Origin of the sequence: Streptomyces sp. NEAU-W12, assembly GCF_026242095.1 — a bacterium.
In the GTDB taxonomy this organism is placed as follows: Bacteria; Actinomycetota; Actinomycetes; order Streptomycetales; family Streptomycetaceae; genus Streptomyces.
In genome coordinates this window covers 115,343-156,523 of record NZ_JAPJDM010000014.1, presented here as the reverse complement: position 1 = coordinate 156,523, position 41,181 = coordinate 115,343, and the positions used below count along the sequence as shown (strand labels likewise).

At 73.3% G+C, this 41,181-nt stretch carries 33 protein-coding genes (1 of these 33 running past the window's edge); 19 read left to right on the top strand and 14 right to left on the bottom strand.

The genetic code is table 11. The features are described 5' to 3' along the window. Positions 1-259: 259 nt before the first annotated feature. Positions 260-1,903, bottom strand: a complete 1,644-nt coding sequence (locus ORI94_RS19455) for a DNA repair helicase XPB (RefSeq protein ID WP_266077257.1) — start codon at positions 1,901-1,903, stop codon at positions 260-262. 631 nt (positions 1,904-2,534) lie between these two features. On the opposite strand from ORI94_RS19455, the gene ORI94_RS19450 reads away from it, so the two are divergent. From ORI94_RS19450 to ORI94_RS19420, 7 genes are all read left to right on the top strand, one after another. Next, positions 2,535-2,657: a hypothetical protein gene (locus ORI94_RS19450; RefSeq protein WP_266077255.1), complete on the top strand. Its 123-nt coding sequence runs from the start codon at positions 2,535-2,537 to the stop codon at positions 2,655-2,657. Further along, positions 2,654-2,743, top strand: coding sequence for a K(+)-transporting ATPase subunit F (kdpF, locus tag ORI94_RS19445; protein WP_042169016.1), 90 nt, complete (start codon positions 2,654-2,656; stop codon positions 2,741-2,743). The genes ORI94_RS19450 and kdpF overlap by 4 nt, the downstream gene beginning before the upstream one ends. Positions 2,744-2,750: 7 nt before the next feature. Further along, on the top strand, positions 2,751-4,454 hold the full coding sequence (gene kdpA / locus ORI94_RS19440) for a potassium-transporting ATPase subunit KdpA (RefSeq protein ID WP_266077252.1): 1,704 nt from the start codon (positions 2,751-2,753) through the stop codon (positions 4,452-4,454). Further along, on the top strand, positions 4,451-6,583 hold the full coding sequence (gene kdpB, locus ORI94_RS19435) for a potassium-transporting ATPase subunit KdpB (protein WP_266077250.1): 2,133 nt from the start codon (positions 4,451-4,453) through the stop codon (positions 6,581-6,583). The genes kdpA and kdpB overlap by 4 nt, the downstream gene beginning before the upstream one ends. 5 nt (positions 6,584-6,588) lie before the next feature. Then, a complete protein-coding gene (locus tag ORI94_RS19430) occupies positions 6,589-7,257 on the top strand; it encodes a potassium-transporting ATPase subunit C (protein WP_266077248.1) in 669 nt (222 codons plus the stop codon). A 121-nt stretch (positions 7,258-7,378) separates the two neighbouring features. Next, complete coding sequence (locus tag ORI94_RS19425) at positions 7,379-8,062, top strand: response regulator (protein ID WP_266077246.1); 684 nt, start codon at positions 7,379-7,381, stop codon at positions 8,060-8,062. Positions 8,063-8,112: 50 nt separating this feature from the next. Then, on the top strand, positions 8,113-10,695 hold the full coding sequence (locus tag ORI94_RS19420; RefSeq protein WP_266077244.1) for an ATP-binding protein: 2,583 nt from the start codon (positions 8,113-8,115) through the stop codon (positions 10,693-10,695). 385 nt (positions 10,696-11,080) lie between these two features. Here ORI94_RS19420 and ORI94_RS19415 read toward each other — a convergent pair whose 3' ends face one another. Next, complete coding sequence (locus tag ORI94_RS19415) at positions 11,081-13,879, bottom strand: helicase-associated domain-containing protein (protein ID WP_266077243.1); 2,799 nt, start codon at positions 13,877-13,879, stop codon at positions 11,081-11,083. Positions 13,880-13,998: 119 nt separating this feature from the next. Here ORI94_RS19415 and ORI94_RS19410 point away from each other — a divergent pair, with 119 nt between their 5' ends. After that, entirely contained in the window at positions 13,999-15,126 is a 1,128-nt protein-coding gene (locus ORI94_RS19410; RefSeq protein WP_266077241.1) for a hypothetical protein, read from the top strand. A gap of 544 nt (positions 15,127-15,670) precedes the next feature. Further along, a complete protein-coding gene (locus ORI94_RS19405; RefSeq protein WP_266077239.1) occupies positions 15,671-16,306 on the top strand; it encodes an HAD family hydrolase in 636 nt (211 codons plus the stop codon). Between the two features lie 162 nt (positions 16,307-16,468). Here ORI94_RS19405 and ORI94_RS19400 read toward each other — a convergent pair whose 3' ends face one another. Continuing rightward, a complete protein-coding gene (locus ORI94_RS19400; RefSeq protein WP_266077237.1) occupies positions 16,469-16,735 on the bottom strand; it encodes a hypothetical protein in 267 nt (88 codons plus the stop codon). A 163-nt stretch (positions 16,736-16,898) separates the two neighbouring features. Between ORI94_RS19400 and ORI94_RS19395 the strand changes: the two genes are divergently transcribed. After that, on the top strand, positions 16,899-17,282 hold the full coding sequence (locus tag ORI94_RS19395; protein WP_042169034.1) for a cold-shock protein: 384 nt from the start codon (positions 16,899-16,901) through the stop codon (positions 17,280-17,282). Between the two features lie 293 nt (positions 17,283-17,575). Here ORI94_RS19395 and ORI94_RS19390 read toward each other — a convergent pair whose 3' ends face one another. From ORI94_RS19390 to ORI94_RS19375, 4 genes are all read right to left on the bottom strand, one after another. Further along, positions 17,576-18,475: a 1,4-dihydroxy-6-naphthoate synthase gene (locus ORI94_RS19390; RefSeq protein WP_266077233.1), complete on the bottom strand. Its 900-nt coding sequence runs from the start codon at positions 18,473-18,475 to the stop codon at positions 17,576-17,578. Then, the gene (locus tag ORI94_RS19385) at positions 18,465-19,169 is read right to left on the bottom strand and encodes a futalosine hydrolase (protein WP_266077388.1); all 705 of its coding nucleotides are present in this window, start codon (positions 19,167-19,169) and stop codon (positions 18,465-18,467) included. Before ORI94_RS19385 ends, ORI94_RS19390 begins: the two co-directional genes overlap by 11 nt. A gap of 92 nt (positions 19,170-19,261) precedes the next feature. Then, on the bottom strand, positions 19,262-19,759 hold the full coding sequence (locus ORI94_RS19380; protein WP_266077231.1) for a DUF2771 domain-containing protein: 498 nt from the start codon (positions 19,757-19,759) through the stop codon (positions 19,262-19,264). Between the two features lie 328 nt (positions 19,760-20,087). Beyond that, complete coding sequence (locus ORI94_RS19375) at positions 20,088-21,536, bottom strand: MFS transporter (RefSeq protein WP_266077229.1); 1,449 nt, start codon at positions 21,534-21,536, stop codon at positions 20,088-20,090. Between the two features lie 430 nt (positions 21,537-21,966). Between ORI94_RS19375 and ORI94_RS19370 the strand changes: the two genes are divergently transcribed. Continuing rightward, positions 21,967-22,902 (top strand): DUF3027 domain-containing protein, encoded by a 936-nt coding sequence (locus ORI94_RS19370; protein ID WP_266077227.1) that lies wholly within the window; start codon positions 21,967-21,969, stop codon positions 22,900-22,902. 117 nt (positions 22,903-23,019) lie between these two features. Here ORI94_RS19370 and ORI94_RS19365 read toward each other — a convergent pair whose 3' ends face one another. Next, positions 23,020-23,433, bottom strand: coding sequence for a hypothetical protein (locus tag ORI94_RS19365; RefSeq protein WP_266077225.1), 414 nt, complete (start codon positions 23,431-23,433; stop codon positions 23,020-23,022). Between ORI94_RS19365 and ORI94_RS19360 the strand changes: the two genes are divergently transcribed. From ORI94_RS19360 to ORI94_RS19350, 3 genes are all read left to right on the top strand, one after another. Beyond that, on the top strand, positions 23,339-24,217 hold the full coding sequence (locus tag ORI94_RS19360; protein WP_416237849.1) for a hypothetical protein: 879 nt from the start codon (positions 23,339-23,341) through the stop codon (positions 24,215-24,217). The two genes, ORI94_RS19365 and ORI94_RS19360, sit on opposite strands and share 95 nt — an antisense overlap. 5 nt (positions 24,218-24,222) lie before the next feature. After that, the gene (locus tag ORI94_RS19355; RefSeq protein WP_266077386.1) at positions 24,223-26,406 is read left to right on the top strand and encodes a bifunctional serine/threonine-protein kinase/ABC transporter substrate-binding protein; all 2,184 of its coding nucleotides are present in this window, start codon (positions 24,223-24,225) and stop codon (positions 26,404-26,406) included. A 224-nt stretch (positions 26,407-26,630) separates the two neighbouring features. Then, the gene (locus ORI94_RS19350; protein ID WP_266077223.1) at positions 26,631-29,762 is read left to right on the top strand and encodes a sacsin N-terminal ATP-binding-like domain-containing protein; all 3,132 of its coding nucleotides are present in this window, start codon (positions 26,631-26,633) and stop codon (positions 29,760-29,762) included. A gap of 283 nt (positions 29,763-30,045) precedes the next feature. Here ORI94_RS19350 and ORI94_RS19345 read toward each other — a convergent pair whose 3' ends face one another. After that, positions 30,046-30,234 carry a hypothetical protein gene (locus ORI94_RS19345; protein ID WP_266077222.1) on the bottom strand — a complete coding sequence of 63 codons (189 nt, stop codon included), beginning with the start codon at positions 30,232-30,234 and terminating at the stop codon, positions 30,046-30,048. Positions 30,235-30,607: 373 nt separating this feature from the next. Between ORI94_RS19345 and ORI94_RS19340 the strand changes: the two genes are divergently transcribed. Further along, a complete protein-coding gene (locus tag ORI94_RS19340; protein WP_266077221.1) occupies positions 30,608-31,489 on the top strand; it encodes a calcium-binding protein in 882 nt (293 codons plus the stop codon). Positions 31,490-31,651: 162 nt separating this feature from the next. On the opposite strand, the gene ORI94_RS19335 is transcribed toward ORI94_RS19340, so the two are convergent. Beyond that, the gene (locus tag ORI94_RS19335) at positions 31,652-34,207 is read right to left on the bottom strand and encodes an HAD-IC family P-type ATPase (RefSeq protein WP_266077220.1); all 2,556 of its coding nucleotides are present in this window, start codon (positions 34,205-34,207) and stop codon (positions 31,652-31,654) included. A 184-nt stretch (positions 34,208-34,391) separates the two neighbouring features. Next, complete coding sequence (locus ORI94_RS19330; RefSeq protein ID WP_266077383.1) at positions 34,392-34,739, bottom strand: DUF2530 domain-containing protein; 348 nt, start codon at positions 34,737-34,739, stop codon at positions 34,392-34,394. A gap of 222 nt (positions 34,740-34,961) precedes the next feature. Here ORI94_RS19330 and ORI94_RS19325 point away from each other — a divergent pair, with 222 nt between their 5' ends. Next, a complete protein-coding gene (locus ORI94_RS19325; protein WP_266077219.1) occupies positions 34,962-36,401 on the top strand; it encodes an NCS2 family permease in 1,440 nt (479 codons plus the stop codon). 75 nt (positions 36,402-36,476) lie between these two features. Here ORI94_RS19325 and ORI94_RS19320 read toward each other — a convergent pair whose 3' ends face one another. Then, a complete protein-coding gene (locus ORI94_RS19320) occupies positions 36,477-36,659 on the bottom strand; it encodes a ribbon-helix-helix protein, CopG family (RefSeq protein WP_042169331.1) in 183 nt (60 codons plus the stop codon). A gap of 204 nt (positions 36,660-36,863) precedes the next feature. Here ORI94_RS19320 and ORI94_RS19315 point away from each other — a divergent pair, with 204 nt between their 5' ends. From ORI94_RS19315 to thpR, 3 genes are all read left to right on the top strand, one after another. Next, positions 36,864-37,301 carry a MarR family winged helix-turn-helix transcriptional regulator gene (locus tag ORI94_RS19315; protein WP_266077218.1) on the top strand — a complete coding sequence of 146 codons (438 nt, stop codon included), beginning with the start codon at positions 36,864-36,866 and terminating at the stop codon, positions 37,299-37,301. A 141-nt stretch (positions 37,302-37,442) separates the two neighbouring features. Next, entirely contained in the window at positions 37,443-38,864 is a 1,422-nt protein-coding gene (locus tag ORI94_RS19310) for an MFS transporter (protein ID WP_266077217.1), read from the top strand. A gap of 69 nt (positions 38,865-38,933) precedes the next feature. Then, positions 38,934-39,506, top strand: coding sequence for an RNA 2',3'-cyclic phosphodiesterase (gene thpR / locus ORI94_RS19305; RefSeq protein WP_266077216.1), 573 nt, complete (start codon positions 38,934-38,936; stop codon positions 39,504-39,506). A gap of 147 nt (positions 39,507-39,653) precedes the next feature. Here the strand turns inward: thpR and ORI94_RS19300 are convergent, their stop codons facing one another. Continuing rightward, entirely contained in the window at positions 39,654-40,646 is a 993-nt protein-coding gene (locus ORI94_RS19300) for an aldo/keto reductase (protein ID WP_266077215.1), read from the bottom strand. Positions 40,647-40,887: 241 nt separating this feature from the next. Then, positions 40,888-41,181, bottom strand: the 3' end of a protein-coding gene (locus ORI94_RS19295; RefSeq protein ID WP_266077214.1) for a GDSL-type esterase/lipase family protein. Its footprint extends 384 nt past the window's final position; 294 of the gene's 678 nt are visible here — the last part of the coding sequence; the start codon falls outside the window, past its right edge; its stop codon occupies positions 40,888-40,890.

The window sequence follows — 41,181 nt, the reverse complement described above, 5'->3', positions numbered from 1 at the left end:
CCCCCCGCCGCGGGGGGGGGGGCGGGGGGGGGCGGGGGGGGGGCGGGGGCCCCCCCCCCCCCCCCCCCCCGCCGCATCCGTGCCGCCCGAAAGCCCGGGTACGCCGGCCCGGTAGGAGGGCTTCCGGGCGGCACGCCGGGAGCACGCTCCCCAAGCTCCCGGCTTCGCTCGAGCAGGGGGACCCCCAGGACGCCGCGCGGCCGCCCTCCGGGCGACGGCGCCCCTTCCGCCCCAGGTCCTGGCGCGGCCCGGTCCGGCGCTAGCCCTCCGCGAGCAGCTCGTCCGCGTCCATGATCCGGTACGCGTACCCCTGCTCCGCCAGGAACCGCTGGCGGTGGGCGGCGAAGTCCTGGTCGATGGTGTCGCGGGCGACGACGGAGTAGAAGTGGGCCTGGTGGCCGTCCGCCTTGGGGCGCAGCACCCGGCCCAGCCGCTGGGCCTCCTCCTGCCGGGACCCGAAGGTGCCCGACACCTGGATGGCCACGGTCGCCTCCGGCAGGTCGATCGAGAAGTTCGCGACCTTGGACACGACCAGGACGCTGATCTCGCCCTCCCGGAACGCGTCGAACAGCTTCTCCCGCTGCGCGTTCGACGTCTCGCCCTTGATCACGGGCGCGTCCAGGTGTTCGCCCAGTTCGTCCAGCTGGTCGATGTACTGCCCGATGACGAGGATCTGCTGCCCCGCGAACCGCCGGACGATCGCCTCCGTCACCTTCCGCTTGGTCGCGGTCGTCGCGCAGAAGCGGTACTTCTCCTCGGTCTCCGCGGTGGCATACGCGATCCGCTCGGAGTCGGTGAGGTTGACCCGGACCTCGACGCAGTCGGCGGGCGCGATGTAGCCCTGCGCCTCGATCTCCTTCCACGGCGCGTCGAACCGCTTCGGCCCGATCAGCGAGAACACGTCCGACTCGCGGCCGTCCTCGCGTACGAGCGTGGCCGTGAGTCCCAGCCGCCGGCGGGCCTGGAGGTCCGCCGTGAACTTGAAGACGGGGGCGGGCAGCAGGTGCACCTCGTCGTAGAGGATCAGGCCCCAGTCCCGGGAGTCGAACAGCTCCAGGTGCGGGTAGACGCCCTTGCGGCGGGTCGTCAGCACCTGGTAGGTGGCGATGGTGACGGGCCGGATCTCCTTGCGCGTCCCGCTGTACTCGCCGATCTCCTCCTCGGTCAGCGAGGTACGCCTCACCAGCTCGTGCTTCCACTGGCGGGCCGAGACCGTGTTGGTGACCAGGATCAGCGTGGTCGACTTCGCCTGCGCCATCGAACCGGCGCCCACCAGCGTCTTGCCCGCGCCGCAGGGCAGGACGACCACCCCGGAGCCGCCGTGCCAGAAGTTCTCCACGGCCTGCTTCTGGTAGGGGCGCAGCGCCCACCCCTCCTCGCGCAGCTCGATGTCGTGCGCCTCGCCGTCCACGTACCCGGCGAGGTCCTCGGCGGGCCAGCCCAGCTTCAGCAGCACCTGCTTGATCTGCCCGCGCTCCGAGGGGTGCACGGCGACGGTGTCCGGGTCGAGGCGGGCGCCGACCAGCGGGGCGATCCGCTTGGAGCGCAGCACCTCCTCCAGGACGGGCCGGTCGGTGCTGGTCAGCACGAGACCGTGCACCGGGTGCTTGAGCAGGCTGAGCCGGCCGTAGCGGTCCATCGTCTCCGCGATGTCGACGAGCAGCGCGTGCGGCACCGGGTAGCGGCTGTACTTCACCAGCGCGTCCACGACCTGCTCGGCGTCGTGCCCGGCGGCCCGCGCGTTCCACAGGCCGAGCGGGGTCACCCGGTAGGTGTGGATGTGTTCCGGCGCCCGCTCCAGCTCGGCGAACGGGGCGATGGCACGACGGCACTCACCGGCCTGCTCGTGGTCGACTTCCAGGAGAAGCGTCTTGTCGGACTGGACGATGAGCGGACCATTCACGCGCGGCTGCCTTTCTGCGACGGGCTCGGCACGGGCATGCACGGGCACAGCACGGCCAAACGTCCAGTTTGCCTGATCGCCCGCCGCCCGGGGGCCGGAGTGACGGTGGCCACAGCACGGGCGGCGAAGCGCCGTACGGGGGAGCGGGCAGGCGCCGGTCCGGGCCCGGACGCGGAGAGTCGCGACTTCCGCCTCGCCGTCGGCCGGGAAACGGCGCGAACCGGGGGGCGGGGTGGCGGAGCGCCGCCGTCCGGACGCCGGGGACCACGCGCGGAACCACGCCCCGGAACAGGCCTGGGCCGAGTGGGACCCGGAACCGCGCTGATTCCCCTCGCTCCGGGCCCGGCACCCCCGTCACCCGGCTCGTCCCCGAAGCCGGACCGGAGTGTCTGGGGCAGCGGCTGCCGCACGACCGGCGGGGCGCCGTGGTCGCCCACCCGGTGCGGCGCGGGACCGACGCGGTGACCGGCCGGTTGCCGTCCCGTCTGCCCTGAACGGCGTCCGGCGGCTGCCGGGGGTCGCAGAGGGCATGCGGCCGACCGTCCGTAAGAGACCCGCTAAGAACGTCCGGACCGCCGTACGGAAGCCGTCAACGGCGGCCGAATCCAGCTGTACAGGCGCTTTTCTCTTCTTGTCAGATTCTCCTTTCGAACCTCACTGGGAGTTCGCGATGGCCGACGTGGCCTTCGTCGCCGTCACGATCGCGCTGTTCGCGCTCGTGGCTCTCGTCGCCAAGGGGGTGACGAAGCTGTGACCGTCGAGAACATCGTCGGCCTGGTCGTCGCCGTCGCCGTGCTGGGATACCTCGTCCTCGCCCTGATCCACCCGGAGAGGTTCTGAGCACCGCATGAGCCCCGTCCTCGCCGGCGTGCTCCAGCTGCTCGCTCTCACGGCCGCGCTGGCGCTCGCCCACGTTCCCCTCGGCACCCACATGGCCAGGGTCTACTCCTCCGACAAGCACTGGCGCGTGGAGAAGTGGCTCTACAAGGGCATCGGTGCCGACCCTGACACGCAGATGCGCCGGACCGCCTATCTGCGCGGCGTGCTGTCCTTCTCCGTGGTCGGTGTCCTCTTCCTCTACGCCCTCCAGCGGCTCCAGGGCGTGCTGCCCGGCTCGCTGGGTTTCGCCTCGATCGATCCGGACCAGGCGTTCAGCACCGCCGTCTCCTTCGTCACCAACACGAACTGGCAGTCGTACTCCGGCGAGCAGGCCATGGGCCACGTCGTGCAGACCGCCGGTCTGGCCGTGCAGAACTTCGTCTCCGCGGCGGTCGGGATCGCCGTCTGCGTCGCTCTGGTGCGGGGATTCGCCCCTCCCCGGGTTCCCGGCTCCGCCCGAGCAGGGGGGACCTCCCTGCGCAACGGCGAGCTGGGCAACTTCTGGGCCGACCTGGTGCGGGGTGTGGTCCGTGTCCTGGTGCCGCTCGCGGCCGTCGGTGCGGTCGTCCTCGTGGCCTGCGGGGTGATCCAGAACTTCTCCGGCATCCATGAGGTCGGTCAGTTCACGGGCGGCACGCAGGAGTGGAACGGTGGCGCGGTCGCCTCGCAGGAGGCCATCAAGGAGCTCGGTACCAACGGCGGCGGCTACTTCAACGCCAACTCCGCCCACCCGTTCGAGAACCCCACTCCGTTCACGAACCTCTTCGAGATCTTCCTGATCCTTCTCATCCCCTTCTCGCTGACCCGGACGTTCGGCCTCATGGTCGGCTCCGTCCGGCAGGGCCACGCGATCCTCGCGACCATGGCCACCATCTGGGTCGTCTTCACCGTCCTGATGATGTGGACCGAGTTCGCCCACCGCGGCGCGGCACTCGAGCTTGCGGGCGGCGCCACGGAGGGCAAGGAGGTCCGCTTCGGTGTCGGTGCCTCCTCCATCTTCGCGGTGGCCACCACCCTGACCTCCACGGGTGCGGTGGACTCCTTCCACTCCTCCTTCACCGGCCTCGGCGGCGGTATCACGATGCTCGGCATGATGCTCGGCGAGATCGCGCCCGGCGGTGTCGGCTCCGGCCTCTACGGCATGCTCGTCATGGCGGTCGTCGCGGTGTTCGTCGCCGGCCTGATGGTGGGCCGCACCCCCGAATACCTCGGCAGGAAGATCGGCATCCGGGAGATCAAGTTCGCCGCCTGCTACATCCTGGTCACCCCGGCCCTGGTACTGACCTTCACCGCCGCGGCGATGACGCTCCCCACCCCGGCGAACTCGATGACCCACAGCGGAGCGCACGGGTTCTCCGAGATCCTCTACGCCTACACCTCCGCCTCGAACAACAACGGCTCCGCCTTCGCCGGTCTGAACGCGGACACCCAGTGGTTCAACACCACGCTCGGCATCGCGATGCTGCTCGGCCGTTTCCTGCCGATGGTGTTCGTCCTGGCGCTGGCGGGGTCGCTGGCGGAGCAGAAGCCGGTTCCGGCCACCGCGGGCACCCTGCGTACCGAGAAGCCCCTGTTCACCGGGCTGCTGGTGGGGGTGGTCCTGATCATCACCGGTCTGACCTACTTCCCGGCGCTTGCGCTGGGCCCCCTCGCGGAAGGGCTGGCGCCATGACCACCGACACGCAGAAGCACGAGGACCCGATGTCCACCACCGCCCCGGCCCGGACGCCGCACCACGACGCACCCACCGGGCCCACGTCCGGTCAGGGCCGTGTCGGCGCGGGCGCCTTCGACCCGAAACAACTGGTCAGGTCGCTGCCCGACGCCCTCCGCAAGCTCGATCCGCGGGTGATGGTGAAGTCGCCCGTCATGTTCGTGGTCCTGATCGGGTCCGTTCTGACGACGGTGTTCTCCTTCCTGGACCCGGGCGACTGGTTCGGCTGGACGATCAGCGCCTGGCTCTGGCTGACCGTGCTCTTCGCCAACCTCGCGGAGGCCGTCGCCGAGGGCCGCGGCAAGGCGCAGGCCGACACCCTGCGCAGGGCCAGGACCGACGCCGTCGCCCGCCGTCTCGTGGACGGGCGCGAGGAGCGGGTGCCCGGCACCCGGCTGGGCGTCGGCGACCTGGTCGTCTGCGAGGCGGGCGACACCGTCCCCGGGGACGGTGACGTCGTCGAGGGTGTCGCCTCCGTGGACGAGTCGGCGGTCACCGGCGAGTCGGCTCCGGTCATCCGTGAGTCCGGCGGCGACCGCAGCGCCGTCACCGGCGGTACGAAGGTTCTCTCCGACCGCGTTGTCGTCCGGATCACCACGAAGCCCGGTGAGACCTTCATCGACCGGATGATCAACCTGGTCGAGGGTGCTGCCCGGCAGAAGACGCCCAACGAGATCGCGCTGAACATCCTGCTCGTCTCGCTGACCGTCGTCTTCCTCCTCGCCTGCGCCACGCTGCCGCCGTTCGCGGACCACGCGGGCACGGAGTTGACGATGGTCGTGCTCGTCGCGCTCCTGGTCTGCCTCATCCCGACGACGATCGGGGCCCTGCTGTCGGCGATCGGTATCGCGGGCATGGACCGGCTGGTGCAGCGCAACGTGCTGGCCACGTCGGGCCGCGCGGTCGAGGCCGCCGGCGACGTCTCCACGCTGCTGCTGGACAAGACCGGCACCATCACGCTGGGCAACCGGCAGGCCGCCGGGTTCCTCCCGGCACGCGGTGTCACCGAGGCCGAGGTCGCGGACGCCGCCCAGCTGTCGTCGCTGGCCGACGAGACCCCGGAGGGCCGCTCCGTGGTCGTCCTCGCCAAGGAGGGGTACGGACTGCGCGAACGCCACCAGGGCGAACTCGTCGGTGCCGACTGGATCCGGTTCACCGCCCGGACCCGCATGTCGGGCGTCGACACGGACGGACGCAAGGTGCGCAAGGGCGCGGTGGGTTCCGTGACCGCCTGGGTCGAAAAGCGCGGCGGCACGGTCGCCGCGGACGTGGGCGAGACCGCGGACCGCACCTCCGAGGCGGGCGGCACACCGCTGCTGGTGGCGGTCGAAGACGACCGGGGCGCTCGCGCCCTGGGCGTCATCCACCTCAAGGACGTCGTCAAACACGGCATGCGCGAGCGGTTCGAGGAACTGCGCCGCATGGGCATCAGGACCGTCATGATCACGGGCGACAACCCGCTGACCGCCAAGGCGATCGCCGACGAGGCCGGCGTCGACGACTTCCTCGCCGAGGCCACCCCCGAGGACAAGCTGGCCCTCATCAAGCGCGAACAGGCCGGCGGCCGGCTGGTCGCGATGACCGGCGACGGCACCAACGACGCCCCTGCGCTGGCCCAGGCGGACGTCGGCGTGGCGATGAACACCGGAACGTCGGCCGCCAAGGAGGCCGGCAACATGGTCGATCTCGACTCCAACCCGACCAAGCTCATCGAGATCGTGGAGATCGGCAAGCAGCTCCTCATCACCCGCGGCGCGCTCACGACGTTCTCCATCGCCAACGACGTCGCCAAGTACTTCGCGATCATCCCGGCCCTGTTCACCGCCGTCCACCCGGGCCTGGACAAGCTCAACGTCATGCGTCTGTCCTCGCCCGACTCCGCGATCCTCTCGGCGGTGATCTTCAACGCGCTGATCATCGTCGCCCTGGTCCCGCTCGCGCTGAGGGGCGTGCGCTACCGGCCGACGAGCGCCGACCGGATGCTCCGCCGCAACCTCGCCGTCTACGGGCTCGGCGGGCTGATCGCCCCCTTCGCCGGCATCAAGATCATCGACCTGCTCGTCTCCCTCGTCCCCGGAATCGGCTGATCTCCATGAACCACTCCGTGTCGAACACCGCCCGGCTCCTCGGGACGGGCCTGCGAGCCCTCCTCGTCCTGACCCTGGTCACCGGCGTCGTCTATCCGCTGGTGATCACCGGTGTCGCCCAGGGGCTCCTCCCGGGGCGGGCGAACGGCTCCGAGATCGAGGCGGACGGCAAGGTCGTCGGCTCCTCACTGATCGGGCAGTCGTACACCCTGCCACCGAAGGAGGGGCAGAAGACCCCGGAACCGGACCTGAAGTGGTTCCAGGGCCGTCCGGCCAACGGCCTCGGCACCAACAGCGTCAACACCCGGTACGAGCTCATCCTGTCCGGCGCGACCAACCGCTCCGCCGACAACGCGGAGCTGATCCAGTGGGTGAAGGACGCCAAGGCCGCGGTCGTCGAGGACAACTCCGTGGGTGGCCGCACCGTCAGGCCCTCCGACGTGCCCGCCGACGCGGTCACCTCCTCCGGCTCCGGCCTGGACCCGCACATCTCCCCGCAGTACGCGGACCTCCAGGTCCACCGGGTCGCGGAGCGGAACGGCCTGCCCGTCGCACAGGTCGACAGGCTGGTCGAGGAGCACACCCGGGGCCGCACCCTCGGCTTCCTCGGTGAACCCCGGGTCAATGTGCTCGAACTGAACATCGCGCTCAAGGAACTCAGGGCCGAGAGCTGATGGAACGAGGCGAAGGGCGGGAGCCGGCGTTCCGGAGGGTCTTCCGAGGCCGCCGGCTCCTATCGCCGCGAACTCCCGGCGGACCGTTCCACCCCGTGCACGACAGGAAAGGCGTCCACCGATGACCCGGGTGCTGGTCGTGGAGGACGACCCCCAGCTCGTACGCGCGCTCGTCATCACCATGCAGGCCCGCCACTACGGGGTCGATGCGGCCCCGGACGGCGCCACCGCCCTGCGCCTGGTCGCCGTGCGCCGGCCCGACGTGGTCGTCCTCGACCTCGGCCTGCCGGACATGGACGGCGTCGAGGTCATCAAGGCGCTGCGCGGCTGGACCCGCGTGCCGGTCCTGGTGCTGTCCGCCCGCCAGGCCTCCGACGAGAAGGTCGACGCGCTGGACGCGGGAGCCGACGACTACATCACCAAGCCGTTCAGCATGAACGAGCTGCTCGCCCGTCTGCGCGCCGCGGTCCGCCGCACGGAGACCGCGCCGAGCGCCCCCGGGGTCCCACTGGTCACGACGGACGGCTTCACCGTCGACCTGGTCGCGAAGAAGGTCCGCCGGGCCGACCACGACATCCACCTGACCCCGACGGAGTGGCACCTGCTGGAGATCCTGGTGACCCACCCCGGCCGTCTCGTCACGCAGAAACAGCTGCTGCACGAGGTCTGGGGCGTGACCCTGGGCAACAAGACCAACTACCTGCGGGTGTACATGGCCCAGCTGCGCCGCAAACTGGAGGCCGACCCCTCCCGCCCCCGCTATCTCATCACCGAGCCCGGGATGGGCTACCGCTTCGAGGCGTGACCCCGGCCCGGCCGTACCGCCCGCACCACCACGAGAGCAGAAACGAGACCATGGCACGCGGCAGACTCCGGATCTACCTCGGCGCGGCACCGGGCGTCGGCAAGACCTACGCCATGCTGTCCGAGGCGCACCGAAGGGCGGAACGCGGCACCGACTGCGTGGTCGGCTTCGTGGAGTCCCACGACCGGCCCCGCACCCGGAGGATGCTGCACGGCCTGGAGGAGGTGCCGCGCAGACGGCTGGAGTACCGGGGGACCACGTTCACGGAAATGGACCTGGACGCGGTGCTGGCCCGCCGCCCCGGAGTCGTCCTCGTCGACGAGCTCGCCCACACCGACGTTCCGGGCTCCCGCAACACGAAGCGCTGGCAGGACGTGGAGGAACTGCTCGCGGCCGGAATCGACGTCATCTCCACGGTCAACATCCAGCACCTGGAGTCGCTCGGCGACATCGTCGAGTCCATCACGGGCGTACGCCAGCAGGAGACCGTGCCGGACGAGGTGGTGCGCCGGGCCGACCAGATCGAACTGGTCGACATGTCGCCCGAGGCCCTGCGCCGACGGATGGCGCACGGCAACGTCTACACACCCGACAAGGTCGACGCAGCCCTGTCCAACTACTTCCGCCCCGGCAATCTCACCGCCCTGCGCGAACTGGCCCTGCTCTGGGTGGCCGACCGGGTCGACGAGTACCTGCAGCAGTACCGCACCGAGCACGGGGTCCGCACGATCTGGGGCTCGCGCGAGCGGATCGTGGTCGGCCTGACCGGTGGGCCCGAGGGCCGGACGTTGATACGGCGGGCGGCACGCCTCGCGGAGAAGGGGGCCGGAGGTGAGGTGCTGGCGCTCTATGTGGCCCGCAGCGACGGGCTGACCTCGGCCTCGCCCAAGGAACTGGCCGTCCAGCGCGCCCTGGTCGAGGATCTGGGCGGTACCTTCCACCATGTCGTCGGTGACGACATCCCGACCGCGCTCCTGGAGTTCGCCCGCGGGGCGAACGCCACGCAGATAGTGCTCGGAGCGTCCCGGCGCAAGGGCTGGCAGTACATACTCGGGCCCGGCGTGGGTGCCACCGTCGCCCGTGACTCCGGGCCCGACCTGGACGTCCACCTCATCACACACGACGAGGTGGGAAAGGGCCGCGGCCTCCCGGCCGCCCGAGGCGCTCGGCTCGGGCGGCCCCGCATCGCGGCCGGGTGGCTGGTCGGCGTACTCGGCCCCGCCCTGTGGACCCTGCTGCTGAAAGCCGCTCTGCCCGATGTGGGCCTGGCCAACGACATGCTGTTGTTTCTCGCGCTCACGGTGGCGGCGGCGCTGCTCGGCGGCCTGCTGCCCGCCCTCGCCTCCGCCGCGGTGGGATCACTGCTGCTCAACTGGTACTTCGCGCCGCCGATCCGGACCTTCACCATCGCCGACCCCCGGAACATCCTCGCCCTCACGGTCTTCGTGGGCGTCGCCGTGTCCGTGGCCTCGGTGGTGGACCTCGCGGCACGCCGCACCGACCAGGCGGCCCGGCTGCGCGCCGAGGCGGAGACCCTGTCCTTCCTCGCCGGCAGCGTGCTGCGCGGGGAGACCAGCCTGGAGGCGCTGCTGGAGCGCGTGCGGGAGACCTTCGCCGTGGACTCCGTGGCGTTGTTGGAGAGGGAGAACGACAAGGCGCTGTGGACCTGCGCCGGCAGCGTCGGGGCCACCCCCGCCGTGGCACGGCCCGAGGACGCCGACGTGGACGTGCCGGTGGGCGACCACATGGCGCTCGCGATCCGCGGCCGGGTGCTGCCCGCCTCCGACCGCCGCGTCCTGGCCGCGTTCGCGGCGCAGGCCGCCGTCGTCCTGGACCGCCGACGGCTTCAGTCCCAGGCCGACCAGGCCAGGGACCTGGCCGAGGGCAACCGCATCCGTACCGCTCTGCTCGCCGCGGTCAGCCACGACCTGCGCACTCCGCTCGCCGGGATCAAGGCGTCCGTGTCGTCGCTGCGGTCGGACGACGTGGAATGGTCTCAGGAGGACCGGGCCGGGCTCCTGGAGGCGATCGAGGAGGGCGCCGACCGTCTCGACCACCTGGTCGGCAACCTGCTCGACATGTCCCGCCTGCAGACCGGAACCCTCACGCCGCTGATCCGTGAGGTGGACCTGGACGAGGTCGTTCCGCTGGCCCTGGGCGGGATTCCGGAACCGGAGTCGGTCGTCGTCCTGGACATCTCCGAAAGCCTTCCCATGGTGGCGACGGACAAAGGGCTGCTGGAGCGGGTGGTCGCCAACGTCGTGGAGAACGCCGTCAAATACAGCCCCGAGGACGAGCCGGTCCTGGTGACGGCCAGCACGCTCGCCGACCGGGTGGAACTGCGTGTGGTGGACCGGGGGCCGGGCGTTCCCGACGAGGTCAAGGAGCTCATCTTCTCCCCGTTCCAGCGCTACGGCGACGCCCCGCGGAGGGACGGGGTCGGCCTCGGCCTGGCGGTCGCCCGCGGTTTCGCCGAGGCCATGAGGAGCACCCTGCAGGCCGAGGACACCCCCGGCGGTGGCCTCACCATGGTCCTCAGTCTCCCCGCCGCCGCGGGCTGCCCACCGGCTGCCCACCGGCTGTCCCCGGCCTTCCCGCTGCCGCCGCACCCTAGGGGGGAACGCCGCGCGTGACCCGCCCCGCCTTCCGCGGGCTCCTCGACTGCCGGATGCGCAGCGTCCCCCGGACGCGCCGGTTCCTCCCGGTCCCCGACCCCGCGACAAAAAAGGAAGCCGGCGACGTCGTCCTCGAGCGCGTCTTCCTCTCACACCCCGTTCCGGTCGTGCCCGGACCCGACCCCGGCGGCGGCCACGGCACCGCCCACCGCCCCGGTGAACCGGCCGCGCACCTGACGGCACCGGCCCGCAGCAGCGGCCCGCGCCCGTCAGCGGACCGTGCCCGGCCGTGCCGTCCTGCGGGCAGGCGGGCCTGCCGTACGCCGTCGTCGCGGCGAGGCAGCCGTCGGCGTCCGACGCCGCGCTCCGTACCGTGCGGGGAGAGCGCGCGGCGGAGCGGGCTTCAGCTCTCCTCGTCCGCGAGTTCCGCGACCCCGGTGATCCGGTGCAGCGGGTACGTCCGCACTTCGTCGGCCGTGTGGTCGTACGCGGTGACGAAGCCGCCCTCGACACGGACCGGGGCGATGACGCGCCGGCCGGCGACGCCCTCGGCGTTGACGTGGCCGATCCACAGCGCCTCGCCGGTGAGGACGGCGGCCTGCAGGGTGGCGAGTGTCTCGGCGGCCCCGGTGCGCGGCAGCGCACCGCTCCCCGCCCCGGGACCGCCCGTCTCCCCGCCCGTCTCCCCGGCTGTGGTCCTGCGCGGGGCCGTCGCGGCGAGGTCGCCGGCGCGGACGGCGCGGATCGCCGCCGCGAGCAGGGTCTCGTCGGGCGCCGGCGGCCCCTCCGGGACCGGCTCGGGTGCCGTGCGCGGCGGGGTGCGGCGGGCGTCGGCGCGGGTGATCAGGACATCGCCCTCGGCGGACTCGGCGGCCGGCGCGAACCCCATCTGGCGCAGCCCCTCCAGCAGGCCGGCCGGATCGGCCCGCGCGGCCAGCACGGTCGGCGCGATCCGGCGCAGGCCCAGCCCGGCGGCCCGCTTGTCGGCGAGGATCTCGTTCAGCACCGCGTCGTCGTCGCAGCGCACGTACGCGGAGGCGGCGCCCACCCGCAGGTGCCCGTGCCTGCGGGCCACGTCGTCGATCAGGTAGGTCAGCGGCTGCGGCACCGGTGTACGGGAGTGCGCGGAGAGGAAGGCGTGCAGGTCGGTGGCGGCCCGGCCGGCGTCCAGGGCACGGCGCACCGAGCCCGGCGTGAACCGGTAGACGGTCGCCCCGCCCTTCGACTCCACGTCCGCCAGCACCCCCAGCATGTCCGCGAGCGGCCGCTGGAGCGGGCCGGGCGCGACCGCCGTCAGGTCGGCCTGGAGCAGGACGTGGTCCAGCGGTTCGGGCAGCAGCGGGGCGAGCAGCCGGGCGGCGGAGGAGGACGCGGCGGCCTGCTCGGCGGCGGTGAGGGCAGGGAGGGTGGGGGAGAGCGGGGGCGGGGCGGGGGAGCTCGGGTGCGGGACGGACGGCCGGTGGTGGTGGTGGACGGGGAGACGGTCGCCCGGCCCCGTCGGCTCCGGCCCCGCCGCCCCCGGCTGCGACGCGGATCCCGGCCCCGTGCTGGGTCCTGTGCTGGGTCCTGTCCCCGGTCCCGTGCCCGGTCCTGTGCCCGTGCCCGGTCCTGTGCCCGTGCCCGTCCCCAGCGCCGTCACCGGCCCTGGGGGCGTCCGCCCCGCCTGTGCCTTCGGCGCGGGCAACCCGAGTACGGCCCGTCCGTGCGCGGACAGCGCGCCGCGGCCGGTGATGCCCAGCATCTCGGCCTCGGCCAGCGTCCACCGGGCGAGCCGCGAGCGCAGATCGTCGCCCTCGCCCGCGCCCCCTGCGGCGGAACCGGGGCCTGCCGCGCCGCCCGCCGGGCGCGGCGGCCGCTCCCACCGCAGCCGCTCCGACACCGACCCGGAGTCCGGCGCCGCCCCTTCCGGCAGCCCCGCCAGCAGGGCCAGCACCCGGCGCCGCACCTCGGGCGCCGCCGACCGGTCGAGCCCCGGACCGAGCGCCGCCAGGGTGTGGTCCTTCGCGTCCCGCCCGCCGACCAGCCCCGGCGTCCGGGTCGCCGCCAGCCACGCCGCGGCGAGCGTCGTCCAGCGCTCGGCGGCGGGCCGTTCGAGCCAGCTGTCGTACGCCGGGGTCGCCGCGTACCGCTCGTCGGCCTCACCGTCGGAGGCCACCAGCCCCGCCGCATACGCCAGTTCGACCCAGAAGGCGGCGACCGTCTCGGGCACGTCCAGGGCGACGGCGGTCCGCCTCAGGTCCCGCACGCTCAGCCCGCCGGACCGCAGCACCGCCGGGCCGCCCTCGTTCCAGTCCTTCAGCAGCTCCTCGACGGTCGCCAGCGCCGTGTACGCCTGTCCGGCCGCCGTCGCGTCCACCACCTGGGGACGGTGCGTGGCCGCGGCCTCGACCGGCGGCGGCACCGGCTCCGTCGTCCGGTGCGCCCGCCCGCCGCGCAGATGCAGCGCCACCTCCCGCGGCAGGACGACCGTCCCGGGCGCGGTCGGCAGCAGCAGCCCGCGGTCCAGCAGCCGGCGCAGCCGGGTCGCCGGATCGGCGGTGACCTGACCGTAGGGCGGCCCCCAGACCAGCCGCTCCAGCACCTCCACCGATTCCGGCGGCACCTCGGCCAGCAGCGCCGCCATCCGCGCCCGGTCCGTGAACAGCCCGGTCAGCGCCGCCACGGCGGAGACCGAGTCGTGCGTGGAGGGCAGTCCGACCGTCGTGACGATCTCCTGGATCCGCCCCGGGGACATCCCGGCCGTCGCCTCCCGCACGGTCGGGCCGAGGCCCGTCGGCGAGGGGTGCTGCGGGGACGGGGAGAGCAGCTCGCGGGCCGTACGGACCAGCCGCAGCCGGTCGTCGTCGCCCCACACCAGCGCCTGCTCGCGCAGCGTCCGCACGGCGCCCGGCAGCGCGGCGGACACCGCCGGGTCGCCCTCGTCGCCCGCGAGCAGCCCGAGCAGTTCGTCGTACGACGCCGGATCGGCCGCCACGGCCAGCGCCTGCGCGGTCTGCGTCGTGAACCGGTCCAGCCGCTCCAGGGCGCGGACGACCGAGGCGCGCGTACCGGCCCGGGTGGCCAGCTGCGTGAGGTCGGCGGGCACGGGCGTGACGAGATCCGGCCGGCTGCGCAGGAGCGCGGCAAGCCCGGCGTCGTCCCGTGCCCGGAGCGCCTCCGCGAGGGATCGGGGGGCCGCCGCGGGCTTCTCCTCGGTGCTCATCCGCATCACCGTAGCGGGTGGATCCGCGGGTGGGGTGCGTGGAGTTGGGCCGGCCGGCCGGACTCGCGGTACCGTCGTGCGACGTCGCCCGCCAACGCAACCGCCCCGGAGGGGACTTCGTGGGTATCGAGAGTGACCAGGTCGTCTACGAGTATCTGAGCCGCGTCGGCGACGTGGCCCAGCAGCGGCAGCTGCCGTCGGCGACCCGCATGCGTCTGGTCGCCGGGCTGCGGGACGAGATCGACCGGCGCCGGGCGAAGGCCGTGGTCGACTCCCCGACGGCCGTGCGCCGCATCATCTCCCGTATGGGCACCCCGGACGAGGTCGTGACGGCGGCCTCTTCCGGCGCCCCCGGCAGCGCATCCGGCAGCGCATCCGGTATTGAGGGGGCGGCTTTCGGCGCGGAGGGGAGCGCGGGCGCCACCCCGGGCCGGCCCGCGCCGGCACCCGCCGCGGTTCCCGCCCAGCGGGGCGGCGACCGCGGCCGGCGGGCGAAGAGCGTCCTGCGCCGCGCGGTTCCCCGCCCCCGTCCGGCCGACAGCTCGCCCGCCGCCCCCGCCGCCCCCGCCGCCCCCTCCGCACCCGCCGCCCCCTCCGCACCCGCCGGACCGTCCGCGCCGCACCTGGCCGGTATGGACGAACTCGGCGACAGCGCCATCCAGCCCGACTGGTGGCGGACGGACAGCAGCCCCTTCGGCGTCGGTGACGAGGTCCCCGGCTTCGTCGGCGGCGTCGAGATCCCCGAACTGCTCAAGGCCCCGTCGGCCACGGACGACGCCCCGGGCACCGCCGGGCGGCCGGGCAAAAGCGTCCCCGCCCCCGCCCCCGCCCCCGTCGTCGTCGAGGCCGGGAACGAGAAGGAGAAGACCGGTTCCGCCTTCCGCCGCCGGCTCCCGCGCCTCCCGGCCGGCAACTGGAGCAACCCGCTGCTCCTGGTCGCCGCGGGCCTGCTGGTCGTGGGCGCCGTGCTCGGCAACTGGTTCGCCCTGTTCCTCGGCTGGGTCATCGTCTACGCCTCCCGCCGCCTCAGCCAGGCCGAGATCAAGTGGGCGGTCGTCGTCCTGCCCGGTCTCGCGATCGCGGGCGGAGTCGCCTGGCTGTGGGGCAGGACCGAGGGACGCTGGGGCACCCCCATCGCCGACGGCGCCATGAACGAGGCCGTCTCCGAGACCTGGCCCTGGGTGGTCCGGGCCGCCGCCGTCGCCTCGGCCCTGTTCCTGACCTGGCGCTCCCAGCGACCCCGCTAGGGCCTGGGGCGAGCGTGACGCCTGCCGTGCGGCGCCCGGCAGGCACTCCCGCCGCACCCGCGCCGCCCGGAAGCCCCCGGGTACGCCGGCCCGGCAGGAGGGCTTCCGGGCGGCGCGCCGGGAGCACGCTCCCCGAGCTCTCGGCCTGGCTCGGGCAGGGGGGCCTCCAGGGCGCCGCGCGGCCGCCCCGCGGGCGACGACGCCCCTTTCACAGCAGGCCCTGGACCTGACCGGCGGATCATCCTGGAGAGACGGGGTCCGGCACGCCCGCACGCCCTCCTCCCAAGCTCCTCGGCCAGGGGGAGCCTCCGGTGGCGTTGTGCCGTCCCTCGCCGACCCCTCCCGGCCAGCTCCCGCTCGAGCAGGAGGACCCCCCCCCTCACGGCGCCTCCCTCCTCGGCCCCGCGGCCGCACGCACCAGACCCCGCTCACCCAAGCCGGACAGCCGCCGCCGGTTCCCTCCGCCCCGACCCGCCGGACGGAGCCCGGGGCCGGGGGCATACGGCCGGTCGGTCGTCTGCGTGCGCTGGGCACAATGGCGGGTATGGCCTCCACGACCGCGCTCCCGCCCACCGTCGGCTTCGACCTCGACATGACGCTCATCGACTCCCGGCCCGGCATCCGCGCCTGCTACCAGGCGCTCTCCGAGCGGACCGGAACCCCCATCGACGCCGATCTCGCCGTCACCCGGCTGGGACCGCCCCTCGCGGACGAGCTGGTCAACTGGTTCCCGGCCGACCGGGTAGACGAGGTGGCCGACCTGTACCGGGCGATGTACCCGACGTACGCCATCGCCGCCACGCCCGCGCTGCCCGGCGCCCGCGAGGCCATGTCCGCCGTGCGCGAGGCGGGCGGGCGCGCCGTCGTCGTCACCGCGAAGTACGAGCCGAACGCCAAGCTGCACCTGGCCCACCTCGGCATCGAGCCGGACGCCGTGATCGGCGACCTGTGGGCCGAGCAGAAGGCGCTGGCGCTGCGCGAGCACGGCGCGGGCGTGTACGTCGGCGACCACGTGGGCGACGTACGCGGCGCGCGGACCGCCGACGCACTGTCCGTCGCCGTCGCCACCGGCCCCTGCGCCCCCGCGGAACTGCGGGAGGCCGGCGCGGACGTCGTCCTCGCCGACCTGACCGAGTTCCCCCGCTGGTTCTCGGCCTACGTGGCCGGAGTCCACGCCTGACGCGCGGCGTCATGGGGGTCCCCCCTGCTCGAGCGAAGGCGAGAGCTCGGGGGAGCGTGCTCCCGGCGCGCCGTCCGAAAGTCCTCGTACCGGGCGTACCCGGGCTTTCGGGCGGTGCGGCGGGAGGGCCTGCCGGGCGCCGCACGGCAGACGCCCCTTCCGTCACAGGCCCTGGGCCTGCTTCGTGGCGGCGCGGGCCTGACGGCGTCCCGCCGCGGCCGACCGCAGCACGCCGGCGCCCGCCATCAGGAATCCGACGCCCATGAGCATGCTCAGTACGAACATGTACGTCGGAAAGGCGTCGATTCCGAGGAACAACGGTGCCACCGTGACCAGAGTGGCCACAGCGCCGATGATGAAGACGATGCCGCCGGCACGGACCAGGCCGTCTCCGGGGGCCGGGGAATTCGCTTGGGTTTTGTCAGCCACCGGACCAGGGTAGTTCCTGGCGCGAGGGAACAACCCGGTGACGTCTTGTCAGCGGCCCGAAGACCACTAGCCTTGGTTGCGGCGGGTCACCGGGGCCCGCCTGAGTGCTATCAAGAGCCGTTTCCGAAGCAGTTTTCCGACGAGTACGAGGACGAGGACGGTCGTGCCCACCGGCAAAGTCAAGTGGTTCAACAGTGAGAAGGGCTTCGGCTTTCTCTCCCGTGACGACGGCGGGGACGTCTTCGTCCATTCCTCGGTGCTCCCCGCCGGCCTTGAGACGCTGAAGCCGGGCCAGCGCGTCGAGTTCGGCGTGGTCGCCGGGCAGCGCGGGGACCAGGCCCTGTCCCTGACCGTCATCGACCCGACCCCGTCGGTCGCGGCGGCCCAGCGCAAGAAGCCCGACGAGCTGGCCTCCATCGTCCAGGATTTGACGACCCTGCTGGAGAACATCACACCGATGCTGGAGAGGGGCCGCTACCCGGAGCGCACCTCCGGGAAGCAGATCGCCGGCCTTCTGCGCGCCGTCGCCGACCAACTGGACGTCTAGAAGTGTCCTGAGGATCCCGCTCCGGCCGCCCGGGCCACCCGGGTCCGTACGGAAACACCGACCGGGCCGCACCGGGAGGGCCCGGGCGCGTTTTCAGGATCGTCAGAACATTTCCGGGACGTGTTGGGGAAGTCCCGCCCTTCGGGCGGACGGCGCCGATTCCGCCCCCCGTCCCGATGCCTCGGGGTTTCTGCCGGTGGAGTGGTGTCCAGGAGGTGCCTGGACACCGCGCCACCGGCAGAAACCCCTGAGCAACCGGTAGGGGGCCGGCCCCCGCCCGTCTGTGCCCGTGCCTACGGGAACCGCAGGGCGTCCGGGCCGAGGGGCGGTACCAGTCCCTCGGCCGCCGCGCGGGTCAGCAGACCCCGCACCGCCGCGTAGCCGTCCTCGCCGAGGTCGGCGGTGAACTCGTTGACGTACAGCCCGATGTGCTGGTCGGCGACGGCCGGGTCCATCTCCTGGGCGTGCTCCATGACGTACGGGCGGGTCGCCTCGGGGTCGTCCCAGGCGGCCCGTACGGAGGCGCGGACCGCGTCGGCGAGCCGGGTCAGGGCCGCCGGTCCCAGGGACCGCCTGGCGATGATCGCGCCGAGCGGGATCGGCAGCCCGGTGGTCCGCTCCCAGTGCTCGCCCATGTCGGCGAGCTGGTGCAGCCCGTAGTTCCGGTACGTGAAGCGGGCCTCGTGGATCACGAGGCCCGCGTCGACCTTCCCGTCCCGCACGGCCGGCATGATCTCGTGGAACGGCATGACGACGACCTCGCCGACCGGGCCGGGCAGGGTGTCGGCCGCCCAGAGGCGGAAGAGCAGGTACGCCGTCGACCTCTCGCTCGGCACCGCCACCGTACGGCCGCTCAGATCGGCCCCCTCCTCCCGCGTCAGCACCAGCGGGCCGCAGCCCCGGCCGAGCGCACCCCCGCAGGGCAGCAGGGCGTACTCGTCGAGGACGTAGGGGAGGGCCGCGTACGACACCTTCAGCACGTCGAGCTCGCCGCGCTCGGCCATGCCGTTGGTGAGGTCGATGTCGGCGAAGGTGACGTCGAGGGCGGGCGCGCCGGGCACGCGGCCGTGCGCGAGGGCGTCGAAGACGAAGGTGTCGTTCGGGCAGGGGGAGTACGCGATGCCGAGCGGGCGGCCGTCGGTCACGGGCCCACGCTCGCCGGACTCGCCGGGGTTACGGGATTCACTGGTCATGCGGGTTCCAACTCTCCAGGACGGGCGCGAGCTTCCCGAACCCCTCGGCGAGGGCGGTCAGGGCGTCGCCGATGCGCCAGGCGCCGCGGTCGCGCGGCCCCACGGGGTTCGACACCGCCCGGACCTCCAGCACGGGCACGCCGTGCGCGGCGGCGGCCTCGGCGACGCCGAAGCCCTCCATGGCCTCGGCGAGCGCGCGGGGGTGCAGGCCGGCCAGGTGTGCGGCGCGGGCCGCGGTGCCGGTCACCGTCGACACGGTGAGGACGGCGCCGGTGAGGGCGCCGGTCGCGGCGGCCGCGTCCCGGACCAGGGCGGCGGGGGGCAGGTGGGTGACGGTGCCGAAGCCGAGGGCGGTCACCGGCAGGAAGCCGTCCGGCGTCTCGGCGCCCAGGTCGGCGGCGGTGATCTCGTCGGCGACGACGAGCGAGCCGAGGGGCGCGTGCGGCGCGAAACCGCCGGCGATCCCGGCGGAGACGACCAGACGGTAGGGGCTGCCGGCCAAGGCGGCGGCGGTGAGGGCGGTGGCCGTGGAGGCGGCGGCGAGGGCCGGTCCGACACCGGCGGCGAGGACGTCGGGGCCGCCGGCGATCTTGGCCATGCTCCCCCCGGCCGCCCCGGGCAGCGCGACCTGACGCACGGCTCCCGGGAACGCCCCGGCCACCGCGTCCCGCTCGGCGGGGACCGCGGTGGCCACGAGGACGCCGCCCCGGGCCCCGGGCCCCGTACCGGCGGGGGACACGGGTGCGGCGGACGTACCGGGGCCGCTCGGGCCGTTCTCCGGGTCGATCAGGCGTCCTTCTTCAGCCGGAAGTTCCACAGGCCGGTGGCGTTGCTCTCGCCCTCCTTGACCGACACCAGGGTCGAGTCGCCCTGGGCGCCGTACTGGGCGTTGAAGAACACGCTGCCGGGGATGGTGCGGTAGGTCTTGGTGCTGGAGTCGGTCAGCGGCTGACCGTTCATCAGGATCGTCCAGCCCTTGTCGGCCACCTCCGGGTCGACACCGAAGCGCACGGTCTCGTCCGGGTCGACCGTGATCTCCTTGACGTCCTTGTCCTTGAGGCACTTGGAGAGGTCGGCGGCCTTCAGGGCCTCGCCCTCGCCGCCGCAGGTCGCCTCGGAGCTCACCGAGGAGCTGCCGACGGTGAGGGTGGACATCGCCGTCGGCTTGTCACAGGCCGACAGGACGAGCAGTCCGGCGGATACGGCGCCGGCGGTGGCGACGGCACGGCGGCGTCGCACGGCGCGGGCACTCGGAGCGGCTGCGCCGCGAGGCAACGTGGTCATGGGCGAAAGGCTATCGGGCACGCTCCACCCGTTCCCCACGTGGGGGTACGGCGTGGCCGGAGCGTTACGCCACTCGCGCGCGAGCCCTCCCGGGAGCAGGGCAGCGGGGCCGGCCCGGCGGATGCGGGCCGGGGTTGGTGCGAGACCGCCGCCGGAGGTCGCGTCGCCCTGTGCCGGCCGGTCCGTGCGCCGATCGGCGGCTCGTGTCGTCCGGGTGTGCGAGCCGTCCCGGGGAGGGACGGGCAGGGACGGGCCGGGGTTGGTGCGAGACCGCCGCCGGAGGTCGCGTCGCCCTTGTGCCGGCCGGTCCGTGCGCCGGACGGCGGGTTCACGCCACCCGCGTGCGTCCGCTGTCCGTGTCGTGCCGGGCCGAGCCGATCAGGCCGCGGACGGTGGCCAGCCAGCCCGTGGCGACGATCGCGGCGCCCACCGCCAGGCCCAGCGGCCCGACCAGCGGCATCACGATGCCGATCGCCCCGCCCAGCACCCACGACATCTGGAGCAGCGTCTCGGAGCGCGCGAACGCCGACGTACGGACCAGTTCGGGCACGTCCCGCTGGATGAGCGCGTCCAGGGACAGTTTGGCGAGCGCCTGCGCGAACCCGGCGATCCCGGCCAGACAGGCGATCACGACCGCGCTGAACAGCGCCGCCGCGGTGATCGCCGCGGCGGCCACACAGGCCACCACCGTCACGATGATGATCTCCGGCGCGCGGGATCTCAGCGAGGCCCCGACGGCCGTACCGAGCGCGTTGCCCGTGCCCGCCGCCACTCCCACGACGGCCAGGGACACGGCGGCGCTCTGCCCGGACATCGGATGCTCGCGCAGCAGGAACGCGAGGAAGAAGATCAGGAACCCGGTCAGACAGCGGATGGACGCGTTGGCGGCCAGCGCGTGGGTGACGGCCGGGCCGACCGTGCGCAGGCCGGGCCGCTTGACCGGCTTGAGGTGCGGGCCGTGCAGATGCTCCTCGTCCGCCGCGAGCAGCGCCGTGTCCTCCCCCTTCGCGGAGTCCACCTTCGACGGCAGCGTGAACGCCAGCACCGCCCCCGCGACGAACAGGACGAACGCCCCGTACAGGGGCCAGCGCGGCCCGATCTGGTGGAGGCCCGCGCCGATCGGCGCCGCGATGCCGGTGGCCAGCAGGCCGCCCAGGGTGACCCGCGAGTTCGCCTTCACGAGCGAGAACGCGGGTGGCAGCAGCCGCGGCACGACGGCGCTTCTGACCACCCCGTACGCCTTCGAGGAGACCAGCACGCCGAGGGCGGCCGGATACAGCTGGAGGTCGCCGGTGACGACCGCCCCGGACAGCACCAGGGCGAGGATCGCGCGGGCGAGCATCGCACCCGCCATCGCGGCCCGGCGGCCGTGCGGGAGACGGTCGAGGAGCGGGCCGACCACCGGGGCCAGGAGAGTGAACGGGGCCATCGTGATGGCGAGGTAGAGGGCGACCCGGCCGCGGGCCTCGTCCGTCGGCACGGAGAAGAAGACGGTGGACGCGAGGGCGACGGTGATCATGACGTCGCCGGCACCGTTCACCCCGTGCAGTTCGATCAGTTTGCCGAGGCCGGACTCACCGGCGCCGTGCGCGTGGGTGGCCCGGCGGATCCCGCGCGCGGTCCCGGTCACCGGGAGGCGCAGAACGCGCCCGAGCGCGCGCAGCGGACCGCCCGTCCGGCCGGTCCCGACGCGTCGGCCCTTCTGCGGGCCCTTTCCCTTGACCCCATCGGCCTCACCGGTCCCGGTGGCGCCCTGGGGTGTCCTCGCGGTAGCCACGACGTTCATAGTGCCCCGATATGGCGGTACGTAGTGCCGCAACCTCGGTGACGGCTCCGGCACGTGCCGCTGTCCGGCGGAACGCCCCGGTGGTGAGGGGCCCGCCGGGTGTTCGCCGACCGTCGGCCGGCCATCCGCCACGCCGGTGCGGCAAGGGCGTCGCACACGGGCGCCGCGGGTTCCGCGGGCGTGGCGGGGGCGACGGGAGCGGTGCGGATTCCGGCGCGCGATGGCCCGAGAACTACCGTCGGTGTAGGCCATACGCACGCGAGAAGGTAGCGTGCATATCTCAGCCATCCCGCAGAATGGATGGAGGCGCGCCCGAGCACGAATCGGCGCGGACGTCGACGCGGTCCTCCGGTCCGCTCCGTCCGCCCCCCGCGCTGGGAGTGGCGCACTCGTGAGACGGCGTAGGAGAGAAGCGATACCTGTGAGCGCAGCGACAACGCGAAGCCGCACCCCCGACCGCCTGTGCGCCGAGGCGGTCGACCTCGCCCGTGCCGCCGCCGAGGAGGCCGCCGCGCCCGGGGTCGTCGGAGAACACGAAGGGCTGGTCTCCGAGGGCGACCGGGTCGTCACCCACTTCTTCGCCTGCCGCGAGCTCGGCTACCGGGGCTGGCGCTGGGCCGTCACCGTCGCCCGCGCCTCCCGTGCCAAGCTCGTCACGGTGAACGAGTCCGTCCTGCTGCCCGGCCCCGACGCGCTGCTCGCACCGGAGTGGGTGCCGTGGAGCGAGCGGCTGCGCCCCGGCGACATGGGGCCCGGCGACCTGCTGCCCACCGACGCCGAGGACCTGCGGCTGGAGCCCGGCTACTCGGGCGAGGACGAGCCGGCCCCGAACTCGACGGTCGCCTCGGTCACCGGGGAACTCGCCGAGCTGGTGGAGGCGGAGGACGCCGAGGTCGCCGCGGGCTCCCCGGCCGACCTGACGATCGCACCCGCCCGTGGCTCGATCGCGTCGGTCGCCGAGGAACTCGGCATGCGCCGCGCCCGCGTCCTGTCCCGCTACGGCCTGCACGTCGCCGCCGACCGCTGGGAGGAGGCGTTCGGCGCCAAGACCCCGATGGCGCAGGCGGCCCCCGCCTCCTGCGTCAGCTGCGGCTTCCTCGCCCGCATCGGCGGTTCCCTGGGCCAGGCCTTCGGCGTGTGCGCCAACGAGTTCTCCCCGGCCGACGGCCGCGTGGTCTCCCTGGCGTACGGCTGCGGCGGCCACTCCGAGGCCGCGGTCATGCCCAGGCCGCCGCAGCCCGTCCCGCCGAGGATCGACGAGACCCGCGTCGACCCGTTCCCGCTCCGCCCGGCCGCGGACTCCGGCTCGGTCCCGGCGACGGAGGACGAGTCGTCGGCGGAGCTGGGTCACTCGTAGGCGGAGCGCCTCGCCCGCGGGAGGGCTGCCCTCGACGGCCCCGGCGCAGGCTTCGTTCCCCGTCCGCCGTCTCTCCGCCGGGCGCCCGGTGTCCGCTCGGGCGCGGGGTGGGTTTCCTCAGACGTCCTCGAAGTTCCCTTCGGCCTTCGGTGCGGTGATGGCGCGGGTGAGCCGGAGGCGGAGGACCCCGAGGTCGGTGCAGCCCGTGACGCGTGTGCGGACGTCGTCGGAGACGTCGAGACCGCGTTGCGCGAGGACGAGCAGAACGGCTCCGGCCTGCCCTGCGGCGAGGCCCCCGGCGAGGCCTTCGGACCGGCGGCGAGTGAAATAGGCCGCGGCGGGGAACCGTCGGCCCCCTCTTTCGTCGTCTCGCGTTCGTGAGGGAGACGACCAGACGTGCTCGGATACGGAACGAGTACGACCATCGGGGGGATCGATGTTCACTGTTTTCCGACTGCCGGCGCCCGCTGCCCGGCCTTCGCGCGCAGCCGCCACCACCGTCGCGGTGGTGACGGCGGTCGCGGTGCTCACCGGCTGCGGCGGCGACGGAGAGCGCGGGGACACGGCGAAGGGGGGCACGGCGAAGAGGGACACGGCGAAGGGGGGCACGCCGACCTCGCCGAACGCCTCCGCCTCCGCCTCCGCCGAGCCCTCGGCCCCCAGCAGCGTCGGTGCCCTGCCCGACGCGTACGACTTCACTCCCGCTCCGGAGCGGATACCGAGGACGGCCGCCCAGGCCCGCGCTCTCACGCGCGACGTCGTGCTCGCGCCCGCCGACTGGACGCCCGGCATGGTCCGGCACGACCCGTACGAGACGGCCGGCACCTGGCCGGTGCTTCCCGACACCTGTGTCTGGACCCGCGGGAAACTGCCCGACGGGGTGCTGGACAGCCACAACCGCCGTATCGACCTGCCGGCGAAGGACGGCAAGGGCCGTGTCCTGGGATCGGTGACGGTGACCGTGCACCGGGACGAGGCGGGTGCCGAGAGGGAGTTGAAGGACACCGTTCAGGAGAGCTTCCGCTGCCCCGTGCAGGATCTCGGCGGCGGGCAGAAGCTCGACGGGCTGATGTCGATGCACATCGATCCCGAGGACGTGAGGAACGCCGACGCCACGCTCTTCGAGGCCGGCACCTACTCGGGACCCGCCTCCGACGGACCCCAGGGCTACGTCTGGACCAAGTCCCGCATCGGGCCCGTCACCACGGCCGTCTCCGTCAAGGGCGCGAAGGGCCGCACGACCAAGGACCTGATCCGGCTCGCCGCGGAGGCCGGGGCGAAGCTGCTGTACCGGGTGGAGCTGGAGCTGAAGTGACCGATCTGCAACCGCTCGGTCCGGGGGACCCGGCGCGCGTCGCCGGCTACCGCGTACTGGGCCGGCTCGGCGCGGGCGGCATGGGCGTCGTCCTGCTCGGCAGATCGGCGGGCGGCACACTCGTCGCCGTCAAGCTGATCCGGGCCGAGTACGCGGACGACGCCTCGTTCCGCGCCCGGTTCCGGCGCGAGGTCGCCATCGCCCGCCGGGTGCGCACCCGATACGCCGTTCCGGTCGTCGACGCGGACACCGAGGCCGCCGCACCGTGGCTGGCGACCGCGTTCGTGCCCGGACCGTCGCTGGCCGACGCGGTCGCGACGAACGGCCCGCTGCCGGTCCGCAGCGTACGGGCGCTGGGCGGGATGCTCGCCGAGGCGCTGGAGGCGGTTCACTCCGCGGGCATGGTGCACCGGGACGTCAAACCCGGCAACGTCCTGCTCGCGGCCGACGGCCCGCGCCTCATCGACTTCGGCATCGCCCGTGCCCTGGACGACACCGTGCTCACGGCCGCGGACGCCGTGGTCGGCTCCCCCGGATTCCTCTCCCCGGAGCAGGCACAGGGCCGCCCCGTCGGACCGCCCAGCGACGTCTTCTCGCTCGGCTGCGTGCTCGTCCACGCGGCGGCCGGGACCCGGCCCTTCGGCAGCGGTCCCGTCGAGGCCATGCTGTTTCGGACCGTGCACGACCCGGCGCGGCTCGACGGCGTCCCGGCGGAGCTGCGGCCGGTCGTCGACGCGTGCCTGGCCAAGGAGCCGGGCGAGCGGCCCACCGCCGCGCAGCTGCGGGCCACCTGCGCGGAGGACGCCACCGGACCCGCCTGGCTGCCCACCTCCGTCACCCACCTGATCGCCGAACGCTCCGCCCGGATGCTGGCCCTGCCGGAGATCGACGCCACGCACGTCGACCGTCCGGCGCACGCAGACCGTCCGGCGCACGCCGACCGCCCCACACGGGGCGTCTCGTCCGACGGCCCGGACACCGGGGGGCGTTCCGGACCGCCGGGCAGACGGCGGATGCTCACGTACCTCGTCTCCGGGGCCGCCGGTCTCACCGTCGCGGGGTCGACGGCGTGGCTGATCGGCCGCGACGACGGCGGCGGTGACAACGGCGCCCGCCGGCGCGACACGACCGAGCCGGTGCTGCACCTCGGGCTCCAGGCCGACCTGAGCGGCCCCGGACGCCGTCAGGGCAAGGCCGCCGAACAGGGAGCCCGTCTCGCCGTCGCCGAGCACAACGCCCGTGACGACGAGCCGTTCACCCTGGCCCTGACCACCGCCGACGACCGGGGCGACGCGGCGGGCGCGGAGTCGGCCGCACACCGCCTCGCGGCGGACGAGCGGATCGCCGCCGTGATCGGCGCGACCGGCGCGGACGCGGTCGGAGCCACGCTCGACACGTACGACGGGGCCGGGCTCACCCTCGTCAGCGTGCTCGACGGCGACATCCGCCACCTGAACCGGGTCCTGCTGTGCGCGAGGCCCAACAACGCCCTGCAGATGTATCCGGTCGCGCAGTACCTCGGGCTGCACGACCTCGACGACATCGCCCTCGTCGACGACGAGAGCGAGTACGGACGGCAGGTGACCCGCCTGTTCGCCGAAGGGCTGCGGGGCACGGGCGGGCGCAACGTCCTGCCGGAGACGGTCCCCGCGGACGGCCGGGACACCGACGCCCGGGTCCGGGACATGATCGCGCGGTCTCCGGGCGCCGTGGTCTACGGCGGCGGGCCCGACGGCATGGCCCGCTTCGCCCGCGTCCTGGCAAAGACCGGTTACCGCGGGCCCCGCATCGCCAGCCAGAGCGCCCACGACCCCGGCTTCCCCGCGCGGGCCGGGGCGGCCGCCGAGGGCTGGCTCGTGGTGTCCACGGCGACCGACCCGTCGGCCGCGCCGTCGACGCGCGCCTTCACCCGGGCGTTCCGCACCCGCCACCGGGCCGATCCGCCCTCCTTCGCCGCCGAGGCGTACGACGTGGTGCGGCTGGTCACCTCCTGCGTGCGCACGCTGGACCGGCCCCGGCCGACCCGGCACGACCTGGTGCCCGTGCTGCGCAGGACGACGTACAAGGGGGTGTCGAAGAGCTATGCCTTCGAGCCGGAGAACGGCGGGTACGTGGGCGAGGGCGTCTTCTTCTACCGTGTGACCGGCGGCCGTTTCCGCTTCCTCGGCAGCGATCCCCGGAAGGTGTGACCCGGTTCGGCCGCACCGGCACACACCGGTAAGGCCCGGCACACACCGGTAAGGCCCGGCACACACCGGTAAGGCCCGGCACACACCGGTAAGGCCCGGGGCGCGCCGGTAAGGCCCGGGGCTCGCCCCGGGGCGCCCGCCCGCTCCGGCGCGATGCGCGCTCACGGCCGGTGGGGCGGTACCTTCGGGCTCACGCCGATGACGGCCGACGAGGAGAGATCAACGTGAGCATGTTCGTACGGCCTGCGGACGAGGGCGCGGACCCGTTCGGTACGGCGCGGCTGCGGCGTGGGGTGCTGGACGCCTGGGCCGCCAGTCCCGCGCGGTTCCGCGAGGACGCCAACGCCGAGGAGGATCTCGTCCTCGGCGGGTACCGGGACCGCCTCGTCGTCGAGCTGGCGCAGAACGCCGCCGACGCCGCCGCCCGCGCGGGAGTGCCGGGGCGGCTTCGGCTCACGCTGCGCGACGGGGTGCTCGTCGCCGCCAACACCGGTGCCCCGCTCGACGCGGCCGGCGTCGAGTCGCTGTCCACCCTGCGTGCCTCCGCGAAGCGGGACGCCCCCGACCGGGCGGTCGGACGGTTCGGGGTCGGCTTCGCCGCCGTGCTCGCCGTCACCGACGAGCCCGCCGTCGTCGGGCGGCACGGCGGAGTGCGCTGGTCGCTCGCCGAGGCGCGCGGGCTCGCCGGGGAGAGCGCCGGGTCCAGCGCCGGGCTCGGTGACGAGATCCGGCGGCGGGACGGGCACGTGCCGTTGCTGCGGCTGCCCTTCCCCGCCGAGGGGACCGCCCCGGACCCGTACGACACCGCCGTCATCCTGCCGCTGCGCGACCCTGCCGCCGCCGCTCTCGCCGAACGGCTGCTGCACGCCGTCGACGACGCCCTGCTGCTCGCGCTGCCGGGGCTGGAGGACGTCGTCGTCGAGGTCGGCGACGACGAGCCCCGCACCGTGATCCGCCGCACCGAGGGCGACCTCACCGTCGTCGAGGACTCGCGGGAGGGGACCACCCGGTGGCGCACCGCCGCCGCGCACGGGCCGCTCACCCCGGACCTGCTCGCCGACCGGCCCGTCGAGGAACGGCTGCGGCCGCACTGGTCGGTGACCTGGGCCGTTCCGGTCGACGCCGACGGCAGTCCGGTACGGCCCCGGACCAGCCCCGTCGTGCACGCCCCCACCCCCAGCGACGAGCCGCTCGGCGTGCCCGCCCTGCTCATCGCCTCCTTCCCGCTGGACTCCACCCGCCGGCACACCGCCCCCGGCCCGCTCACCGACTTCCTGGTGGAGCGCGCCGCCGACGCCTACACCGGGCTCCTCGCCGACTGGCGCCCGGTGACCGCCGGGACCATCGGCCTCGTGCCCGGCCCGCTCGGCAAGGGCGAGCTGGACGGGGCCCTGCGGCAGGCGGTGCTCGCGCGGCTGCCGCGGACCTCCTTCCTCCCGCCCGCCGTCGCACCGGGTGGGCAGGACGAGGACTCCGATCTGCCCGAGTCGCTGCGGCCCCGGGACGCCGAGGTCGTCGAGGGGGCGGGCGCCGGGACCGTACGGGTGCTGGCGGAGGTTCTTCCGACCCTGCTCCCCGCCGGGCTCGAGCGGCGGGCCGAGCTGCGCACGCTCGGGGTGGCCCGGGTACCGCTGACCGACGCCGTCGACCGGCTCGCCGGGCTCGAGAAGTCGCCCGACTGGTGGCGGCGGCTGTACGAGAGCCTCGCCGGGGTCGAACCGGACCGACTCTCCGGGCTGCCGGTGCCGCTGGCGGACGGGAGGACCACCATCGGCCCCCGTCAGGTCCTGCTGCCCGGTCCCGAGGCCGCCGGGACCGACCCCGCGACGCTGGCCCGGCTCGGCCTCAAGGTCGCCCACCCGGACGCCGCGCACCCCCTCCTGGAGAAGCTCGGCGCCCTCCCGGCGACCCCGCGCGCGGTGCTCACCACCCCGCAGGTGCGGGCCGCCGTCGCCGCCTCACTCGACGAGGAGTCCGCCCTGAACTGGGAGGACGAGGCGCCCGACGCCGACGAACTCGCCGACACCGTGCTCGGGCTGGTGCGCGACGCCGGTCTCGAACCGGGCGACGAGCCCTGGTTGGGTGCCCTCGCCCTCCCCGACGAGGACGGAGAACTCTCCCCGGCCTGCGAACTGGTCTTCCCCGGCGGCCCGTTCGCCCAGGTGATGCGGGAAGGCGAACTCGCCGCCGTGGAGACGGAGCTGGCTGAACGGTGGGGTGAGGGGCCGCTCGCCGCCTGCGGTGTGCTGGTCGACTTCGTGCTCGTCCGCGCCACCGACGTCGTCCTCGACCCGGACGAACTCGACCCCCGTGAAGGGGACTTCGCCGAGCCCGACGACGCGGGTCTGCTGGACGCCGTGGACGTGTGGAGCGAGGACGTCCTCGACCGCTTCCCCGACAGTCCGGTACCGCCCGTCGCCACCGAACTCGTCGCCGTCCGCGACCTCGACCTCGTCGACGACGACCAGTGGCCCCGCGCCCTCGCCCTGCTCGCCCGCCCCCCGCTGCGCGACGCCCTGACCCAGCCGGTCCGCGTCCTGCTGCCGGACGGCACCCACGAGGTCGTACGCCCCTACACCGCGTGGTGGCTGCGCGGGCACCCGGTGCTCGGCGGCCGCCGCCCGGCCGGGCTGCGCGCCGCCGGGAGCGACCCGCTGCTGCGCGGCCTGTACGACGAGGCCGACGCCACCGGTTTCGACGACGAGCAGGTGCTGCGGGCCCTCGGCGTCCGTACGTCCGTGTCCGCGCTGCTCGGCGAACCGGGCGGCGCCGCCGAACTCCTCGACCGCCTGGCCGACCCCGGCCGTGAGGTCACCGCCGGTCAACTGCACGCCCTCTACGGGGCGCTGGCCGACCTGGATCCGGAGCGGGTGACCCTGCCGGACAGGGTGCGCGCGGTGGTCGACGGCCGGGTCGAGGTGGTGGACGCGGCGGACGCGGTGGTCGTCGACTCGCCCGACCTGCTGCCGTTCACCGGGGGAGTGGCCCTGCTGCCCGTGCGCCCCTCGCGCGCCGCCGAGCTGGCCGAACTGTTCCAGGTGCGGCGGCTGAGCGAGTCCGTCACCGGCGACGCCGACACCGAGGGCACCGAGCACGACGTACCGGAGTCGGTGCGGGTGCTGCTCGGTGCGGGCACCCCGGGCACGTACGTCGAGCACGAGGAACTCTTCGTGGACGGCGTGGAGATCGACTGGCGGCTGACCCGCGACGGGGTGCTGCACGCCGCCACCCTGGAGGGCGTCGCCGCCGGACTGGCCTGGGCGGCCCGGCAGTGGCCGCGCCGCTTCGAGGTCGCGGCGCTGCTGGAGGACCCGTCCAGGACCGAGGAACTGGCCCGGGACCGCTGGTTCGACTGACGGGTGTACGGGTGGGGTGGGGGGCCGGCGCACCGGCCCCCCCGCCCCACCCCGCACCCGCCGGTTACTTCGTGGGTGCCTGGGCGCCGGACTCCGCCGCGCAGGCCCTCCGGCTCACGGGCGAGCCTCTTCGCGTCGTACGGGCCGGTGTGCCGGCGGACGGGCACGGTCATGCCGCCGATTCCGGCGAGACCCGGGAGCATGAGCCTGCGGCGGCTGTTCAGCCCGCCCCCGGAGACCTCGTAGCGGACGTCCAGGCCGACGAGGAAGAAGAACAGGGCCGTCAGCCCGTCGTTGCCCCGGTGCCCAGGTCCATCGACAGCCGGGCGCCACCGGGGGAGATCCACGGACCGGTGTGCCACAGGGAGGTGTGTGCCTCCGACCAGGGCGAGTTCGTCCAGGCCAGGGCCACCGCCACAGCGGCCGGGAGCAGGCCCGTGCTGCCCGCCCCGGTCGCCGTGAAGGTGCGCACCGGGGTGGACAGCTGGGCCGCCGGTTCTCTGCTCCGTGACCGGGACCGGGAGCCCCCGGACTTGTTCTTGCGCAGGATCGTCCGGAGGTCACCGTGCCGGTCCGTCCGTCCGTCGGTCCGTCGGTCCGTCTCCTGGCCGTGCCACGCGGGGGGAGGCGTGAGGGCGAGGGGGCGCCGGCCCGAATGCCTCTCCTGAGGTGTCGCGCCACATGTTCCCCACTTCTCGTACAACCATTTGCCGCAGCCGCGTATCTGATCACGTGAGTCAACAGACTCCATGGTCACTCGGGTCCCGGACGTGACGACGAGCCGTTGGGTGACGTACCCAGAAGAACGTCGACCACCGGGACCCCTTTCTCCACATGGGGAACGCATGCGTATTCGTGCCACCGTCGCCGCAGTCTCCGGCGCCCTGGCCCTGTCCGCCCTCGCCGTCCCGGCCGCACAGGCCGACGGTCCCGGCGACGGGAACCCGACCAAGACCAGCGCCGCCGAGCGCTTCGGCACCTCCTCCGCCAAGTCCTCCGCCAAGTCGACGGCCCGGGTGGCCGCCGCCGCCGCGCCCACCGTCTCCAGCGTCAAGGTGAACGGCGGCAAGAACATCGTCCTCGGCACCACCACCGTCAAGACCTTCTCCGTGTCCCTGACCGCCAGCCACCCGAGCGGTATCGCGGACGCCTACGTCGACCTCTGGCACGGTACCGACGTCGAGGCCGGCCTCGACGGCTACCTCCCGCCGAACGAGGACGTCGCCACCTGCACGGCCACCAGCGCCACGACGTCCAACTGCAAGCTCACCATCACCGCCGAGCCCGGCTACGAGGGCAACGTGTACGCCAACTTCCTGGCCGGCACCTGGAAGGTGTCCGCCGGCGTGCTGGCCAACGACGGCGAGATGTTCTGGGACGACTACTACAAGACCCACAAGGTCCAGCGCCTGTCGAAGCTGACCGTCAACGCCTCCCCGGAGCCGGTGACCAAGGGCAAGACCCTCACGGTCACCGGCAAGCTGAGCCGCGCCAACTGGGAGACCGGCTCCTACTCCGGTCTGCCCAGCGGCCAGTCCGTGGCGCTGCAGTTCCGCAAGTCGGGCACCAGCACCTACACCAACGTCAAGGGCATCAAGACCGCTGCGGGCGGCGCCCTGAAGACGACCGTCACGGCCGCCACCGACGGCTACCACCGCTTCAAGTACGCCGGCATCACGAGCACCGCCCCGGCCACCGCGGCGGGCGACTTCGTCGACGTCAAGTAACACCGCTCGGGCTGGTCACGCGGATCGCCGAGGCGCCCCCCTCAGGGGCGCGGAGCCGCGTGTCGGCACGCGGCTCCGCCGCGCGGGCGCGACCAGCCCCCACCGGACCCGCGGGTGATCCACAGGCGGTACCCCCCCGGCGTTCACCCGCAGGGCCGAGCACTAAGCGGGAAGGCGGCGGTCCACCCACTTCCACAGGAACTCCAGGGTGGCCGCCGCCACCGCCGCGATGCCGACCGCCACCCACGGCATCGTCATCCCGACCAGCTTCAGCGCGAAGAACTCCTGGAGCCACGGCACCACCAGCACCAGCAGGAACCCGGCACCCATCGCCGCCACCAGGCCGATCCGCCACCACGTGTACGGGCGGGCGATGATCGCCAGCACCCAGATCGAGATCAGGAACAGCGTCAGCGTCGCCGCGCTCGTCTCCGCGTCCAGTGCCCCCTCACCGCTGTAGTGGTGGCGGGCGATCAGATACGTGGTGAACGTCGCCAGCGCGGCCAGCACGCCGCCCGGGACCGCGTACCGCATGACCCGCCGTACGAAGTTCGGCCGCGCCCGCTCCTTGTTCGGGGCCAGGGCCAGGAAGAACGCCGGGACGCCGATGGTGAGCGTGGACAGCAGCGTCAGATGGCGCGGCAGGAACGGGTACTCCACCTGCGAGCACACCACCAGCACCGCGAGCAGCACCGAGTAGACGGTCTTCACCAGGAACAGCGTCGCGACCCGGGTGATGTTGCCGATCACCCGCCGCCCCTCCGCCACCACCGACGGCAGCGTGGCGAAGCTGTTGTCGAGCAGCACGATCTGCGCGACCGCCCGGGTGGCCTCCGAGCCGGAACCCATCGCCACCCCGATGTCGGCGTCCTTGAGGGCCAGCACGTCGTTCACCCCGTCGCCGGTCATCGCGACCGTGTGCCCGCGGGACTGGAGCGCGCCCACCATGTCCCGCTTCTGCTGCGGGGTGACCCGCCCGAACACCGTGCCCTCGTCGAGCGCCCCGGCCATCGCCTCCCGGCCGGCGGGCAGCCCGCGCGCGTCGACGACCGTCCCCGCCAGCCCGAGCTTCCCGGCGACCGCGCCGACCGACACCGCGTTGTCACCCGAGACGACCTTGGCGTCGACGTCCTGCTCGGCGAAGTACGCCAGCGTGTCCGCCGCGTCCGGCCGCAGCCGCTGCTCCAGCACCACCAGGGCGGTGGGGCGGACCCCGACGGCGGCCTCGGGGTCGTCCAGGCCTCGCTCGCCGCGGGCGAGGAGCAGCACCCGCAGGCCCTGCTCGTTCAGCCGCCCCGTGCGGGCCAGGGCCGGGTGGTCGGCGTCGAGCAGGACGTCGGGTGCGCCGAGCAGCCAGACGGACGCGGTCCCGTCCTCCTCGGCGAAGGCGGCGCCGCTGTACTTGCGGGCGGAGGAGAAGGGCAGGGCGTCGGTGCGCCGCCAGTCACCGGTGTCGGGGTAGGCGTCGGCGATCGCCCGGAGCGAGGCGTTCGGCCGCGGATCGGAGACGCCGAGGGCGCCGAGCACCTTCCGCACGTACGCTTCGCCGCTGCCGCTGCCGCTGCCGCTGCCGCTGCCGCTGCCGCTGCCGCTGCCGCTGCCGCTGCCGCTGCCGCTGCCGCTGCCGCTGCCGCTGCCGCTGCCGCTGCCGTTGCCGTTGTTGCCGCTGGTGCTGTCGTTGTCGCTGGTGCTGCCGCTTTCGGAGGTGCCGTCGTCGTCGAGCAGGTGCAGCTCCGTGACGTCCATGCCGCCCTCGGTGAGGGTGCCGGTCTTGTCCAGGCAGACCGTGTCGACGCGGGCCAGTCCCTCGATCGCGGGCAGCTCCTGCACCAGACACTGCTTGCGGCCGAGCCGGACCACCCCGATGGCGAAGGCCACCGAGGTGAGGAGCACCAGCCCTTCGGGGACCATCGGCACGATCCCGCCGACCGTGCGGGCGATGGAGTCCTTCACCTCGTTGTCCTTGACGAACAGCTGGCTGATGATCAGCCCGGTCGCGGTCGGGATCATCATCCACGTCACGTACTTGAGGATCGTGGAGATGCCCGAGCGCAGCTCGGAGTGGACCAGCGTGAACCGGGACGCCTCCTCGGCGAGCTGCACCGCGTACGCCTCGCGCCCCACCCTCGTCGCCTGGAAGGCGCCGCCGCCCGCGACCACGAAGCTGCCGGACATGACCCGGTCCCCCGGCCGCTTGACCACGGGGTCGGCCTCTCCGGTGAGCAACGACTCGTCGATCTCCAGTGCGTCCGCCTCCGCGCACACCCCGTCGACGACGATCTTGTCGCCCGGCCCGATCTCGATCAGGTCGTCCAGCACGATCTGCGAGGTGCCGATCCTGGCGCTCGCCCCGTCCCGGCGTACCGTCGGCCGCGCCTCGCCGATCACGGCCAGGGAGTCCAGGGTCTTCTTGGCCCGCCACTCCTGGATGATGCCGATCCCGGTGTTGGCGAGGATCACGAAGCCGAACAGGCTGTCCTGGATGGGTGCGACGCCCAGCATGATCACCCAGAGGATGCCGATGATCGCGTTGAACCGGGTGAGGACGTTTCCGCGGACGATCTCGGTCAGCGACCGGCTGCTGCGCACCGGCACGTCGTTGACCTGCCCGAGGGCCACCCGCCGGGCCACCTCGGCGGAGGTCAGGCCGGTCACCGGTGACGTCAGGGTGCCGGGGTGCGCGGCACCGGACCGCGGGTCCGTGTCGAGATGCGTCATGCGGACGACGGTACGTGCGCGGACGTGGCCTCACCCACCGGTTGCGCGGAAGATCCGACCGGGGGAGGACGGCCGTAGGACCGTGGTCGTACGGGAGCCGCGGGCGACTCGGCCGACCGGCAGCGACGTGCGAAGACGTCCGGCCGGCAGCGACGTGCGGGGGGACGGCCGACCGGCAGCGGCGTCAGTCGGTCGAGGAGGCGGGTGAGGCAGGGGTGGTGGGGGAGGCGGGGGAGGGGCCGCGGAGCGGTTCGGCCTCCGGGGCGTCCGTGCTCCCGACGGCCTGTCCGGCCCGCGCGCGCCTGATCGCGCTCTCGCGCCGGCGGACGTACCAGATGCCGATGAAACCGAGGCCGCCGCCGGCCAGGCAGGTCCACAGCCACCAGGTGTGCCCGTGGTCGTCGAGCCAGCCGTAGAACGGCAGTTGCACCAGGAAGAGGGCGAACCAGACGAGCGTGCCGCCGACGACGGTGGCGACCACGGGCCCCTCCAGGGGCTCCGGTGCCTCGTGCTTGGGGGTCCCCTTGACGATGTCGGAGAGACCCGAGAGGAAAGCGGCCATGCGGACAGCTTACGAGGAGCGGGGGGTGTGGCGTCCGCCGCGTCCGCGCCACGCCGCCCGCTTGGGTCTACGCGCGGAGATAGCGAGAACGTCGTTATATGTTCATACTGAATCCGTTTGTCTCTGGCCACTTCTTTTCGTAGAAAACGCCAAAGGGCTTTGGGGGAAGTCCGCCGGTGATGAGGTTTCCGCATGCCCACGTCGGCCCCCGCCGAGGCTCCGATGCCCGATCAGCCCGGCCCCGGCGCACTCGACCGCTACTTCAGGATCTCCGAGCGGGGCAGCTCCCTGCCCCGCGAGATCCGTGGCGGATTCGCCACCTTCTTCGCGATGGCCTACATCATCGTGCTCAACCCGATCATCCTGGGCAGCTCGACGGACCTGTACGGCAACCAGCTCGACAACGGTCAGCTGGTCACCGCGACCGCCCTGACGGCGGCGTTCACCACGCTGCTCATGGGCGTCATCGGCAACGTGCCGATCGCGCTCGCCGCCGGCCTCGGCGTGAACTCGGTCGTCGCGCTCCAGCTCGCCCCCCGGATGTCCTGGCCGGACGCCATGGGCATGGTCGTGCTGGCCGGTTTCGTCGTCATGCTGCTGGTCGCCACCGGTCTGCGCGAGCGCGTGATGAACGCGGTCCCGTACGGTCTGCGCAAGGCCATCGCCATCGGTATCGGCCTGTTCATCATGATGATCGGCCTCGTCGACTCCGGCTTCGTCTCCCGCATGCCGGACGCCGCGAACACCACCGTGCCGTTGCAGCTCGGCACCGGCGGTCACCTCACCGGCTGGCCGGTTCTCGTCTTCGTCCTCGGCGCGCTGCTCACGCTGGCGCTGATCCTGCGCAAGGTGCCCGGCGCGATCCTCATCTCGATCGTCGTGACGACCGTTCTCGCCGTGATCATCGAAGCGGTGGCCGACGTCCCCTCCTGGGGCCTGACGGCCCCGGCCTGGCCCGGCAACCCGGTCGCCACCCCCGACTTCGGCCTGATCGGCGAGGTCAGCCTGTTCGGCGGCTTCGAGCAGGTCGGCCTGCTGACCGGTGTCCTGTTCGTCTTCACCGTGCTGCTGTCGTGCTTCTTCGACGCCATGGGCACGATCATGGGTGTCTCCGACGAGGCCAAGCTGACCGACGCCCGGGGGCAGATGCCCGGCATCAACAAGGTCCTCTTCATCGACGGTGTCGCGGTCGCCGCGGGCGGCGCCAGCTCCGCCTCCGCCACCACCGCCTTCGTGGAGTCCACGGCCGGTGTCGGCGAGGGCGCGCGCACCGGCTTCGCCAACGTCGTCACGGGTGCGCTCTTCGCCGTCGCGCTGTTCCTCACGCCCATCGCCACCATGGTCCCGTCGCAGGCGGCGACCCCGGCGCTGCTCGCGGTCGGCTTCCTGATCCTGGCGGGCTCGGTCGGGGAGATCGACTGGGCGGACTACACCATCGCCATCCCGGCCTTCGTGACCATGGTGATGATGCCGTTCACCTACTCGATCACCAACGGCATCGGCATGGGCTTCGTCACCTTCGTGGTGCTGCGCCTGGCGGCCGGGCGCGGCAAGGGGGTGCCGGCGGCGATGTACGTGGTGTCGGCGGTGTTCGCCTTCTACTACCTGATGCCGGCACTGGGCCTGACCTGAGCCGGCCCCGTGGGGGGAGCCGTGGAGGACCCGTAGGGGGACCCGTGGGAGAACCCGGGGGAGAGGGAGCGCGGCTCAGATGACGTCGTAGAACTTCTCCGTCTCCTCGACGGCGGTCTGGAACCGCTGGTCGAAGTCATCGCGCATGAGCGTCCGGACGACATAGTCCTGGACGCTCATTCCGCGTTTGGCGGCATGCTGCCGGAGTCGCTCGAGCAGCTCGTGGTCCATGCGCAGGCTGAGTACGTCGGTCCCCATGGCCATGAGCGTTGCCGCACATCCCGGCTCGGCGTGCGCGCTTCCACGCCGAGGTCACCCATATGAGTGATTCGAGTGAGTGATTCGGCCTCGCGGTTCGCCCGGGTGTCCCGGCGCGCGGGTGGCCGGTGTCACGGGTGCCGGCGGAACTCGAGTGCGCCCCGAGGGGTCCTTTAGCGAGAGTAATGAGTTATGCTAAATAACATGCCGGACCTCAGCCATGGCGACGACGCAGCCGCCGTGAACGCCCTTCGATCCGCCGTGATGCGACTGTCCCGTCGGCTCAAGCACCAGCGCGTCGACGAGTCGCTCAGCCCCACCGAGATGTCGGTGCTGGGCACCCTGGCCCGGTGCGGCCGGGCCACCCCGGGCGAACTCGCCCGCAAGGAGCACGTCCAGCCGCCCTCGATGACCCGCATCGTGGCGCTGCTGGAAGGCAAGGGCCTGGTCCGGCTGGAGCCGCACCCCGACGACCGGCGCCAGAAGGTCGTCACGCAGACCGAACGGGCCGAGGCGATGCTGGACGAGAGCCGCCGCAGGCGGAACGCCTTCCTGGCCACCCTGGCCGAGGAGCTCGACGAGGACGAATGGGCGAAGCTCCGTGCCGCCGCCCCCGTCCTGGAGAAGCTCGCGCACGTCTAGGCGCACGGGGTACGCGAGGGCCGGGGCGCGCGGTGCGGCACCGGCGAGGTGCGAGGCGCTGGGCACGAGGTACTGGACACCAGGTACCGGGCACGAGGTACGAGGTACGAGGCAACAGCAGCTGTCACCAGGAGGCGAACCTTGAGTACGGGTCCCGGAGCAGACTCCGCCCCCGCACCGGACCACGACGACGACCGGACCGCCCGCGACACCGGAACCGGCACCGGTACCCACACCGGAACCGGCACCCACACCGGCGCCGTGGGGGACAAGCCCCGCAGGGCCGGGATGTTCTCCTCGCTGAGGATCAGGAACTACCGCCTGTTCTTCGCCGGCCAGGTCGTCTCCAACACCGGCACCTGGATGCAGCGCATCGCCCAGGACTGGCTGGTGCTCACCCTTACCGGCTCCTCGGCCGCCGTCGGCATCACCACGGCCCTGCAGTTCCTGCCGATGCTGCTGTTCGGTCTGTACGGCGGCGTCCTCGTCGACCGGCTGCGCAAGCGCCCCACCCTCCTGTTCACCCAGTCCGCGATGGCCCTCACCTCGCTGGCACTGGCAGCCCTCACGCTCACCGGCCACGTCCAGATCTGGCACGTCTACGTCGCCGCCTTCGTCACCGGCCTGGCCACGGTGCTCGACAACCCCGCCCGCCAGTCCTTCGTCGCGGAACTCGTCGGCCCCGGCCGGCTGCAGAACGCGGTCAGCCTGAACTCCGCGAACTTCCAGTCCGCCCGCCTGGTCGGCCCCGCCGTCGCGGGGGTGCTGATCACCGGCGTCGGCACGGGCTGGGCGTTCTTCCTCAACGGCGTGTCCTTCGTCGCGCCGATCGCCTGCCTGCTGATGATGCGGTCCCGCGAACTGCACGCCGTCACGCCGTCCCCGCGCGGCAAGGGGCAGCTGCGGGAAGGGCTGCGCTATGTCGCTGGCCGGCCCGAGCTGCTCTGGCCGATCGTCCTGGTGGGGTTCATCGGCACCTTCGCCTTCAACTTCCCCGTCTACCTCTCGGCCTTCGCCGACGACGTCTTCGACGGGGGCGCGGGCGCCTACAGCCTGTTCAACACGCTGATGGCGGTCGGCTCGGTGGCCGGCGCCCTGCTCGCCGCCCGGCGCGGCACGGCCCGCCTGCGGCTGCTGATCCTGGCCGCGCTGGCCTTCGGCGGACTGGAGATCGTCGCCGCCGGGGCACCCGCCCTGTGGCTGTTCGCCCTGCTCATGGTCCCGATCGGCCTGGTCGCGATGACGGTCAACGTCACCACCAACACCAGCATCCAGATGGCCACCGACCCGGCCGTACGCGGTCGTGTCATGGCCCTGTACATGATGGTCTTCCTCGGCGGCGCGCCCGTCGGCGCCCCGATCGTCGGCTGGATCACCGACACCCACGGAGCCCGCGTCGGCCTCGCGGCGGGCGGTGCGGTCGCGGCCCTCGCCGCCGCCGTGATCGGCCTGATCCTGGCCCGCGTCGGCAACCTGCGCCTGACGGTCGGCTGGCACGGTGGGCACCCCCGGGTGCGGTTCGTGCCCCGGGAACGGCAGAAGGAACTGACACCGGTGGGATGACGGGACCCACGGAGCGGACGCGGGCGGCCGGGAGGGGGCGTACACGAGTTCCACCGGGAGACTGGACGCATGAGACTCTTCGCCGCCCTGCTGCCCCCCGACGACGTGTCCCGTGAGCTCGCCGCCGAGGTCGAGGTGTTGAGGGGACTCCCCGGTGCCGAGGGGCTGCGCTGGACCGACCGTCCCGGCCGGCACTTCACGCTCGCCTTCTACGGCGAGGTCGACGACGCTCTCGTGCCCGGGCTGACGGCGCGCCTGGAGCGGGCGGCGGCGCGGACCGGGCCGTTCGAGCTGGCGCTGAGCGGGGGCGGCCACTTCGGGCACGGGAGGGCGGTGTGGGCCGGGGCGGACGGTGACCTGCGGACCCTGCGCCTGCTCGCCGGGCGCGCCGAGGCGGCGGGGCGGAAGGCGGGCGTCGAGAGGGAGGAGCACCGCCGCTACAAGGCCCACCTGACGCTGGCCCGCAGCGGCACCGGCGTCGACGTGCAGCCGTACCTGCGGGCGCTCGCCGGGTTCCGGAGCCGTTCCTGGACCGTGGGCGAGGTGGCGCTGGTGCGCAGCCACCTGCCGAGGTCGGGCGTACCGGGCGAGCAGCCCCGTTACGAGGTGGTCGCGCGCTGCCCGCTCGGGCCGGCCGGTTAGGCTCGACGACGTGGACCCGAAAACCCGGAACCGGATCATGGCCGGTGCACTCGTACTGATGTTCGTCGTGGTGGCGCTGGCGTCGGCGCTCGGAGGATAGAGACCGATCCTCGCGCCGACGCCACCACCCTGACCGTGACGGCCGTCCTACCAGGCGAAGGCCTCCGGGGACGGGCCCGGGCCGGGGAAGATCTCGTCCAGTGAGGCCAGCAGCTCCTCGCCCAGTTCCAGCTCGACCGCCCGCAGCGCCGATTCCAGCTGCCCGGCGGTGCGCGGACCGACGATCGGGCCGGTCACCCCGGGACGGGTGAGCAGCCAGGCCAGGGCCGCCTCGCCGGGCTCGATGCCGTGCTTGTCGAGCAGGTCCTCGTACGCCTGGATCCGGGCGCGGTCCGCCGGGTCGGCGAGGGTCTCGGCGGCCCGCCCGGAGGCACGGCGCCCGCCTTCGACCTGCTTCTTGATCACACCGCCGAGCAGCCCGCCCTGCAGCGGTGACCAGGGGATGACCCCGAGCCCGTACTCCTGCGCGGCCGGGATGACCTCCATCTCGGCGCGGCGCTCGGCGAGGTTGTAGAGGCACTGCTCGCTGACCAGGCCGATGGTCCCGCCCCGCCGGGCCGCGGTCTCGTTCGCCTGGGCGATCTTGTAGCCGGGGAAGTTGGACGACCCGGCGTAGAGGACCTTCCCCTGCTGGACCAGGACGTCGACGGCCTGCCAGATCTCGTCGAACGACGTGCTGCGGTCGATGTGGTGGAACTGGTACAGGTCGATGTGGTCCGTCTGCAGCCGCTTCAGCGAGGCCTCCACGGCCCGCCGGATGTTCAGGGCGGACAGCTTGTCGTGGTTGGGCCACGCCTCGCCGTCGGCGCCCATGTTCCCGTACACCTTGGTGGCGAGCACGACCTTGTCGCGCCGCCCGCCGCCCTTGGCGAACCAGTTGCCGATGATCTCCTCGGTGCGGCCCTTGTTCTCGCCCCACCCGTAGACGTTGGCCGTGTCGAAGAGATTGATGCCGGCGTCCAGCGCCGCGTCCATGATGGCGTGGCTGTCGGCCTCGTCGGTCTGCGGACCGAAGTTCATCGTCCCGAGGACGAGTCGGCCGACCTTGAGTCCCGTGCGTCCCAGCTGTGTGTACTTCATGACCCAAGCCAACGTCCTGGAGTGCCCTCCAGGCAAGCGGGCCGGGGGAGCGGGATCAGTCGCGGGGGAAGTCGTCGGTCCCGAGGGTCAGGTCGGCCACGGCGATCGTGTCGTCCACGACGGTCGTCGTGGCACTCCTGCCCGGCCGCTCCATGGACGAGTGCGACCGCGCGGTACACCGATACGCACGGTGGTCGGGACACGGGGCTGTGCGCATATGCCAGGTCTTCCCTGGCGGTGGCTACGCCGCGGAGTAGGGTCCGCCCAGTCCCCAGCCCTGGTGCATCGCCTCCGCGAAGGCCTCCGCGATCCTGTGTTCGCCGTTCGCGTTGGGATGGGTGCCGTCGTACGTGTCGGTGTGGATGTCGTACGCGGACGGGAGGGTGGCCAGCAGGACGGGGGAGGCCGGGGTGTCGAGGTCGGTGGCCGCCTTCGCCAGGAGCTCGTTGAAGCGGGTGACCTGGGCGGCGAAGTCCGGGTCGGCCTCCGCGCGGATGTTGGGGATCACCGGGAGCAGGACCAGGCGGACGCGCCG

Excerpts from the sequence above, each read along its gene's own strand:
- kdpA (WP_266077252.1), top strand. The coding sequence starts at position 2,751 with ATGAGCCCCGTCCTCGCCGGCGTGCTCCAGCTGCTCGCTCTCACGGCC.
- kdpB (WP_266077250.1), top strand. The coding sequence starts at position 4,451 with ATGACCACCGACACGCAGAAGCACGAGGACCCGATGTCCACCACCGCC.
- ORI94_RS19430 (WP_266077248.1), top strand. The coding sequence starts at position 6,589 with ATGAACCACTCCGTGTCGAACACCGCCCGGCTCCTCGGGACGGGCCTG.
- ORI94_RS19425 (WP_266077246.1), top strand. The coding sequence starts at position 7,379 with ATGACCCGGGTGCTGGTCGTGGAGGACGACCCCCAGCTCGTACGCGCG.
- ORI94_RS19420 (WP_266077244.1), top strand. The coding sequence starts at position 8,113 with ATGGCACGCGGCAGACTCCGGATCTACCTCGGCGCGGCACCGGGCGTC.
- ORI94_RS19415 (WP_266077243.1), bottom strand. The coding sequence starts at position 13,879 with ATGAGCACCGAGGAGAAGCCCGCGGCGGCCCCCCGATCCCTCGCGGAG.
- ORI94_RS19405 (WP_266077239.1), top strand. The coding sequence starts at position 15,671 with ATGGCCTCCACGACCGCGCTCCCGCCCACCGTCGGCTTCGACCTCGAC.
- ORI94_RS19390 (WP_266077233.1), bottom strand. The coding sequence starts at position 18,475 with ATGACCAGTGAATCCCGTAACCCCGGCGAGTCCGGCGAGCGTGGGCCC.
- ORI94_RS19380 (WP_266077231.1), bottom strand. The coding sequence starts at position 19,759 with ATGACCACGTTGCCTCGCGGCGCAGCCGCTCCGAGTGCCCGCGCCGTG.
- ORI94_RS19360 (WP_416237849.1), top strand. The coding sequence starts at position 23,339 with ATGTTCACTGTTTTCCGACTGCCGGCGCCCGCTGCCCGGCCTTCGCGC.
- ORI94_RS19340 (WP_266077221.1), top strand. The coding sequence starts at position 30,608 with ATGCGTATTCGTGCCACCGTCGCCGCAGTCTCCGGCGCCCTGGCCCTG.
- ORI94_RS19335 (WP_266077220.1), bottom strand. The coding sequence starts at position 34,207 with ATGACGCATCTCGACACGGACCCGCGGTCCGGTGCCGCGCACCCCGGC.
- ORI94_RS19325 (WP_266077219.1), top strand. The coding sequence starts at position 34,962 with ATGCCCACGTCGGCCCCCGCCGAGGCTCCGATGCCCGATCAGCCCGGC.
- ORI94_RS19320 (WP_042169331.1), bottom strand. The coding sequence starts at position 36,659 with ATGGGGACCGACGTACTCAGCCTGCGCATGGACCACGAGCTGCTCGAG.
- ORI94_RS19315 (WP_266077218.1), top strand. The coding sequence starts at position 36,864 with ATGCCGGACCTCAGCCATGGCGACGACGCAGCCGCCGTGAACGCCCTT.
- thpR (WP_266077216.1), top strand. The coding sequence starts at position 38,934 with ATGAGACTCTTCGCCGCCCTGCTGCCCCCCGACGACGTGTCCCGTGAG.
- ORI94_RS19300 (WP_266077215.1), bottom strand. The coding sequence starts at position 40,646 with ATGAAGTACACACAGCTGGGACGCACGGGACTCAAGGTCGGCCGACTC.